Below are 55,170 nucleotides of genomic sequence, written 5' to 3' on the forward strand. Positions count from 1 at the left end.
TTCGGTCTTGCGTTTCCGACTCTATCAGATCCTCGCGGCTCCGATTTTCGCCGGTGCGATCCGGCCTTTCGGCTTTCTCACGGTTCCGACTTTATCAGATCCTTTTTCGTTCCGGCCGCTTGTCGCAGCCGTTTCGAATTCGGTTCCGATTTCCCGTCGGAGGGGTTCGCCTTTCGGCGTGGTCACTACTTTAGCGGCTTTCCCTGGTGACTCATAATCGAGTCGGCGGGGTCGAATTTCGGCAACGCGCAAGAAGACTCGTCAGGGAGTCGTTCAGAGTAGTGGTTGTGCCGCCTGGCGGTCTGCGCAGAAAGCGCTGCCCGTCTCCAGCGGCTCGGGCTACGTTAGGGGTTTGGCGGGACAGAGTCAAGTTGCCGAGGTGGTGCGGCGCCTGGGGGTGTGGGGGCGATAGCGGCTCACCGTGGGGTCGCCGTCGATCCAGTAGCGCCAGGGGTGGTCGGCGCCGTCGCCGCCGACGCCGGTGCGGGGGCCGTTGCGTACCCGGTCACGGGGGGCCGGGGTGCCATGGAGGATCGAGAGCGGGGTGGCGGCGGTGGTGCAGACGTCGGTGCCGTCGAGGGAGCGGTCGATGTCGAGGGCGGTGGCCAGTCGGGCCGGGCCCTTGGCGAGTTCGTTGGTGTTGCGCGCCTTGGGGCGGCGGCCGGCGGCGAGGGTGGTGCCGGTGAGGATCTCGCCCGCGCGGAGGAGAACGGCACTGGCCTTGCCCTCGGGACCGCAGACCAGGTTGATGCTGAACCACATGCCGTAGATGAAGTAGACGTACGCGTGGCCGGGCGGGCCGAACATCGTGGCGTTGCGGGCGGTGCGGCCCCGGTAGGCGTGCGAGCCCGGGTCGGATTCGCCGTCGTATGCCTCGACCTCGGTGAGGCGCAGCTCGATGGGGCCGTCGGGGGTGTGGCGGACGAGCGTACGGCCGAGGAGATCCGGGGCGACGTCCACGACGGGACGGTCGAAGAAGTCGCGTGGGAGCTGGCTGCGGGCCGGATCGTCGGTCATGGGTTCCGAGCGTAGTGCAGGCGTAGCGGGCGGCGGTCGGCCTTCAGGGCACGGGGGTTGGGGGTGATCGGCTTCGCGTTCGGGCGGATCCGGCCATGATCGGCCGGCGGTGGGGCGCATGGTCCGTGCGGCCTGGGGATGCCCTGGGAAATGCCGATCACGGTGTGTGCGGCGCGGCGGCTGCGCGGACGGGGCATGGGGAGAGGCGTACAGGAGAGGGCGGGGTCCACGGGACGCGGCGGCGGCTGCCGTTGTTGAGGGGGGGAGACCGACCGGGCGGTTGTCCCGTGGGGCGGCCGGCCGACGGCGGCGGGCGGCGGAGGTGGCTCTAACCTGACCGGACAGAGTGTCAGCAAGCGACCAGGAGGTCCGAGGTGTCCGAGCTGAAGCGACGGCCGCTCCCGCACGAATTCCACCCGCTGGTGGCGGAGTTCACGGTGGTGAGCGAGGAGGTGGAGCCGGGCGGGAAGCTGGGTTCGGGGCAGGTCTACTCCGGCGGCAACCGCTCGCCGCAGCTGCGGTGGGAGGGTGCCCCCGCGGGCACCAAGAGCTACGCCGTCACCTGCTACGACCCGGACGCGCCGACCGGCAGCGGGTTCTGGCACTGGGTGCTGTTCGACCTCCCGGCGTCGGTGACGGAGCTGCCAGCGGGAGCCGGCAGCGGTGACATGAAGGGGCTTCCCGCGGGGGCCGTGCACGTCCGCAACGACTACGGGACGCGGGACTTCGGGGGCGCGGCGCCGCCGCCCGGCGACGGGTCGCACCGCTATGTGTTCACCGTCTACGCGGTGGACCAGGAGAAGTTGGGTCCGGACGAGGACGCCTCGCCCGCGGTGGTGGGTTTCAATCTGCGGTTCCACGCGATCGGGCGGGCTCAGTTGATCGGCGAGTACGAGGTGCCCGCGTAGGGCCCGTCGGGCCGTCGGACGGCGGCCCGTAATTGCGTTGCGCCCCGGCACTTCCGGCACGCACAGTGGTACGCGTACCGCCGCCTTTTCGAGGCGTCGGGCAGCTGGTACCGCAGTGGCGGGAGCGGCGGGGCGCAGGTGTGTCGCCCACCGTTCGCCGGAGTCCGGACTCGTGTCGGGCGTCCGCGCCGGCTGTCGTACGCTCCGGGTTCCGTGCACATCACGGGGGCGGGACCCGGAGCGCACTTTTTGCGCCGGATGCCCGGTGTGGTGGCCGGGGTGCCCGGCGTCGTCCCGGCCGGGCTGTGCAACACCTCTTCTTCATCGTGCGATCACCTCCCATTTCCCTTGTGGCATGCGGAAATTGCGTTGTCCGGGAAATACCTGCCACTGCACAGTGGAGCCACTTCGCCGTGGGGGCGAACCGGGTCCGGGAGGTGGACGGGATGCGCGAGACGCTGGTGCTGAATGCGAGCTTCGAGCCGCTGGCGACGGTGTCGCTGCGGCGTGCGGTGGTGCTGGTCATGCAGGACAAGGCGGTTGTCGAGCACGCCCACCCGGGGCTGCGGATCCGGGCCGCTTCGCTCGATGTGCCGGTGCCGCGGGTGATCAGACTCAGCAGGTACGTACGGGTGCCGTTCCGAAGACGGGCGGCGTGGTCGCGGCGGGGGGTGCTGGTGCGGGACCAGCACCGGTGCGCGTACTGCGGGAAGCGGGCGACCACCGTGGACCATGTCGTACCGCGGGCGCACGGCGGTGGGGACACCTGGCTGAATACCGTCGCCTCGTGCGCGGAGGACAATCACCGCAAGGCGGACCGTACGCCCGAGCAGGCGGGGATGCAGCTGCTGCGGCGGCCCTTCGAGCCGACGCCGGCGGATGCGCTGGTGTCGGCTCTCGGGGTGTCCGTACGGGAGGAGCTGCCGGAGTGGTTGCGGGCCCTGCCGGCATAGCCCCGGGCCGGGGCCGGTCCGGCCGTCGCCCGACTTCCCTTACTTGAGAACTCCCCTTACCTGAGGAGGAGTTGGGCGATGGCCAGCAGGCCCACGACGACGATGGCGGCGCGCAGGGCGACCGGCGGCAGCCGTCGGCCGACCTTGGCGCCTATCTGGCCGCCGACCGCGGAGCCGACCGCGATGAGGACGACGGCGGTCCAGTCGAAGTCGGCGACGAAGAGGAAGAAGACCGCCGCGACGCCGTTGACGACGGCGGCGAGGACGTTCTTGATGGCGTTGATCCGCTGGAGGTCGTCGCTGAGCAGCACGCCCATCAGGGAGAGGTATATGACGCCCTGGGCGGCGCCGAAGTAGCCGCCGTAGACGCTGGCCAGCAGCAGTCCGGCGAACAGTGCGAACCCGCCGTCGCGCCGGGCGACGGTGCCGTTGCGGGCGCGGCGGGCGCGCAGTGCGGCGGCGAGCCGGGGCTGGACGACGACCAGGACGAGGGCGACGGCGATCAGCGCGGGGACGATCATCTTGAACGCGCTGGAGGGCAGCGCGATCAGCAGGATCGCGCCGGCCAGGCCGCCGATGAGGGCGCCGGCCGCGAAGCGCAGCAGCCGCCGGGACTGGCCGGCCAGTTCGCGGCGGTAGCCGATGGCGCCGCTGATCGAACCGGGCACCAGGCCAAGGGTGTTGGAGACGTTGGCCGTCACGGGCGGCAGGCCGACGGCGAGGAGCACGGGGAAGGTGATCAGGGTGCCGGAGCCGACGATGGTGTTGATCGTGCCGGCCCCGAGGCCCGCGACCAACACTGCGACTGCTTCCCAGATGGACACGGCCGTCTCCTCACATGGTCAGGGTGCCTCCCCGCCATGAAGGTCGAGGGGCACCCTGATCATGCACGAGTGGGTGGGCGTGTCAGTCGATGGGGGGTGCCTGACGGTTCGGGTTGCTGGGCTTGGGGATGCTGCCGCCTCCGCCCCCGGGGGCGAAGTTGCCGATGGCGCCGCCGAGGCCCTTGAGGGCGTCGCCGATCTCGCTGGGCACGATCCAGAGCTTGTTGGCGTCGCCCTCGGCGATCTTCGGGAGCATCTGGAGGTACTGGTACGACAGCAGCTTCTGGTCCGGGTCCCCGGCGTGGATGGACTCGAAGACCACCCGGATCGCCTGGGCCTCGCCCTCGGCGCGCAGCGCGGCGGCCTTGGCCTCGCCTTCGGCGCGGAGGATCGCGGACTGCTTCTGGCCCTCGGCGGTGAGGATCTCGGACTGCCGGACACCTTCGGCCTGGAGGATGGCGGCGCGCTTGTCGCGGTCGGCGCGCATCTGCTTCTCCATCGAGTCCTGGATGGAGGTCGGCGGCTCGATGGCCTTGAGCTCGACGCGGTTGACGCGGATGCCCCACTTGCCGGTGGCCTCGTCGAGGACGCCGCGCAGCGCCGCGTTGATCTCCTCGCGGGAGGTCAGCGTCCGCTCCAGGTCCATGCCGCCGATGATGTTGCGGAGGGTGGTGACGGTGAGCTGCTCGATGGCCTGGATGTAGCTGGCGACTTCGTAGGTGGCGGCGCGGGCGTCGGTGACCTGGTAATAGATCACGGTGTCGATGTTGACGACGAGGTTGTCCTGGGTGATCACCGGCTGCGGCGGGAACGGCACGACCTGCTCGCGGAGGTCGATGCGGTTGCGGATGGAGTCGATGAACGGGACGACGATGTTCAGGCCGGCGTTGAGCGTGCGGGTGTAGCGGCCGAAGCGCTCGACGATGGCGGCGCTGGCCTGCGGGATGACCTGGATCGTCTTGATGAGTGCGATGAACACGAGCACCACCAGGATGATCAGGACGATGATGATCGGTTCCACAGCGGCTCCCGTGCCCTTCGTTGCTGGTCCGTACCGGCCGGCGGCCGGCTTGACGTTGATCAGTCTTCCAGAGTCCCGGCGTGTCGCGCACCGGGTTCGGGTCAGATGACGACGGCGGTGGCGCCTTCGATCTCCACCACGTCGACCTGCTGGCCCGGTTCGTAGACCCGGTCGCTGTCGAGGGCGCGTGCGGACCAGATTTCCCCGGCGAGCTTGATGCGGCCCCCGTCGCCGGAGTCGACGCGCTCCAGGACCGTGGCGCTCTTGCCCTTGAGCGCGTCGATTCCGGAGGCGAGCAGGGGGCTCTGGCCGCGGTGGCGGTTGGCGATGGGGCGCACGACGGCGATCAGCGCGACCGATACGGCGACGAACACGAGGAATTGCGGCACGGTGCCGCCACCGAGCGCTGCGGTGACGGCACCGGCGACGGCACCGACCGCGAACATCCCGAATTCGGGCAGCGCGGTCACGACGAGGGGAATGCCCAGTCCTACGGCGGCGAGAAGCCACCACACCCATGGATCCACGGCTTCATGGTAGGTCCGGGGCACGGCCGGGGACAGGGCGCGATCGGTCAGGGCGCGATCGGACGGAGCCCGATCGGCCGGACGCCGGCGGCTACTTGAGGGGCAGGCCCTGCGCCGTCCAGCGGTCGTTGCCGTTGCGGTCGACGATCAGCGGGAGGCCGAAGCAGTGCGAGAGGTTGCTGGAGGTCAGTTCGAGGTCGAGCGGGCCGGCGGCCAGCACCTTGCCCTGACGGATCATCAGGACGTGGGTGAAGCCCGGCGGGATCTCCTCGACGTGGTGGGTGACCATGATCATCGACGGGGCGTACGGGTCGCGGGCGAGGCGGCCGAGGCGGCGCACCAGGTCCTCGCGACCTCCGAGGTCGAGGCCCGCGGCGGGCTCGTCCAGGAGCAGCAGCTCGGGGTCGGTCATCATCGCGCGGGCGATGAGGGTGCGCTTGCGCTCGCCCTCGGAGAGGGTGCCGAACTTCCGGTCGAGGAACTCGTTCATCCCGAGCCGGTCGAGGAAGGCGCGGGCGCGCTGCTCGTCGACGTCGTCGTAGTCCTCGCGCCAGCTCGCGGTCATGCCGTACGCGGCGGTGAGCACGGTCTGCAGGACCGTCTGGCTGCGCGGCAGCTTGTCGGCGAGCGCGACGCCGGCGATACCGATGCGCGGGCGCAGGTCGAAGACGTCGACCCGGCCGAGCCGCTCGCCGAGGATGCTGGCGGTGCCCGTGCTCGGGAAGAGGTAGCTGGAGGCGACGTTCAGCAGGGTGGTCTTGCCGGCGCCGTTGGGGCCGAGGATCACCCAGCGCTCCCCCTCCTTGACCGACCAGGAGACCTGGTCCACCAGAGCCCGTCCTTCGCGGACCACGGATACGTCCACCAGCTCCAGCACATCGCTCATGAGCGCACTGTCTCCCATTGCTTCTCGGTCGTCGTGTGCGCCTGTAGGCGCAGCCCCCCTGCAAACCTACGCCACTCACTGTCAGTGCTGTTCCCTAGGCTGGGGGCCATGCTCGATGAACCTCGTTCGGGACGGCTGGCGGCGTGGGGAAATGCCCTGTTGGCCGGACTTGTCTCGCCTGATGACGCCGCGCACCGGATCGCGGACGACGACGCGGTGCACCGCGTGACGGACCTGCCCGGGGAGGACGCCCCGGTCGGGCTGACCCTCGCGCTCGGGCGGCTGCGGACGCTGGGCGCCGCCGGTCTGCGGGTGGCACTGCCGGTGCCGGGGCATCCGCTGGGGCTGAGCGGTCCGCCGGAATTCAACGCACGGGCGCTGGAGGCCGGGGAGGCGGTGCTCGCCCCCGGGACGGGACTGGGCCTGGTCCCGGAGGTGTACGAGGCCGGCCCCGAAGGCGGTTCCGGGCCCGATGTGCATGTGGAGGTGGTCTGGCACTGCCTTCCGGCGCGGGAGGCCCCGCCGGCCGACGTGCCGTCGCTGGGCGAGGCCGAGCGGGAGCTGGCGGAGGCGCTGCGGGACGCGACGGAGGTGCTCTCGACGCTGGACGTGGCCGGGGCCGGTCCGGTCGCCGAGGCGGCGCTGGAGGCGTACCGGGCGCGGGCGGAGGCCGGCCGGCAGGTGCTGGCGCCGGGCTATCCACCGCGGGCCGTACGGGTGCTGGAGCTGGCGCAGCGGGTCGGTGCGCTGATCGACATCGCCCAGCAGGCGGGCGGGGACGGCCGGGAGCACGGCGCGGCGGTCAGCTCGTCGGAGATCGCGGCGCGCGCCGCGGCGCTGCGTCCGGTGGAGCGCACGGCCCGGCGGGCACAGGTGGCGGCGTACAACTCCGCGGTCGAGGAGCGGGAGCGGCGCCGGCGGTGAACAGGGAAGGCCCCGCCGGTCGTGGAGTGACCGGCGGGGCCTCGGGAGGGCCGGGCGGAACTACCCAGTACAGCCCGGGGGATGCAGGCCCCGGGCCGACGGAGTCAGCGGTTGACGGAGCTGTTGCCGGCGACGGGGCTGAGCACGTCCGCAACCTTGACGCTGTTGTTGGAGACGTTCACGGGGGCGCTCACCGGGGCCTGGACGACGTTGCCGGAGAGGACACCGGGGGAGCAGTCGGCCTTGCCGCTGGCCTGCCCGCCGTCGTGGGCGAACGCCGAACCGGCGGCAGCGCCGAGCGCGAGACCGGTGGTGGCGAGGACAAGGGCGGCCTTTTTGGCGGTGTTCATGGTGGCGTGTTCCTCACGTGGTGGCACAGGGCCGGAATGACGATGACTGTGGAGTGCGGACCGGCCGCTCGGCCAGGGCTTGGCGGGGCCGGTCCGGCGTGCCTCTCGCGCGCCAGGGCGCGGCGCGGTCAGGCGATCGGAGCGGATGCTCCGGCGATCAGTTGTTGACGCAGGTGTTGCCGACGGTCGGGCTGAGCAGGCCGGCGACCGAGCTGGTGTTGTTGCAGGCGTTCACGGGGGTGTCCACCGGGGCCTGGAAGACGTTGCCGGAACCGACGCCCGGGGAGTGCACCGCGGCACCGTCGGCACCGTCCGCCGACGCGACACCGGCGCCCGCCAGGGCGAGACCGGCGCTCGCCATCGTGATGGCCGCTACCCGCTTGATGTTCTTCACTTCTCTTGCTCCTCGTTGCCGATGTCGTGGCCGATCCGCCGCGACTGCACTGGGAAACGGCCCGCCCCGGAGCAGGGATACGCCAAACGGGCTACGTATACACGACAGTATGAATCTCGGATCTGCGAGGCGACGTTCGGTTAATAGGTTTGATGCCCCGTCCGATGCCGGACTCCCCTGTGTTTCAGGCCCCGATGCCGTGCCGGACGGCCCACAGCGCGGCCTGCGTGCGGTCGGCGAGATCGAGTTTCATGAGGATGTTGGAGACGTGCGTCTTGACGGTCTTCTCCGACAGCACCAGCGCGCGGGCGATCTCGCGGTTGGAACGGCCGTCGGCGATCAGGCCGAGCACCTCGCGCTCCCGGTCGGTGAGTGAAGTGCCGCGCCCCTGGCCGCCGTTGTTGTCCTCCTGGGAGAGCAGCGCGCCGGCCACCTCGGGCTGGAGCAGTACGTGCCCGGCGTGGACGGAGCGGATGGCGCCGGCCAACGCGTCCGGGTCGATGTCCTTGTAGACGTAGCCGGCCGCGCCGGCGCGCAACGCCGGGACGACGGTGCGCTGTTCGGTGAAACTGGTGACGACCAGGACCCTGGCCCGGTTGTCGAGTTCGCGCAGCCGGCGGAGCGCCTCGATGCCGTCCGTGCCGGGCATCTTGATGTCCATCAGGACGACGTCCGGGCGCAGTTGCTCGGTGGCGGCGACGCCCTCGGCGCCGTCGGACGCCTCCCCCACCACCTCGATGTCGTCCTGGACCTCCAGGAACGTGCGCAGACCGCGGCGTACGACCTGGTGGTCGTCGACGAGCAGGACGCGGATCGGGCGGCGTTCGCCCTTGTCGCTCTCAGCCACCGGGCACCTCCATCTCGACAGCGGTGCCCTCGCCGGGCTCCGAATCCACGGTGAGCCTGCCCCCGACGCCGCCGGCTCGATCGCGCATCGAGACCAGGCCGAGGTGCCGGCCGGCCCGGCGGACCACGCGGGTGTCGAAGCCGCGGCCGTCGTCGGCGACGCGCAGCAGGGCGCCCTGGCCGGAACGGGTCAGGGTCACCTCGACGCGTCCGGCCCCCGAGTGCCGCAGGGCGTTGTGCAGCGCCTCCTGGGCGACCCTCAGCATGGCCTCCTCCTGGGCGGAGGGCAGCGCCCGTACGCCGTGGGCGGCGAAGGTGACGCGCGCGGAGTGGGCGCGGTCGAGGACCTGGACCTGGGAGCGCAGGGTGGCGACCAGGCCGTCCTCGTCCAGGGCCGCGGGGCGCAACTCGACCACGGCGGCGCGGAGTTCGTCGGCGGCCTCCGCGGCCAGCTCGGCGACCTGGTGGAGCTCGTCCTTGGCGCGGGCCGGGTCGCGGTCGACCAGGGCGGTCGCGGCCTGGGCGGTGAGCCGGAGCGAGAACAGCTTCTGGGAGACCGCGTCGTGCAGCTCGTGGGCGAGCCGGGCGCGCTCGCCGGCGATGGTCAGCTCGCGGCTGCGCTCGTAGAGGCGGGCGTTGGTCAGGGCGATGGCGGCGTGCTGGGCGAGTATGCCGAGCAGCCGCTCGTCCTCCTCGGTGAAGCCGCAGCCGTCCCTGCGGGAAGGAGAGGACTTGGGGCAGCGCTTGTTGGCCAGGAAGAGGGCGCCAAGGATCTCGTCGCCGTCGGCGACCGGGAGGCCGAGGAAGTCGGACATGTCCGGGTGGGCCGCGGGCCAGCCCCCGAAGCGGGGGTCCTCTCGGACGTCGGCGAGCCGCTCCGGGGTGGCGTTGTGCAGCATCGCGGCGAGGATGCCGTGCTGGCGGGGCAGCGGGCCGATGGCCTTCCACTGCTCGGCGCTGACACCGTCCACCACGAACTGGGCGAAGCCTCCGTGATCGTCGGGCACCCCGAGGGCGGCGTACTCGGCGTCCAGCAGCTCACGGGCCGAGGCGACGATCGTCTTGAGGACGTCGCGCACCTCCAGATGCCTGCTCATCGCCAGGATCGCGGTACTCACCGCGGGGATCCCGGCTCCCGGTCCGTTGGTCATGGCCTCAACCGTACCGGCGGGCTGACCGGCCCGTATCGGTCCACCGGCGCCCCGCGCCTCCGACCGCGGGCCTAGGCCGAAGGCCCCCGGACGGCCCGTCCAGGGGCCTTCGCCCCGGGGCGGCCCGATCCCCACGGTGCGGACGCGGGGGCGGGGCAGCGGGCCTGGCTCGGCTCGGCCCGGCCCGGACGAGGGGACGCGGTCATGCCGGTGGCGATCATGGCGGCACCGCTGGGGCTCGCGCAGGAGGCGCTGCCGTTGCCGTGGGTCGCCGGTCCTTCCCGGTCCTTCCCCGTCCTTCCCGGCCTTCCGGCCCTTCCCGATCTCCCGATTCATCCCGATTCACCGATTCTTTCCTTTGACCCTTTTCTGGAGTTCATGAGTCGTTGTCCCCCTATATAGGGGAATGACAGATTGAGGTGCCAGATGGGCGGGGCGGCAGCGGGGGCCCGGCCGATGAGCGCGGGGCGCAGTTCGCGCCGATCTCGCGCCGGGCGGGCGGATCGCAGCGGTGGGCACCAAGGCCGTACGGGGGCTGGAGTCGGTGGCCGGGGCGGACGGGGGGTCCGGGCGGCGGCCGGCCGGACGGAGCTGGCGGGTGCGCCCCCGGGGCACGCGGTGCGGGCGGTGGACGGCCTGCTCACCGGGCCGCACGGACCCACCCGCCCCGAATCCGCTGATGCCGGCGGTGGCGGCGGTGGCGGCGGACCGGGAGGTACCGCGGCGCGCGTACGCGGCGGCGGTGGCGCGGCGCCGTCGGTGGCAGGAATTCGGCGATCCGCCCCTGGTGCCGGCGGGCCGGGTTCCAGACTCGGCGCATGTCGCCTTCAACGGATTCCCCCCAGAGCTGGACGCCGACCCATGGAGAGCCCTACCGGCCGGTGCCGTACCGGCCCGCGCGGATGCCCGCGGCCGAGTCACTGGCCCGGGCCGCCGAACTGCGGGAGCGGATGGACCGGCGGCGGACGGTGCGGCAGTTCGCCCCCGACCCGGTGCCGGAGCAGGTGGTGCGCGACGCGATCGCCTGTGCGGCCACCGCGCCGTCCGGGGCGCATCAGCAGCCGTGGACGTTCGTACTGGTCAAGGACCCCGAGGTGCGCCGCCGGATCCGGGCGGCGGCGGAGGCCGAGGAGCGCCGCTCGTACGAGGGGCGGCTGGGCGAGGAGTGGCTGGCGGCGCTGCGGCCGCTGGGCACCGACGAGGTGAAGCCGCATCTGACGGACGCGCCGCAGCTGATCGTGGTCTTCCAGCAGCGGCACTGGCTGGGCCCGGACGGCAGCAGGCGCAAGCACTACTACGTGGACGAGTCGGTGGGCATCGCGGTCGGCATGCTGCTGTCCGCCCTGCACCTGTCGGGGCTGGCGGCGCTGGTGCACACGCCGAGCCCGATGCGGTTCCTCCAGGAGGCCCTGGGGCGGCCCGGGAACGAGAAGGCGTTCGCGGTGATCCCCGTGGGGTACCCGGCAGCGGACTGCCAGGTGCCCGATTTGGTACGAAAGTCCCTTGACCAGGTGATGGTCGAGGTTTGACGCCCACAGAATGCGCACAGGGTGTGCGTTTGCAATTACTGCTGGCGAGATAATCCTCTGCCCGGTGTGACCCCGCGCATAGGACGCACATCACTTACGACCCCGGTTAGTGGACATATAAAGACCGTGTGAGCTGCGGAAATGACGTACTGGACGCATTTCGGGCACCCCCGGTTCCACTAACCCGGGTCGTACGTCACACCGTTGCCCGGCGAATTTCCGGCCGCTAAGAATGGCTCCCGTCGCTCGGCGCCGTGATCAGAACTCGGCGTTCTGCGCCGCCCAAGGCCCGTGCGATGTCCCCCATTAGAAGAGGTCGTCCCGCCATGCCCAAGCACTCCCTTTCCGGTCTGAACCTGACCCGCACCCACAAGCTCTCCGCCGCCGGTGTCGCCGCCGCCGGTGCCGCCGCGCTGGTCTTCGCCGTTGTCCCGGGTGCAGATGCCGGCCAGGGCAAGAGCGAGGCCGCCGCCCAGAACGTGAACGTGAAGCCGGTCGCCTTCAGCGCGGTCGACATCGCTGCCCAGGCGCAGCGGGCCACGATCGCCAAGCAGGCCGACGAGTCCGCCGCGCAGGGCAAGGCCGAGGCTGCGGCGGCCAAGGCGAAGGCCGAGGCTGCGGCCCAGGCGAAGGCCGAGCAGGACCACCAGGCCACGGAGACCGCGAGCCGTTCCGAGACCCGCACCGCCCTTCCCGCCGCCGTCCCCGCCGCCGCGCCGAAGACGATCAAGACCTACGGCCACACCGTGGACAGCTGGATCCGGCAGTCGCTGAACGTCATGGCCGCGCACGGCATACCGGGCAGCTACAACGGCATCTACCGCAACCTGATGCGGGAGTCGTCCGGCAACCCGATGGCGATCAACCTCTGGGACTCCAACGCGCAGAAGGGCATCCCCTCCAAGGGCCTGCTCCAGGTCATCGACCCGACCTTCCGCCGGTACCACGTGCCCGGCACCTCCTGGAACATCTACGACCCGGTCGCCAACATCACCGCCGCCTGCAAGTACGCGGCCGCGATGTACGGCTCCATGGACCACGTCAACTCGGCCTACTGAGCCGGACGTTCCACGAGCCGCGGCCATCACGCACACCGCCGAGGGGGGGCACCCACGATCGGGTGCCGCCCCTCGGCGCTGCCATGCGGTGACCGCGCGCGCTACTTGCGCATGACCTCCGGCTCGTGGCGGCGCAGCAGCCGCGCGACGAGGAAGGCGAGCCCGACGCCCAGTGCGAGCAGGATGATCACGTCCATCACGTAGACGCCGGTCTGGTGCTTCCACAGCGGGTCGGGGTGGCCCAGCTCCCATGGCAGCAGGGTGTTCATGTCGGCGGTCGCGCCCAGCGCGGCGACGGCCCAGCGGGACGGCATCAGCCAGGAGAACTGGGAGACGCCGGCGGTGTCGAACAGCTGGAAGAGCACGCCGGTGAAGACGACCTGCACGATGGCGAACATGACCAGCAGCGGCATGGTCTTCTCGGCGGTCTTGACCAGCGAGGAGATGATCAGGCCGACCATCATCGAGGTGAAGCCGAGGGCGATGATCGCCAGCGCCATCTCGATCGCCGGGGTCTTGGCGAAGATCAGGCCCTCGGCCGGCATCTTGCGGGTGGAGAAGCCGATGGCCGAGATGATCACGCCCTGGATGGCGGTGACCACCCCGAGCACGATGACCTTGGACATCAGATACGCCGACCGCGACAGGCCGGTGGCCCGTTCGCGCTCGTAGATGACCCGCTCCTTGATCAGCTCACGGACCGAGTTGGCGGCGCCGGAGAAGCACATGCCGACCGCGAGGATCAGCGCGATGGTGCTCGCGTCGCGGTTGGTCTGGTGCTTGTTCGCCGGGCCGTAGCCGAGGCCGTAATCGCTGGGGATCAGCAGCGAGACCACGCCGAGCACCGCCGGCAGGATCACCATCAGGGCGAGGAAGCCGCGGTCGGAGGCGAGCACCGAGACATAGCGCCGCATCAGCGTCCACAGCTGCGAGCCCCAGCTCTGCGACTTCTGGATACGGGCCGGCGGCGCCTGGACGCCGACCGACTGCGGGGCGACCGAGTCGACGTCCGCGGCGTACAGCTGGAAGTGCGGGGATCCGCGCCAGCGGCCCGCCCAGTCGTAGTCGCGGTAGTTCTCGAACGCCGAGAAGACGTCCGCCCAGGTCTCGTACTGGAAGAAGTTCAGCGCCTCCTCGGGCGGGCCGAAGTAGGCCACCGAACCGCCCGGGGCCATCACCAGCAGCCGGTCGCACAGGGCGAGTTCGGCCACCGAGTGCGTGACGACCAGAACCGTGCGGCCGTCGTCGGCCAGGCCGCGCAGCAGCTGCATCACGTCGCGGTCCATGCCCGGGTCCAGGCCCGAGGTCGGCTCGTCCAGGAAGATCAGCGAGGGCTTGGTCAGCAGCTCCAGGGCGACCGAGACGCGCTTGCGCTGGCCGCCGGAGAGCGAGGTGACCTTCTTGTCCTTGTGGACGTCGAGCTTGAGCTCGCGCAGCACCTCGCCGATGCGGGCCTCGCGCTCGGACTCCGCGGTGTCGCCGGGGAAGCGGAGCTTGGCGGCGTAGCGCAGCGCCTTCTGGACGGTCAGCTCCTTGTGGAGGATGTCGTCCTGCGGGACCAGGCCGATGCGCTGGCGCAGCTCGGCGAAGTGCTTGTAGAGGTTCCGGTGGTCGTAGAGGACGTCGCCCTGGTTGGCGGGGCGGTAGCCGGTCAGCGCCTTGAGGAGCGTCGACTTGCCGGAGCCGGAGGGGCCGATGACGGCGATCAGCGACTTCTCGGGGACGCCGAAGGAGACGTCCTTGAGGATCTGCTTGCCGCCGTCGACGGTGACGGTCAGATGGCGGGCCGAGAAGGAGACCTCGCCGGTGTCGACGAACTCCTCCAGGCGGTCGCCGACCAGCCGGAAGGTGGAGTGGCCGACGCCGACGGTGTCGTTCGGGCCGATCAGCGCGGTGCCGGACTTGGGGACCGGCTGGCCGTTGACGTAGGTGCCGTTGTGGCTGCCCAGGTCGCGGATCTCGAACCGGCCGTCGGGGGTGGCCCGGAACTCGGCGTGGTGGCGGGAGACCTGGAGGTCGGAGACGACCAGCTCGTTCTCCAGCGCACGGCCGATCCGCATCACGCGGCCCGTGTCCAGGCGGTGGAAGGTGGTCGGGCTGCGGTCGCCCTGGGCCTGCGGGGCCGGGCGCTCCTGGGCGCCGTCGGGCCGCTGCGGGGGAACGGCCTGCCGGGGCTCGCCCTGCGGCGGCTGCTGCGCCTGCTGCTGCGGGACGTACGGCGGCTGCTGGCCCTGCGGCGGGGCCTGCCAGCCCTGCTGGGCGGGCGGCTGCGGGGCCTGCTGCTGCGCGGGCGGCGCCTGCCAGCCCTGCTGCTGCGGCGCCATCGCGGGCTGCGCACTGTAGGCGTCGGCGGGCGCTGCGGCGGCGGACAGGCTCATCCTGGGGCCGTCGGTGGCGTTGCCCAGGTGCACTGCGGTGCCGGGGCCGATCTCCAGCTGCTGGATCCGGCGGCCCTGGACGTAGGTGCCGTTGGTGCTGCCGTGGTCTTCGACGACCCAGCTCTGTCCGGACCAGCGGACGGTGGCGTGCCGCCAGGAGACCCTGGCGTCGTCGAGCACCATGTCGCCCTGCGGATCGCGGCCCACGCTGTAGGACCTGGACGGATCGAGCGTCCAGGTCCTTCCGTTCAATTCGAGTACGAGTTCAGGCACTCCACGCCCCATTACATAGTCCCCCGAGTGACGCCCTGTATGGGAAGTCTAGGGATGGCGAACATCGTGAGGAACTATTTCAGGCTCGGCCCGCGGACCGGAAACTGGGACGCGACCAGGGTGCGCGGGGCTCCAGTTGGGGCCCGGCGAACTCTCCCGGAGGGCCGGAAGGGCCCGAAATGCCCGGCAATCACGGGAATACCGGTGGTGCGTCCCGCTCCATATGCTCCCGCGCGGCCGAAAACGCCCTACCAAAAGGCGAGTTGGGGCACCAGCCCACTCCCCGGGCCGGTACAACAGAACGGCCCGGACACGAGTCCATAACGATCGACGACGGCCACCCGCGGCCGGCCGCCCCGGGGGCGATCCGGCGGCGGGCGCGGCAGTCGGGCGGACCCGCGGTCCGAACCCCGGACACCCGTACGGGCGCGGCCACCCGCCGGTTACCGTAAGACCACCATGAGCGCATCGCAGACCCCGCCTGCCACCGCCGCACCAGGCGAAGACGTACCGACCCTCCTCGTGAAGATCTTCGGCAAGGACCGGCCCGGCATCACCGCGGGCCTCTTCGACACCCTCGCCGCCTACTCCGTCGATGTCGTGGACATCGAGCAGGTGGTGACCCGGGGGCGCATCACGCTGTGCGCACTGGTCACCGCCCCCTCCCCCGCCGAGGGCTCCTACGGTTCGACGGAGGGCGACCTCCGGGCGACCGTGCACAGCTGGGCCGAGTCGCTGAACCTCCAGGCCGAGATCATCTCCGGCCGCGGCGACAACCGTCCGCGCGGCACCGGACGGTCCCACGTCACCGTGCTGGGGCATCCGCTCACCGCCGAGTCGACGGCCGCGATCGCCGCCGCCATAACGGCCACCGGCGGCAACATCGACCGGATCTTCCGGCTTGCCAAGTATCCGGTCACGGCGGTCGAGTTCGCGGTCTCCGGTGCGGAGACCGCGGCGCTGCGCAGTGTGCTGGCCCCCGAGGCCGCGGTGCTCGGGGTGGATGTCGCGGTGGTCGCGGCCGGGCTCCAGCGCCGGGCGCAGCGGCTGGTCGTCATGGACGTCGACTCCACCCTCATCCAGGACGAGGTCATCGAGCTGTTCGCGGCGCACGCCGGGTGCGAGGCGGAGGTCGCCGCGGTGACCGCCGCCGCGATGCGCGGCGAGCTGGACTTCGAGCAGTCGCTGCACGCCCGGGTCGAGCTGCTCCGCGGGCTGGACGCGTCCGTGGTCGACGCCGTGCGCAAGGAGGTGCGCCTCACCCCCGGTGCCCGCACCCTCGTGCGGACGCTCAAGCGGCTCGGCTACCAAGTCGGCGTCGTCTCGGGCGGTTTCACCCAGGTCACCGACGCGCTCAAGGAGGAGCTGGGGCTGGACTTCGCCTCCGCCAACACCCTGGAGATCGTCGACGGCAGGTTCACCGGACGGGTCACCGGCGAGATCGTGGACCGGGCCGGCAAGGCCCGGCTGCTGCGGCGGTTCGCCCACGAGGCGGGGGTGCCGCTGGCGCAGACCGTCGCGATCGGCGACGGCGCCAATGACCTGGACATGCTCAACACGGCCGGCCTGGGGGTGGCCTTCAACGCCAAGCCCGTGGTGCGCGAGGCCGCGCACACCGCGGTCAACGTGCCGTTCCTGGACGCCGTGCTCTATCTGCTGGGCGTCACCCGCGAAGAGGTCGAGGCGGCCGACACGCACGCGGAGTGACCTGCGGGGACACTCCGTCGGCCGTTGGTACCCCGTCCCCGGCCGGCCAGCTGGACATCCACGACAGCACGAGGCCCCGGCGCATCCCGCGCCGGGGCCTCGTGCCCGGTCTTCCGCCGTCCCCGGCCGCCCACCGTCCCGCCGACAGCGGCCGACAGCCTCAGTCCTGCGGCGTCCAGTACGCGACGAGGCGCCCCACGCCGTGCTCGACCGCCTTCCACGAGCCGTTGAAGGTGAGCACGGCCATCGCGGCCGTCGGAAAGCCGCTGCGGTTCATCCGCGGCAGCAGATCGCCGTCGGCCTCACCGGCCAGGGCGTCGGCGAGGGCGTGCATCCCCGGGTTGTGCCCGACCACCAGCAGATCGCTGACGTCGTCCGAGGTCTCGTTCAGCAGCGCGAGCAGCTCGCCGAGGGAGGCTTCGTAGAGCCGCTCCTCGTAGACGGTCTTGGGGCGCTGCGGGAGCTCCTGGACGGCGAGCTTCCAGGTCTCACGGGTGCGGGCGGCGGTCGAGCACAGGGTCAGGTCGGGGGTGACCCCCGCCCTGGCCAGCCAGCGGCCGGCGACCGGGGCATCCTTGCGGCCACGATCGGTAAGCGGACGGTCGTGGTCGCCCACCTCCGACCATTCGGCCTTGGCGTGTCGGAGCAGGACAATCCGGCGGGGTGTATCGACGCTCATGTGTCCCAGCTTCGCATGAATCCCCGCGCCCGGCTCGGGGTGTTGGAGCGCTCCCCCCTGCCGGGTGACCCCCCGGGCGGCGCCGCCGGGCGCACCCGGGCGCGCACCCCGCTCACCCGCCGATCCCGAGCACGCGGGCGAGGAAATCCAGCAGCGGCGCCAGGCCCTGCGGAACACTCCCCGCACCGGCCGCGCTCGCCACGCCGGGATTCGCCACCAGCACCAGCAGGGCTATGAAGGAGACCACCGGCAGCGCCAGCGCCCACCACGGCAGCGCCTTCCACAGGCCGGGGGCCTTCGCTGCGGACGGGCGGTGGAACGCGGCGGACATGGCGGTCTCCAGAGCGGTTCGAAGGGCGGCGCACCGCGGCTGCGGTGCGCCCACCGCGCTGTGCGGTGCACTTCGAAACTACGGATCTCCGGCGGCCGTTCCCATCCGGGAAGCCACCCACTTGTCCCTGACACCGGCCCCCTAGGGGACGGGGGGATATCCCCACCGCCGGCCCGGTTCCGGTGTCCACCGGCCAGGCCGCCGCGCGCTCAGGGCGCCGCGATACTCGCGACGATCGCGACGACGACGGTCACCCCGAGCATGAGGCCCAGGACGAGCAGCAGCTTCTTCTGGCTGCCCTGCGGATTCGGTTCGAGCACTGGCATGGGCCCAGTGTCGCACCCGCCGTCCACGCCCGTCCGGCCAGGGCTCATCCCCGGGCGCTCACCGCTCGTCCTCGATGCGGCGGTCCCGGCCGGCCAGCACGCCCACCGCGATCTGCGGCACCATCAGCCCGGCCATCAGCGCGATCGGCAGCCCCCAGCCGCCGCTGTGCTGGTAGAGCGTGCCGACCAGCAGCGGCCCGGGGATGGAGATCAGATAGCCGACGCTCTGCGCGAAGGCGGAGAGTTTGACGACCCCGGCGGGGCTCGACGCGCGCATCCCGATCATCGTCAGGGCAAGCGGGAACGCGCAGTTGGCGACGCCCATCAGCAGCGCCCAGGCCCAGGAGCCGGCGGCCGGGGCCAGCCACAGTCCGGTGTAGCCGGCCATCCCGCAGAGCCCGAGGACCGCCACCAGCGGACCCTGGTGCCGCATCCGGGACGCCAGCGACGGCAGCACGAAGGAGAGCGGGACACCGACCGCCATCGTGACGGCGAGGAGCACGCCCGCGGTGCCCGCCGAGACCCCGGCGTCGCGGAAGATCTGCGGCATCCACCCCATCGTGATGTACGCGGCGGTCGCCTGGAGGCCGAAGAAGACGGCCAGCGCCCAGGCGGTCGGCGACGAGGTGATCCGCAGGGGCGCCGCCCCGGGAGCCTGCGCACCGCTCCGGGGCGCCTCCGGAGCGGTCCGCCGCTGCCGTACGACGGCGAGCCAGGGCAGCACGGCGAGCGCGGCGAGCAGCGCCCAGACCGTCAGGCCGGTGCGCCAACTGCCGCCCAGCGCACCGGTCATGGGAACGGTGAGCGCCGCGGCGAGCGAGGTGCCCAGGGCCAGCGCCATCGAGTACAGCCCGGTCATCGGGCCGACCCGCCGGGGGAACCAGGTCTTGATGACCACCGGCAGCAGGACATTGCTGACCGCGATTCCGGCCAGCGCCAGGGCGCTGCCGGCGAGGAAGCCGGCGGTGCCGCCGGCGTACGGCCGCACCGCGACGCCCACCGCGATCGCCGCCATACCGGCGCACACGATCGCGCCGGGCCCCCAGCGCCTGGCCAGCCGGGGCGCGGCGATGCCGAACACCGCGAAGCACAGGGCCGGTACGGAGGTCAGCAGGCCGGCGACGGTGCCGCTCATGCCGAGCCCGTCGCGGACCTCCTTCATGAGCGCGCCGAGGCTGGTGATGGCGGGGCGGAGGTTGAGCGCGGCCAGGACGAGACCGGCGATCACGATCCGCGGCAGCCAGCGGGCGGCGGGTCCGGCTTCCCGGGAGTGCTTCGGTACGGCCTCTTCGGCGGCGGGGCGCGACGGGCCGGCACCGTCGGGGTACTGGGGCGGGGAGGTCGTCGAGGGCTCGGCGGCCGGGCCGAGTGTCGCGAGGTCGTCGTGTGCCATGCGAGCCATCATAGAATCATGGGATGAATGGTTGTCCAGCCTTTGTCGGTAGCCTCAGCAGGCCCCCACGGCGGCCCGGACCCCGGCAGCCCGCCCGTGCCGCCACCGCCCTTCGGGCCCACCGGCCCCCGCACCCCGGAGCCCCGCCATGCCCCTGACCTCGCCCCGCCGGTCCGCCCTGGCCGACCAGGTGATCGCGCAGCTGCGCGCCCAGATCACGTCCGGCGACTGGCCGGTGGGGTCCCGCATCCCGACCGAGCCGGAGCTCGTGGAGCAGCTCGGGGTGGCCCGCAACACCGTCCGCGAGGCCGTCCGGGCACTGGCGCACAACGGACTGCTCGACATCCGCCAGGGGTCCGGCACCTACGTGGTCGCGACCAGTGAGCTCGCCGGGGTCATGAACCGCCGGTTCGCGGAGGCCGACCCCGTGCACGTCGCCGAGCTGCGCAGCGCCCTGGAGGCGGCAGCCGCCCGGCTGGCCGCCGACCGCCGCACGGAAGGGGACCTGCGGCAGCTCGACGCGCTGCTGGAACGGCGTGAGCACGCCTGGCGGTCCGGTGCCGCCGAGGCGTTCGTCGAGGCGGACGCGACCCTGCACATGGCGGTGGTGGCGGCCTCGCACAACGACGTACTGGCCGAGATCTACGCCGACCTCGGGGGCGTGCTGCGCGAGTTCCTGCGGGCCGACGTCGGCGAGGTGCTGCGGCCCGAGGCGCACATGGACCATGCCCGCCTCGTGGCGGCGATCCGCGCGGGCGACGGCGACCTGGCCGCCTCCGAGGCGAGCACCCATTCCTTCGGGTGCCGGGGGACCCTCGTGGAGCGCGACTGATCCGCAGGCTCCGGGTCCCGAAACGCGTACTGCCCGCCCCGGCAGGACCGGGACGGGCAGTACGGAAGCGCGACGGGTGTCAGGCGCCCATCATGTGCACGCCGCCGTCGACGTGGATGATCTCGCCGGTGGTCTTCGGGAAGAAGTCCGACAGCAGGGCGACGATGCCGCGGCCCGCGGGCTCCGGGTCGGCCATGTCCCACTGCAGCGGGGAGCGGGTGTCCCACACCTTGGCCAGGTCCGAGAAGCCCGGGATGGACTTGGCGGCCATCGAGCCGATCGGGCCCGCCGAGATGAGGTTGCAGCGGATGTTCCGCTTGCCGAGGTCACGCGCCATGTAGCGGTTGGTGGCCTCAAGGGCGGCCTTGGCCGGGCCCATCCAGTCGTACTGCGGCCAGGCGAACTGGGCGTCGAAGGTCAGGCCGACCACCGAGCCGCCCTCGTCCGGCATCAGCGGCAGGCAGGCCATGGTCAGCGACTTCAGGGAGAACGCCGAGACGTGCATGGCCGTGGCGACCGACTCGTAGGGCGTGTTGAGGAAGTTGCCGCCCAGGGCGTCCTGCGGTGCGAAGCCGATGGAGTGGACGATGCCGTCCAGGCCGCCCAGCTCCTCGCGGACCACGCCCTCCAGTCGGTCCAGGTGCTCCTGGTTGGTCACGTCCAGCTCGACCACCTTGGCCGGCCTGGGCAGCTTCTTGGCGATGCGCTCGGTGAGCGTCGGCCGCGGGAACGCGGTCAGGATGACCTCGGCGCCCTGCTCCTGCGCGACCTTGGCCGCGTGGAAGGCGATCGAGGACTCCATCAGCACACCCGTGATCAGGATGCGCTTGCCGGCGAGAATTCCGCTCGTGTTCGTCATCGTGCTCAGTGCCCCATGCCCAATCCGCCGTCGACGGGAATGACGGCTCCAGTGATGTACGCGGCCTCGTCGGAGGCCAGGAAACGGACCGAGGCGGCGACTTCCTCGGGCTGCGCGTAACGCGCCAGCGGCACCTGCTTCACGATGCTCTCCCGCTGCTCGTCGCTGAGCACCCGGGTCATGTCCGTGTCGACGAAACCGGGCGCGACGACGTTGACGGTGATGTTGCGGCTGCCCAGTTCACGCGCGAGCGAACGGGCGAAGCCGACCAGACCGGCCTTCGAGGCGGCGTAGTTCGCCTGACCCGGGGCGCCCATCAGGCCGACCACCGACGAGATCAGGACGATCCGCCCCTTGCGGGCCCGCAGCATCGCGCGGTTGGCGCGCTTGACCACCCGGAACGTGCCGGTGAGGTTGGTCTCCAGGACCGAGGTGAAGTCCTCCTCGGACATCCGCATGAGCAGCTGGTCGCGGGTGACGCCGGCGTTGGCCACCAGCACCTCGACCGCGCCCTGCTTCTCCTCGATCTCCTTGTACGCCTGCTCGACCTGCTCGGGGTCCGTGATGTCGCACTTCACGGCCAAAAAACCGGCGGGCGGCTCGCCCGAGCGGTAGGTGATGGCGACCTTGTCGCCTGCCTCGGCGAAGGCACGGGCAATGGCCAGGCCGATGCCGCGGTTGCCTCCGGTGACCAGAACCGAGCGGCTCAAGAGATCACCCTTTCCGTGTCCTGTCGTCTTGCGTTCGGTACGAAACTAGCGGTCACGGCACCGATCCGGGGAATCGGGCCCGAACAGGGGCGCGCCCCGGTCACTGTCGGGTCTCCACAGATCCGGGGCATGATGCATCCGCCGACTACGGGAGGACGCCGTGCCCGCTGCACCCCATGACCTTGACGAGACCTTCCTCGCGCTGCCGCTGCGCGCGCTGGCCGACGCCGCGCTGGCCCGCGCCCGCGCGCTGGGCGCCGAGCACGCCGACTTCCGCCTGGAACGGGTGCGCAGCGCCTCCTGGCGGCTGCGGGACGCCCGGACGTCGGGCACCTCGGACACCACCGACCTCGGGTACGCGGTCCGCGTGGTGCACGGCGGCGCCTGGGGGTTCGCGTCCGGGGTCGACCTGACGATGGACGCCGCGGCGCGGGTGGCCGGCCAGGCGGTGGCGATGGCCAGGCTCTCGGCGAGGGTGATCGAGGCCGCGGGGTCCGGCGAGCGGGTCGAACTGGCGGCGGAGCCCGCGTACCCCGACCGCACCTGGGTCTCCGCGTACGAGATCAACCCCTTCGCGGTGCCGGACGCGGAGAAGTCCGGGCTGCTGGCGGAGTGGAGCGCGCGGCTGCTGGCGGCGCCGGGTGTGGCACATACCGACGCCTCCCTGCTGGCCGTACAGGAGAACAAGTTCTACGCGGACACCGCGGGCACCAGCACCACCCAGCAGCGGGTCCGGCTGCATCCGCAGCTGACCGCCGTCGCGGTGGACCCGGCCGGCGGCGACTTCGAGTCGATGCGCACCCTCGCACCACCCGTCGGGCGCGGCTGGGAGTACCTGACCGACGGCAGCTACGACTGGGACGGCGAACTGGCCCGCATCCCCGAGCACCTCGCCGAGAAGATGCGCGCACCCGGTGTCGAGCCCGGCACGTACGACCTGGTCGTGGACCCGTCCAACCTCTGGCTGACGATCCACGAGTCGATCGGCCACGCCACCGAACTCGACCGGGCGCTGGGCTACGAGGCGGCGTACGCGGGGACCTCGTTCGCCACCTTCGACCAGCTGGGGAAGCTGGCCTACGGCTCGCCGATCATGCACGTGACCGGCGACCGGACCGCCGAGCACGGGCTCGCCACGATCGGCTACGACGACGAGGGCGTGGCCGCCCAGTCCTGGGACCTGGTCCGGAACGGCACCCTGGTCGGCTACCAACTCGACCGCAGAATGGCCAGGTTGACGGGCTTTCCACGCTCCAACGGCTGCGCGTACGCGGACTCCCCCGGGCATGTGCCGGTCCAGCGGATGGCGAACGTCTCACTCCGGCCGGCGCCCGACGGGCCCTCCACGGAGCAGCTGATCGCGGGCGTGGAGCGCGGCATCTACGTGGTCGGCGACCGCTCGTGGTCCATCGACATGCAGCGTTACAACTTCCAGTTCACCGGCCAGCGGTTCTTCCGGATCGAGAACGGCCGGCTGGCCGGCCAGCTGCGCGACGTCGCCTACCAGGCCACCACCACCGACTTCTGGGGGTCGATGACCGCGCTCGGCGGCCCGCAGACGTACGTCCTGGGCGGCGCGTTCAACTGCGGCAAGGCGCAGCCGGGCCAGGTCGCGGCGGTCTCGCACGGCTGCCCTTCGGCGGTCTTCGAGGGCGTCAACATCCTCAACACGACGCGGGAGGCCGGTCGATGAACAGCCGCCACCACCGAATCGGCCGGGGGTCCGGGGGTCGTCCCCCGGGCAGGCACAGTCTCAACACGAGCCAGGAGGCGGGTCGATGAGTCCGCGCAGCATCCGCAGCAACCGGCCGTACGAGATCGTCGAGCAGGCGCTGGAGCTGTCCCGTGCCGACGGCTGCGTGGTCATCGCCGACGAGCGCTCCAGCGCCAACCTGCGCTGGGCGGGCAACGCCCTCACCACCAACGGCGTCACCCGCGGCCGGACGCTGACCGTCGTGGCGACCGTGGACGGCGCCCGGGGCACCGCGGCCGGGGTGGTCTCGCGGTCCGCGGTGACCGCGGACGACCTGGAACCGCTGGTACGGGCCGCGGAGGCGGCGGCCCGCGACGCCGGGCCCGCCGAGGACGCGCAGCCGCTGGTCGCCGGCGAGAAGGTGTCCCACGACTTCACCGCCGCACCCGCCGAGACCTCCTCGGACGTCTTCGCGGCCTTCGCGCCGGCCCTCGGGGAGTCCTTCCGGCAGGCCGGCGCCGGCGGCCGGGAACTGTACGGATTCGCCCAGCACGGGGTCGTGTCCTCGTATCTGGGCACCTCCGCCGGGCTGCGGCTGCGGCACGACCAGCCCACCGGGGTACTGGAGCTGAACGCCAAGTCGCCCGACCGCAGCCGCTCCGCGTGGACCGGCCGGGCCACCCGCGACTTCACCGACGTCGACCCGCGGGAGCTGGACGCCGAGCTCGCCCGCCGGCTGGGCTGGGCCGAGCGGCGGATCGAACTGCCCGCCGGCCGCTACGAGACGCTGCTGCCGCCGACCGCCGTCGCCGACCTGCTGATCTACCAGCTGTGGTCGTCCGGGGCCCGGGACGCCGCGGAGGGCCGTACGGTCTTCTCCAAAGCGGGCGACGGGGAGGGCGCCTCGCGCACCCGGGTCGGCGAGCGGCTCTCCGCGCTGCCGCTGACGCTGCGCAGCGACCCGCGGGCCCCCGGGCTGGAGTGCGCACCGTTCGTCCTGGCGCACGCCTCCGGCGACGACGCCTCGGTCTTCGACAACGGGCTGCCGCTGACCGCCACCGACTGGATGCGCGACGGGGTCCTGGACCGGCTGCCGACCACCCGGCACAGCGCCGCGCTCACCGGACTGCCGGTGGCGCCGGTCATCGACAACCTCCTTCTGGAGGGCGGCGGTTCGCGCTCGACGGACGAGATGGTGGCCGCCGCGGGCCAGGAAGGGCCGGCGCTGCTGCTGACCTGCCTCTGGTACATCCGCGAGGTCGACCCGGCCACGCTGCTGCTGACCGGGCTGACCCGGGACGGCGTCTACCTCGTCGAGAACGGCGAGGTCGTCGGCGAGGTCAACAACTTCCGGTTCAACGAGTCGCCGGTCGACCTGCTGTCCCGGGCGGTGGAGGCGGGACGTACCGAGCGGACGCTGTCGCGCGAATGGAGCGACTACTTCCCGCGGGCGGCGATGCCGGCGCTGCGGGTGCCGGACTTCAACATGAGTTCGGTCAGCCGGGGGGTGTGAGCGGCGGGGTGTGCGCCGGTGCCGCCGCCCCACCCACCGCGTCGGCACCGGCGTCCCGGCCGGCCCGCCCAGGGACGGGTGTACGGCCGGGTGGGCGGGACCGGCCTAATAGACTGTCGGCCTGTCCTCCCCTCGGGGAACCACGATCGATCAGGGACGCCATGACACGCCTCGGCGAATCCGTCGCCCGCGCCAGCGCACTGCTCTCCACCGACCTCTCCTCCGACGACACCGTCAAGGAGCTGCTCAAGGAGACCGGCGCGCGGCGCTATCTCGACCTGACGGACCTGCCCGCCAAGGAGCAGGCCGAGCTGATCGCGGCCCGTACGGTCGAGGTGCTGCCGGGCGTGGAGAGGCTGGCCGAGCGCATCGAGGAGCGCCGGACGGCCGGCAAGGGCCTGCACATCAAGCTGGGCATCGACCCGACGGCGACCGATGTGCACCTGGGGCACGCCGTACCGCTGATCATCCTGAGCCGCTTCCAGCGCCTCGGCCACGACGTCACGCTGATCATCGGCGACTTCACCGCGAAGATCGGCGACCCGTCGGGCCGTACGGCCGAACGGCCGCCGCTGACCGACGCGGACATCGCGCACAACCTCGCCACGTACCGCGAACAGGTGCGCCCCTTCTTCGACTTCGAAAAGGTCAGCTTCCGGCAGAACAGCGAGTGGCTGGCGCCGTACACCTTCCCGGAGCTGCTGGCGCTGCTCGCGCAGGTGCCGGCCTCGCAGCTGCTGCAGCGCGAGGACTTCCGCAACCGCCTCGCGGCCGGCTCCGGTCTGACCATGACCGAGCTCCTCTACCCCATCGCCCAGGGCCTGGACTCGGTGGCGCTGGAGTGCGACGTGGAGCTGGGCGGCTCCGACCAGCTGCTCAACCTCCAGATGGGCCGCAAGCTGATGGAGCTGCGCGGGCAGCGACCGCAGCTGGTGGTGACCATGCCGCTGATCGAGGGCACGGACGGCACCGGAGCCAAGATGTCCAAGTCCAAGGGGAATTACGTCGGTCTGAGCGCGCCGGCCGACGATGTCTTCGGCAAGATCATGTCGGTGCCGGACCGGCTGATGGAGCCGTACCTCAAGGCGTGGACGGAGTGGACCGACGCGGAGATCGCGCTCGTCCTGGGCCGCGTCTCGGAGCGGTCGCTGCACCCGATGGACCTCAAGAAGATCCTCGCCGGCGAGGTCGTGACGGCGCTGTACGGGCTGGACGCGGCGATGGCGGCGCGGGCCGGGTTCGTGGCGCAGTTCTCCAAGAAGTCGTTCGCGGATGTGGAGTCACTGCCGGTCGTGGACGCCGCCGAGCACGGTGCGTCGACGGTGGCCGCGGTGCTGACGACCGTCCTGGAGTTCACGGCCAGCGCCTCGGCGGCGCGCCGGCTGGCGAAGCAGAACGCGCTGCGACTGGTGGTCGAGGGCGCGGACGGCCAGTCGACGGTGGTCCTCGCCGAGGCGGACGCGGTGCGCCCGCTGTCCGAGGTCCTGACGGAGAAGCTGTCCGACACGGAGGGCACCGCGTACCTCAAGGCCGGCCGCAAGCTGGCCCAAATCGCCGGCCGCTAGGGCTTCGCGGCGGCGGGGGCCCGTCTCGCCCTCCATCGGTGGGGGCGGGCCCGTTTCGCCCACCGTCAGTGGGTGGGGAGGCGGAGGGGCTGCACCGGAATACTCCCCCAGCCTCCGGACGGGAGGTGCCCCCACCCACCGGACCGCAACCGAGGCCACGCCCGCCTCCACCGCACGGAAACCGGCGACGCGGGAGGGGGACGGAGAGCACTACGGCATCCGCGGGACGCCCCCGTACGCCAACGACGCGACCCGGTCTCGTAGGGCGGGAGGCGGCGGCGTACCGTGGGAACTGACCGGAAAGTGGGGAGAATCCGGCACGACAGAGCAGGTGGTGGAACGTGATGCGGAAGCACAGCAACGTCGAAGCCTTCCGGATCACGGGGGCTCGCCAGGGGCTGTCCGAGGACGTGCGGGGGCGGCAGCGGCGGTATGTGATCTCGATGGCCGTACGGACGGTGGCCGTCGTGCTCACCGCCGTGCTGTGGAACGTCGAGCGGCCCGTTGCCATTGCGACGCTGGTGCTCGGCATAGGGCTTCCGTACATCGCGGTCGTGATCGCCAACGCCGGGCGGGAGAACGTCCCTTCGCTGCCGTCGACGTTCGTGAAGCCGGCCCGGCGGATGCTGACCTCCGGGCCGGCGGAACCGGTTGCGGAACGGCCGGCGCGCGAGCCCTCGGAGCCCGATGGGGAGCGCGGCTGAGAACCCCCGCGTCTGCAAAGCTCAAGAAAAGCTCAGATCAATCATGCGGTTCCAGTGCACCGCATGCCATCCCCCGTGACATACTGCGTACGCGCTCCGCATCCCCCGTCGGAGCGACGGACCGACGCCGGGCGGCTCCCCCCGTGGCTGCCCGGCGTCGTCATGTCCGAAGGATCATGAGCGCGGGTGCGCGACGTAGGGTTGAGGGCGTGAACTCCCCGAACGTTTCCGAGAATGTCACCATCTGCTCCGCCAAGGGCTGCCGCGCGGACGCGGTGTGGGTGCTGGCGTGGAACAACCCGAAGCTGCACACGCCGGACCGGCGCAAGACCTGGTTGGCCTGCGACGAGCACCGGGAGCATCTCTCGCAGTTCCTGGCCATGCGCGGGTTCTTGAAGGACGTGGTGGCGCTGGAGGAGTGGGAGCGGTCAGCCGCCGATGGCTGACATGGGGCGCTCGGGCTGGAGGAAAGCGGGGTCGTCGAGGCCGGAGCCGGCCTTCTTGCCCCACATCGCCACCTTCCAGATGCGGGCGATCTCCGCGTCGGGGGCGCCGGAGCGCAGGGCCGCGCGCAGGTCCGTCTCCTCGGTGGCGAAGAGGCAGGTGCGGACCTGACCGTCGGCGGTCAGCCGGGTGCGGTCGCAGGCGCGGCAGAACGGGCGGGTCACCGAGGCGATGACGCCGACGCGGTGCGATCCGCCGTCGACGGTCCAGCGCTCGGCGGGGGCGGAGCCGCGCTCGTCCTGGTCCTCGGGGGTGAGGGTGAAGCGGGTGCGCAGCGAGGCGAGGATGTCACCGGCGGTGATCATGCCGTCGCGCTTCCAGCCGTGCTGGGCGTCCAGCGGCATCTGCTCGATGAAGCGGAGCTCGTAGTCATGGGCGATGGCCCAGGCCAGGAGGTCGGGGGCCTCGTCGTCGTTGAGGCCGGGCATCAGGACGGCGTTGACCTTCACCGGGGCGAGGCCGGCGGCGCGGGCCGCCTCTAGGCCGCCCAGCACGTCGGCGTGGCGCTTGCGGCGGGTCATGGTCTGGAAGACGTCGGGCCGGAGGGTGTCGAGGGAGACGTTGACGCGGTCCAGGCCGGCGTCGCGCAGGGCGGTGGCGGTGCGCTGGAGACCTATGCCGTTGGTGGTCAGCGACATCCGGGGCCGGGGGGCGAGCGCGGCGACCCGCTCGACGATGCCGACCAGGCCGGGGCGGAGCAGCGGCTCACCGCCGGTGAAGCGGACCTCCTCGACGCCGAGGTCGCGCACCGCGATGCCGATGAGGCGGACGATCTCGTCGTCGGTCAGCAGGTCGGGCTTGGCGAGCCACTGCAGGCCCTCTTCGGGCATGCAGTAGGTGCACCGCAGATTGCAGCGGTCGGTGAGCGAGACGCGCAGGTCGGTGGCCACGCGGCCGTACGTGTCGATGAGCACTGGGCCCCCTCCCCGAAGGTGTGGATCGGCATGTGGATCAGTACGTCTTCGAGACTACGCGATGGGCCCGACACTGAGGAGGCGTGAGAAGCACGAGGTGGGCGGGGTGACGTCGTAGATCTCTACGATGCCACCCCGCCCGGGTGCTGTAGGGATGGCTCAGTGGGCTCCGGTGCCGGTCAGCGAGCGGACCTCCAGTTCGGCGTACTTGGCGGCGTCCGGCTCCTCCCGGGAGAGGAGGGAGCCCAGCCAGCCGAGGGCGAAGCCCAGCGGGATGGAGATCAGGCCGGGGTTCTCCAGGGGGAAGAACGCGAAGTGGGCGGTGGGGAACATCGACGCCTCCTTGCCGGAGACGACGGGTGAGAAGAGGACGAGGAGGACGGACGAGAGCAGCCCCCCGTAGATGGACCAGAGGGCGCCCTGGGTGGTGAAGCGCTTCCAGAAGAGGCTGTAGAGGAGGGTCGGGAGGTTGGCGGAGGCGGCGACCGCGAAGGCGAGCGCCACCAGGCCGGCGACGTTCAGGCTGCGGGCGAAGACGCCGAGGACGATGGCGACGGCGCCGATGCCGACGGTCGCCCAGCGGGCCGCGGCGACCTCTTCCTTCTCGGTGGCCTGCCCTTTGCGCAGGACGTTGATGTAGAGGTCGTGGGCGAAGGAGGAGGACGAGGCGAGGGTGAGGCCGGCGACCACCGCGAGGATGGTGGCGAAGGCGACGGCGGAGATGACGGCGAGCAGGATCGCGCCGCCGGTGGAGCCCGCGCCGCCGCCGATCTCCTGGGCGAGCAGCGGGGCCGCGGTGTTGCCCGCCTTGTTGGAGGCGGTGATGGTGGCGGGCTTGATGAGGGCGGCGGCGCCGAAGCCGAGCGCGATGGTCATCAGGTAGAAGACGCCGATGATGCCGATCGCCCAGTTCACCGACGTACGGGCGGCCTTGGCGGTGGGGACCGTGTAGAAGCGGATGAGGATGTGCGGCAGGCCGGCGGTGCCCAGGACCAGGGCGAGGCCGAGCGAGATGAAGTCGATCTTGGACGTGGCGGTGGCGCCGTACTTGAGGCCGGGCTCCAGGAAGGCGGAGCCCTTGCCGCTGTTCTCGGCGGCGGCGCCGAGCAGGGTGGAGAGGTTGAAGTGGAACTTCAGCGCCACCAGGAAGGTGATCAGCAGGGTGCCGGCGATCAGCAGGACGGCCTTGACCATCTGGACCCAGGTGGTGCCCTTCATGCCGCCGATGCCGACGTAGAGGATCATCACGATGCCGACGAGGACGACGACCAGGATCTTGCCGGCCTCGCTGGTGATACCCAGGAGCAGGGTGACCAGGGCGCCGGCGCCGGCCATCTGGGCGAGCAGGTAGAAGATCGAGACGACGATGGTGGAGGTGCCGGCGGCGGTCCGGACCGGGCGTTGGCGCATCCGGTAGGCGAGGACGTCGCCCATGGTGAACCGGCCGGAGTTGCGCAGCGGTTCGGCGACCAGGAGGAGCGCGACGAGCCAGGCGACGAGGAAGCCGATGGAGTAGAGGAAGCCGTCGTAGCCGAAGAGGGCGATGGCGCCGGCGATGCCGAGGAAGGACGCGGCGGACATGTAGTCGCCGGAGATGGCCAGGCCGTTCTGGAATCCGCTGAACTGCCGCCCGCCGGCGTAGAAGTCCTCCGCCCCCTTGGTCTGCCGGCCGGCCCAGACGGTGATGCCCAGGGTGGCGGCGACGAAGACCGCGAAGAGGGTGACGATCAGGGTGCGGTGCTCGCCGGCGCCGCCGGCGGCGAGCGGGAGTTGCTGGGCGAGGATCATGCGCCGGCCTCCTGCACATCGGCGTCCCGGTGGGGCACGGTGTCTTCCAGGCCGGACCTGATGGCCTCGGCCCGCGGGTCGAGGTGGGCGGCGGCGTGCCGGGAGTACCACCAGGCGATCAGGAAGGTGGTGGCGAACTGGGCGATGCCGAGGACGAAGGCGACGTTGAGGTGGCCCAGGACCCTGGTGGCCATGAGGCCGCCCGCGTAGCTCGACAGCAGCACGTAGACCAGGTACCAGAGGACGAAGGCGAGGGTGAGCGGGAAGGCGAACGAGCGGTGCGCGCGCCGGAGTTCGGTGAACTCGGGGCTCGACTGCACCTGACGGTAGTCGGGCGGGTCATGCTGTCCGGGGTTGGCGGACGGGGTGGTGATCACGCAGTCTCCTGAGGCTCGGCGAGCTGGTGCCACGGGCGGCAATAAGGCCCGCATAAGTGACATAGATCACGCATCGTAGAGGTGGTGACTACGGAGCGACAGAGGATGGATGGTTGAATTCCCGAAGAAATCGGGGGAATGGGCGCACCGGCCGCCACCGCACGGGTGGCGCTTCGTTGAGCCGGGCATGACTCCGCCGCCTCCGCAGGACCCGCCGCGACCCGGTCCCCGCCGGCGCCCGTACGGCAGCGTCCGGCTGCCCGGGCCGATCACCCTCGCGCCGTCGCTGCCGCGTCCGGTGGCGGACGCCCGGCGCTGGTACGGCCGGCGGATCGCCCTGCCGCCGCTGAGCCTGAGCACCCTGCGCCGCCCCGAATGACCTTCTCCGGCAGTATGCCTGACGGTACGTCAATTCAGCTGGGTTGATGCGCCTCCCCGCGTTCCCTCGCCGGTGGCCGGTGCGGGACGAGGTCGTCGCGCGTCCCGCGTCCGCCGGTGCGCAGCGCCGCGTACGTGCGGTTTCGCGGAGGGGTGGAGCACCCGGCAAGGGCGTGGTCGATGTCCACTGCAAGGACGACGCCGGTCAGGTCGCCGTCGTTGACGCGGCCGGCCGCACCATCGGTCCGGGGACCCGCTGGGACGTGGGCGGGAGTGGCCTCCCGGCCCGTGTGGCGCGCCGGGAGGGCCGACCCCGCGTCGCGTGGCGGCGCGGTCAGTCCGGGAGCCGTCCCAGGTACGCGGCCAGACGGTCCGCGGCGGTGGCGCCGGGCGGGGCGGGGCGCTCCGGGGCGATCGAGCTGCCCTCGGTGCGCGGTGCCGCCCCGTAGATCAGGCGGGCCGCCTCCAGGACCTCGGCGGCGACCTCCGGCGCCAGATCGGTCGGGGCGCCGACCGACCGCGCCAAGTCCCAGCCATGGGCGAGGAGTTCGACGGTGACCTGCTGGACGAGCAGCCCGCCCGGCGCCTCGTACGGGCCGAAGGTGCGGTGCAGCATCCCGCTGCCGGTGAAGACGGCGAGGGCGGTGCGCGCGGACTCCTCGAAGGCGGCGATGTGACCGTCGGGGCCGTCGCCGAGATGGTCGGCGGTGTGGTCGCCGCGCGGTGCCCCGGCGGCGATCGAGGTGGCCATCAGATTTTCCCACACCATGTGGTTCAGCAGTTCCCGTACGGTCCAGCCCGCGCACGGGGTCGGTAGCCGGAGGTCGTCCGGCCGGACGGCGGCGACCAGGGCACCGACGTCGCGGGCCACCTGCGCGTACCCGGCGAGCACCCGTTCCGGGTCGGTGTCCGCGAGGCGCTCGATCGCGGAGCGGTCCAGCTCACTCGGGGTGCGGTGGGCGCGCAGCGCGGCGGCGGTCCAGGTGCCGGCGGTGCCCCAACGGGGCGGCGCGGGGCGGCCGGTGGCCGTGCAGAGCAGCTGCCAGTAGCGCTCGACGAGGGGTTCGGCGACGGTCTCCAGCTGCTCCAGCAGGCGGGTGCGGGCGGCCGGGCCGTCCGCGGCCGGCGGGTCGGGGGTGGCGGCCTGGGTGGGGATCCAGGCGGCGATCAGCTCGGCGAGGGCAGGCTCGGCGGCCGGGGAGTCCGGGGCGATGCCGGCGGCGACGGCGGCTTCGGCGCGGGTGCGCATCAGCTCGGCGACGCGGACGGCGGCCTCGGTCGCCGCGGCCGGATCCGCCGAGACCGGATCCGCCAGGGCCGGATCTCCCGCGTCCGCCGCACCGGCCGGCTGCGCGGGGGCGCTACGGGCGCTGAACTCGGCCAGCCGGCGCAGCGCGGCGCCCAGTTCCGGGTCGCGGACCAGGGCGGCCAACTCCACCCAGGCGTCGAGCTGTTCGGGCGTGGGGTCCTCGGGCGGGTCGGGGGTGGCGGCCAGCAGGCCGCTGCGGTAGGCGGGGGCGGCCACCCCGTCCAGGGCGTCCTCGACGACGTCGGCGACGATCCGGCGGCGCTCCTCGGCCGACAGGCGGGCGAGTCGGGTCATCTGCGGCAGCTCCTCTGCTGCGGTGCCCCGCGCGGCCACCGTGCGCAGGACGGAGCGCTGCAGCCGCAGGGTGCGGATCTGCGCGTCCAGTGCGTCCGCCCAGCGCTCCGCCGTGTCGCCGAGCGACCTCTCGCGGTGCAGGACGGCGCGGATCGCCGCCGTGCCGATGCCCAGTTCGCGCAGGCTGCGCACGATCTCCAGGCGGGCCGGGGCGTCCGGTCCGTACAGCCGGTAGCCCGCGGGGGTGCGGGCGGCGGGCGGCAGCAGGTCCTGGTCCGACCAGTTCCGGATGGTCTTGACCGAGACGCCGGTCAGGCGCGACAGCGCGCCGATGGAGAGCAGGCCGGTGCCGTCCTCGTACATGCCCTCCACTTTCGGGTCTCCCACGGGGGGAGACGCAAACGGCGCCGCCGGCCGGGGCGGTTCACGCCTCCCGGACGGCCTCACGGTACGCCGGGGACGGGTGTGCGTCCGCGGCCGGGTGGTCCGGTCCGCCGGCCGCCGCCAGCACGCCGGCGGCCAGGGCGACCTGGGACGCCGTATAGGTGACCATGATCCAGAACTGTGGGGCGGGCAGCTGCGGCCAGTGCGCGATACCGCTTGCGATCAGGGTGTCGGAGAGCAGGAAGAGCAGTCCGCCGGCCGCGGCCCGCGGGCCCGCCCGCAGCGCGCCGCAGGCCATCGCGGTGAGCAGCAGGCTGTATCCGGCGACCGGGACGCGGAGTGCGGCCGGCAGGTCCGGCCACAGCAGCGCGACGGTGGCGACCAGGGCGACCGCGTAGGCCGCCGCTGCCGCCACCGGCAGGGAACGGCGGCCTGCCGGGCGCCTGCCGTGCCGGGCGAACAGCAGCAGGTAGCAGACGTGTCCGGCGGCGAACGAGCCCATCCCGACGAGGAAGGCGGTGCCGCCGCCGATCTGGAGGAAGGTGTCGCCGCCGCAGCCGAGCAGCAGCGCGCCGGCCAGCAGCGGCGGCCCGCCGCGGAGCAGGACGTGGGCGGCGAGCAGCGGCATCAGGGCGGGCTTGGTGAGGTGGACGGCGGTGCCGGCGAGGGCGGCGGCGGTGCTGCCGGGCGCGGCGGCGGCCTGCGCCACGAGGGCGAGGAGGTGGGCGGCGGCCAGGACGGCGAAGACGGCCAGCACGATCCGCGCGGCCCGGGGCCGGGGCGCGGGTGCCCTCACGCGGCGGGCTCCCCGACGGTGGGCTCCGCCACGGCGGCCCCCTCCCCGGCGTCCGGCGCACCGGACTGCCGCTCGCCCTGTGAACTCCGGCTTTCCTTGAGGGCGTTGAGGACCGCGGCCGGCTGCCAGCCCGGCCCCCGGAACACCCGTCCGGCGCGCTCGCTCCAGCTGTCCGCGGCCCGGATGTCGCGGGCGATGGCGGCGTACTCGTGGGTGGCCACCCGCAGCGGGTTGAAGGTGTCGATGTTCTTGGTGAGGCCGTACACCGGCCGCTCGGTCTCGGCGACGAACGAGCCGAACATCCGGTCCCACACGATCAGGATCCCGCCGAAGTTGCGGTCCAGATAGCCGCCTTGCGAGGCGTGGTGGACGCGGTGGTGCGAGGGCGTGTTGAACAGGAACTCGACGGGCCGGGGCAGGGTGCCGATGCGCTCGGTGTGCACCCAGAACTGGTAGACGAGGTTGGCGCCGGAGGTGAAGGCGATCGCGGCCGGGTGCACGCCGAGCGCGACCAGCGGCACGTAGAACGGCCAGACGGTCCAGGTCGTCCAGGGCTGCCGCAGGGCGGTGGTGAGGTTGAACTTCCTGCTGGAGTGGTGCACCACGTGGCAGGCCCACAGGATGCGGATGACGTGATGGCCGCGGTGCGACCAGTAGTAGAAGAAGTCCTGGGCGAGCAGCATCAGGGGCAGCGTCCACCACAGGACGGGTATCCGCAGCGGCGTGAGCTCGTAGACCGCGGCGTAGATCGCCACGATCGGGATCTTCCACAGCGCGTCGAAGACCAGGCTGCCCAGCCCCATGCCGACGCTGGTGGCGGCGTCCTTCGCCGCGTACCCCTCCGCGTCCTCGTCGGGATGCAGGCGGTAGCTCACCATCTCGACGACGGTGAGCAGGACGAAGGCGGGCACGGACCACAACACGACATCGGGCAGGTGCGGCATGCCCCGCACCATAAGTGCGGTGACGGGGCCACCGCTAGGGGTTGTTACCGAGAAGTATGTAAGACGCGCTGTCAGCTTCTCGGCGGGGGCGTACCGCCGGTAGCCCCCGCTGGGCGGCGGGTGCGTTCACCACACCCGCAGTGCGGCCCCCTCCGCGAAGGCCGGGCTGGTCGCGTCGGCCGGCGGCTCCTTCAGGGGTTCGGCGATCTCCTCGACGGTGGGTCCGACACGGGCCGCCACGGGGGCCAGGGCGGCGAGGTCGAAACCGTAGACCCGGGCCGCGTTGGCGCCGGTCATGGCGGCGACCTCGGCGGGCGGCAGACCGGCGTAGGCGGCGCGCAGGGCCTGCCGGGAGTACGGGTGGGTGCCTTCGTCGTGGGGGAAGTCGCTGCCCCACATGATCTTGTCCAGGCCGATGCGGTCGCGCAGCGGGACTTCGTGGGGGCGCATGAAGCTGGCGCCCACGTAGCAGTTGGCCTGCCAGACCTCACCGGGGCTCGCGCCCATCGCGTCGGCCAGCCCCGCCCCGAACCGGGACTCCGCGGTGGTGGCGCGGGCCGCGGAGGCGACCAGCCGGCCATGGTAGTAGTCCAGCATGTCCAGGACACCCGGGATCCAGCCGGAGCCCTGCTCCGTGAGGACGAGGGTGAGGTCCGGGTGGCGCCGGAAGGCACCGCCGAAGACGAGGTGCCACAGGGCGCGGTGGGAGAACCAGGTGGTCTCCACCATGAAGACCGCGCGGGCGGCGGGCTCGTCGCCCAGGGGCGGGGAGGCCGAGCCGCCGTGGTGGTTGACCGGGACGCCGAGTTCCGCGCAGACGGCCCAGAGGGGGTCGTAGACCGGGGAGTGGAGTTCGGGAAGGCCGGAGCCGGGTGGCGTGCCGGGCAGCAGGATGCCGCCGGTGAGGCCGGCCTCCCTGGCTCGGCGGACCTCCCGCACCGCCTCGTCGACATCGTTGAGGAGGATCTGGGCGACGCCCGCCCGGCGCCCGGGGGCCTGTGCGCAGAAGTCCGCGAGCCAGCGGTTGTGGGCGCGCAGGCCGGCCCAGCGCAGCGCGAGTTCCTCGCCGGTGGGCGCCGGCGCCATCAGGGAGGCGCTGGGGAAGAACGGCGGGATGGTGTTGGGGAAGACGACCTCGCCGACGATGCCGTCGGCCTCCAGGTCGGCCAGCCGCCGGGCGGAGTTCCAGTTGCGGTCGGCGGTGTCGGCGAGCAGGTCCTCGTGCGGGTTGACGTACGTGGCGGCCCAGGCGTCGAACTCCTCGTGGTACCGGGACGGGAGGTACGGCCGGTAGTCGAGGAGGTCGGCGCCCGCGTGGCAGTCGGCGGAGATGACGGTGTAGCGGGCGCCGGGTGCCGTGAGGGGGTCGCTGTGGGCGGTGGGGGATGCCGAGGTGCGGTCACCGTCGGGGGGTGCTTCCGTCATGAGGTCACTCCTGTGTACGGGAAGTCGTGGCCGGTCAGCCAGTGGCGGCCGGTCTCGCGGGCGCGCTGCCAGGACGCCGCCACCGGTCCCTGGTCGGCGGGCTGGCCCAGGTCCGCCGGGGTGGGGCCGATCCGCCGCGCCAGGGTGGCGAGCGCGGCACGGTCGAAGCCGAAGACGTCGGCGGCGGACTCGCCGAGCATCCGTCGGGTCTCGGCTACCGGGATGTCGTGGAAGGTGTTGGCCAGCCACTCCCGGGTCCGCGGCCAGGTGCCTTCGGGGTGCGGGTAGTCACTGCCCCAGAGGATGTTGTCGACGCCGATCTCGTAACGCTGGGCCAGTTCGCGGCGCTTGGTGTTGGTGGCGCAGACGAAGACGTTGCGGTCCAGGTACTCGTGCGGCGGGCGCTTCAGTTCGGCGAAGGGGGAGAGCTTCTTGCCGCCGTGCGCGCCCAGGTAGAGCCGGTCCATGAACCACAGGAGGTTCGGCAGCCACCAGCAGCCCGACTCGGCGATGCCGAAGCGGAGCCCGGGATGGCGTTCGAAGACGCCCGACCAGAGCAGGAACCACAGCGGGCGGGCCGGCCACCAGGTGACCTCGCTGACGAAGATGCCCAGGTGGTCGCCGTATTCCTCGCGCGGCGCGGCGCCGGAGTGGGTGAGGACCGGCATCCCGGTCTCGGCCGCGGCGGCCCACACCGGGTCGTAACGCCGGTCGTGGTACGGGGCGTTGCCGCCCCACATGGCGGGGATCATCAGCGCGCCGAGGCCGGCGTTCCGGGCCCGGTGGATCTCGTCGACCGCCGCGTCGATGTCGCCGGTGACGGGCAGCAGGGCGACGCCGCAGTGCCGTTCCGGGTCGGTGGCGCAGAACTCCGCGAGCCAGCGGTTGTGGGCCCGGGCGCCGGCCATGCCGAGCTCCGGGTCCTGGTCGCCGGAGAGGCCGAGGCCGACGCCGAAGGGGGCGGCGGTCGAGCTGTCCACGGCGTCGGCGTCCGGGAAAACGACCTCGGCCGCGACCCCGTCGCCGTCCAGTTCCTTGGCCCGCCGCGCCGGGTCCCAACCGCCGCGCAGCCCTTCCTCGTTGTCCTCGAACCACTTGGCGGCGAAGGTCTCGTTGCGGACGCCGAGCCGGGTCATCGCGGCGCGCCGGGCGTCCCGGCCGGCCAGGAACTCGTCGAAGGGGCGGTGGAAGCGGGGGTCCAGATAGGGGCGGTACTCCTCGGTGGGCAGCCCGGCGTGGCAGTCGGAGGAGATGACCAGGTACGGGTCCTGGTGGTGTGGGTGCGGGTGCGGGTCGGTGTCGTGGGTCAGGTCGGTCATGCCGTTCCCTCACTCGTCGGTCGAGTCGGTCGCGCCACGCATGTCACTCGCGTCGATCACGTCACTCGCGTCGGTCGCGACACGCATGTCACTCGCGTCGGTTCTGTCGGTTCTGCCGTTCGTGTTGTTCGTGTTGTTCGTGTTGTTCATGTCAGTCGCGTCGTTCGCGTCAGTCGCGTCGGTCGAGGACGAAGCGTTCGAGATACGACGGGTCGGCGCGGTCGAGCATCGACCGCGCCCGCGCCCGGATCTGCGCGTCGGTGTGCTCGGCGGCCGGCAGCATCCAGAAGCGGCCGGCCCGGACGCCGTCCACGACCTGCTCGGCGACGTCCTCGACCGGCGTGAACGACACCTCCTGCCCGGCCTCCTCCATGGCCGCCTCCCACTCCGCGAGGCTGCGGTAAGGCGTCCTGCGCGGGCGGGACTTGGCGTAGCGCGCGGGCCGGTTGCGGTGCGACTCCCACAGCCCGGTGCGGAGCATGTGCGGCCCGGGGAAGAGCACCGAGGCGCCGATGGGGGCACCCTCGGCCTTCAGGTGCGCGTACAGCGACTCGGTGAGCGTCACCACGGCCGCCTTGGTGACGGCGTAGACGGAGGCGGTGGGCAGCGGGGCGACACCGCCGTCCGTGGAGGAGGTGTTGACGACGTGGCCGGGTTCGCCGGACGCCAGCATCCGCGGCAGGAAGCACTGGACGCCGTGGAAGACGCCCCAGACGTTCACCGCGAACGCCCACTGCCAGTCGGCGGGGTCGTGCTGCCACATCCGGCCCTCGGCGCCGGAGCCCACCCCCGCGTTGTTGCACAGCACATGGACGGCGCCGAAGGTCTCGTACGCGGCGGCGGCCAGCTCCTCGACGTCCTCCCGCACACCGACGTCCGCGGTGCGCGCCAGGAGTTCGGCGCCGTCCGCGCTCAGCTCGTCGGCGGTGGCGCGCAGCGGCGCCTCCTCGACGTCGGCGAGGACGACCTTGAGGCCCTCGGCGGCGAAGCGGCGCGCCATGGCCCGGCCGATCCCGCTCGCGGCGCCGGTGACCACCGCCACCTGTCCGGTCCGCAGCTCCATCAGGCACCGCCCTTCACCGGACGCTGCCTTCCGGCGGCCCGTCGAGGGTCTGCATCGGGTCGTCGTAGCGCTGGTGGATGTACGGCAACAGGGCCCGGCCGTCGACCCGTTCGGCGACGGTGCCGCTCTGGTCGGTGGTCTTCTCGCCGAGGGTGATCCCGACGAGGGTGTGCACCGGCAGGTCGGCGACCGGGTCGTACATCGACTCCCGCAGGACCACGTCGCCGGTGACGCGCTCCAGCCTGCGGACCTTCTCGTGGCGTCGGCAGTGCACCAGTACGGGGTCGGCGTCAAATCCCGAACCGTCCACGGCCGGCAGGAACTTGAAGTAGAAGTCGGTCCGGTACTCCGGCTCGGGGAGGGGCAGCGTGCCGCCGACCGCGCCGCGCACCTCGACGAAGGCGATGCCGTGCCGGGCCAGGGCGGCGCGGACGACCAGGCCGTCGCGCTCCACGGTGACCTCGCCGAGCTTCTTGGGTTCGCCGAAGACCTCACGGCCGCCGGTCAGGGCCCGTTCGTGGGTCATCGGCATGACCAGCGGATACCAACCCTCGGTGCCGTTGTGGACGGCCGCGACGGCGACCGAGCCGGCGCCCAGCGGATAGCCGGGCAGGTCGACGGTGCTGATGGTGGCCCGGACCAGTGGGCGGGCGGTGGGCTTGAGCGGGGGCGGCAGCACCGCCGCGACCGCGTCCGGGTCGGTCTCCCAGAGGGCCACCACTCCGGTGGACCAGATGTCGGGGAGCTTGGTGCCGGCGGCGCGGGTCGCGGCGATCTCCGCCTCGGTGCGCGCTCCGTAGCGTATGCGTGCCATGTCGTACCACCCTTCGTCATCCGGGACTCGCGGGGGTCGTTCGAGGCTCCTGTAACACAGTTACACCGTGCCCGATGAAGGGTAAAGAGCCGTGCAGCAGCCGGAGTTGGGAGATAGTGGGGGGCTATGACACGTACCGCGCTGACCGGTGAGGAAGTCCTTCGGACCGCCGCCCGGCTGATCCGGGCACACGGTCCCGAGGCCCTGACGATGCGCCGGCTCGCCGCGGAACTGGGCACCGCCGTCACCTCCATCTACTGGCACGTCGGCAACCGCGAGTCCCTGCTGGACGCCCTGGTGGAGCGCACCGTGCAGGAGATGGGCGAGATCCGGCCGACCGGGAGCACTCCCCAGGCGCGCGTCGTCTCGGTCGCCCGCGCGCTGCACACCGCGCTGCGCGAGCGCCCCCAGCTGATCGCGATGGTGCACGAACGCGGCCTGACGGAGCGGATGTTCCTGCCCGCGCAGCAGGCGCTGGTCCATGAGATGCACGCCGCCGGGCTGCGCGGCGAGCGGGCCGCCGAGGCGGTACGCGCCGTCCAGTTCCAGGTCGTGGGCTTCGTCCTGGTCGAGCGCAACCGCGAGCGGTCGCCCGCGCAGCACCCGAGCGAGGGCGAACTGTGGGACTCCCCCACCGCCGGGCACGATCCGGCGCTGGCCCGCGCGCTGGCCGCGCCGGCCGACGCCGGACATCTCTTCCGGGTGTCCCTGGAGGCGCTGGTGGCGTCGCTGCTCGGCCCGGCGTAGCGGCGTTCCCCGGCCGCGCGTGGCCGGTGGGCGCCGCACGGCGGTTCGGTGGCTGTCAGTGGCGGCCCGTATCCTCAGTGACCATGCTCGAAGACCGCATGGCAGCAGCTCCCCCGATCGCGCCGAAGATCGGGCAGCAGCCGGGCCCGCAGACGCCGCCGGCCGACTGGCCGTCCGGGTATCCCCAGGGGTACGCGGTGGTCGACGTGGAGACCACCGGCCTGGCCCGCGACGACCGCATCATCTCCGCCGCCGTGTACCAACTCGACGCACAGGGCGCGTTCCAGGACTCCTGGTACACCCTCGTCAACCCGCAGCGCGACCCCGGCCCGGTCTGGATCCACGGTCTGACGAGCGAGGTGCTGGACGGCGCGCCGCTGTTCCCGGACGTCGTCCCCGAGCTGTCCCGCCGCCTCGCCGACCGGGTGCTGGTCGCGCACAACGCCATGTTCGACTGGTCGATGATCGCCCGGGAGTACGCCCGCGCCGCGGCGACCGCCCCGGTGCGCCAGCGGCTGTGCACCATCGCCCTCTCCAAGGAGCTGGGCCTGCCGCTGCCCAACCACAAACTGGAGTCCCTCGCCGCCCATTACGGCGTCGTGCAGGAACGCGCCCACCACGCCCTGGACGACGCCCGGGTGCTGGCCGAGGCGTTCCGCCCCAGCCTGCGCCGGGCCGCCCGGCAGAATCTGCGGCTCCCGCTGCTGACCTGCCAGCCGCTCACGGAGTGGTCGGACTCCCCCGCGCCCCGGCAGCGGGCCGCCGGGTCCGCGTACCGTCCCACCTCCTGGCGCCCCTCCCGCAAGCGGCCGGCCTGCCCGTATCCCAACCCGGGGCACTACGAGCCGGGCGGCCGGCTCGTCCAGGGCATGCGGGTCGCGTTCTCCGGCGACACGTCCGTGGACCGCGAACTGCTGGAGGACCGCGCCATCGAGGCCGGGCTGCACGTGGCGACGAGCGTGTCCCGGCTGACCAGCCTGCTGGTGACCAACGACCCGGAAGCCCGGACCTCCAAGACCGCCAAGGCCGCCGCGTACGGCACGGCCGTCGTCGACGAGGCGGCCTTCATGCAGCTGCTCCAGGACGTCGAGCCGGCGGGAGGGGCGCCTGCGTCCGGGTGAAGCCCGGCCAACACACCCGCCGGCACCTCGCCCCGTGCGGGCCCCCACCGCACGCTGTGGCGCATGGCACGTTGTGAGGTCTGCGGAAACGACTACGGCATGACGTTCGAGGTGCACGCGCAGGGCGCGGTGCACGTCTTCGACTGCTTCTCCTGCGCGATCCACCGCATGGCGCCGATCTGCGAGCACTGCCGGGTGCAGATCATCGGGCAGGGCGTGGAGGCCGAGGGGCAGTGGTACTGCGGTGCGCACTGCGCCCGCTCGGCGGGACGGGTGGGCATCGTCGACCGGGTCTGACCGGGGCCCGGCGGCCCCTCGCCCCCGCCGCGGTGGGGGACCCCCGGCCCCGGTGTCCCGAGGTCCGCGAGGTACCGTCGCAGCCGTGTACCGCTTCCTGTTGACCCGGCAGTGGGTGATCCTCACCCTCGTGGGCCTCGTCCTGATCCCGGTCATGATCAAACTGGGCTTCTGGCAGTTCCATCGCCATCAGCACAAGGTGGCGCAGAACACCCAGATCGCCGACAACCTGGCCGCCACGCCAGTGCCGGTCACCGGCCTGGCCGCCGTCGGCCGGGACCTGCCGCACGGCGACATGTGGCGCCGGGTCACCGCCACCGGCAGCTACGACACCGCGCACGAGGTCGTCGTGCGCCAGCGCACCGCCGCCGACGAGCAGACCATCGGCTACTACGTCCTGACCCCGCTGGTCCTCGGCAACGGCGACGCCGTCCTGGTCAACCGCGGCTGGATCTCGGCGGGCAACGACCTCACCAAGTTCCCCGACGTCCCGGCCGCGCCGAAGGGCACGGTCACCGTCACCGGCCGGTTGATGGCCGACGAGACCACTGCCTTCAGCGGCATCAAGGACACCAAGGGCCTGCCGCCCCGCCAGGTCATGCTGATCAACAGCAGGCAGCAGGCACAGCGGGTGGGCCGCCCCCTGCTCGGCGGCTACATCGAGCAGACCGCGCCCAGGTCGCCGGGGAACAGCCCCGAGCTGGTGCCCGAACCGGACCATGACTCCATCGGCCCGCACATGGCGTACGCGATCCAGTGGTGGCTGTTCGCGGCGGCGGTACCGGTCGGCTGGATCGTCCTGGTGCGCCGGGAGCGCCGCGACCGGCGGGAAGCCGCGGCCAAGGCGGCGCAGGGCGCCGCGGAGGGTGCGGCGGCGGCCGGCGACGGGGCGGCGCCGGCGGACCCCGGGCGGTCTGCGCGATCCGCCGGATCCGGAGAGACTGAGGCGGCCGGCGACGCTGCGCCGCCGGCCCCGGCAGAACCCGTAGCCCGGACGGCCGCCACCCCCGAGTAGCGCTCCCGCCGGGCGGGAAGGGGGCGCGGAGTGCACCCACGCATCGAGGACTACGCGCTCATCGGCGATCTCCAGACCGCCGCGCTCGTCGGCCGCGACGGCTCCATCGACTGGCTGTGCCTGCCCCGCTTCGACTCCCCCGCCTGCTTCGCCGCGCTCCTCGGCGGCACGGACAACGGCCACTGGCGGCTCGCCCCGCATTCCCCCGAGGCCCGCGCGCGGCGCTCGTACCGCGGTGACTCGCTCCTCCTCGACACCGTCTGGGAGACCCCCACCGGCAGCGTCCGGGTCACCGACTTCATGCCGCAGCGCGACCGGATGCCCGACGTCGTGCGGATCGTCGAGGGGCTGCACGGCAGCGTCGCGATGCGCGGGGTGCTGCGGCTGCGGTTCGACTACGGGCGGGTGGTGCCCTGGATGCGCGCCGCCGAGGGCTCCCGGGTCGCGATCGCCGGGCCGGACTCCGTGTGGCTGCGCACCCCGGCGGGCGGCCGGACCTACGGCAAGGATTTCAGCACCTGCTCGGATTTCACCGTCGCGGCGGGCGAGCGCGCCGCGTTCGTCCTCACCTGGCACCCCTCGCACGAGCCCCGCCCGAACCTGATCGACCCCTTCCAGGCGCTGGAGGACACCCTGGAGGACTGGGGCGACTGGTCCGCGCGCTGCCGCTACACCGGTCCGTACCGCGCCGCCGTGATCCGCTCCCTGATCACCCTCAAGGCGCTCACCTACGCGCCCACCGGCGGCATCGTCGCGGCCCCCACCACCTCGCTCCCCGAAGAGCCGGGCGGGGTACGCAACTGGGACTACCGCTTCTGCTGGCTGCGCGACGCCAGCCTGACCCTGAACTCCCTGATTTCCGCCGGGTATCTGGACGAGGCGGGCGCCTGGCGGGACTGGCTGCTGCGCGCGGTGGCCGGCGCCCCCGCCGACCTCCAGATCATGTACGGGCTGGGCGGGGAACGGCGGCTGCCGGAGGCCGAGGTGCCGTGGCTGTCCGGGTACGCCGACTCGCGTCCGGTGCGGATCGGCAACGCCGCCGTCGAGCAGCGGCAGCTCGACGTCTACGGCGAGGTGATCGACTCGTTCCACGTGGCCCGGATGGCGGGGCTGCCGGCCGAGGCGCACGCCTGGAGCATCCAGCGGGCGCTGGTCGACTACCTGGCGTCCACCTGGCGCGACCCCGACGAGGGGATCTGGGAGATCCGCGGCCCGCGCCGGCACTTCGTGTACTCCAAGGTCATGGCCTGGGTCGCGGCCGACCGCGCCGTGCGGGCGATCGAGGCCGACCCGAAACTCGGCGGGGACGTCGACCGCTGGCGGGCGATGCGCGACGAGGTGCACCGGGAGGTCTGCGAACGGGGCTACGACGCCGAGCGCGGCGCCTTCACCCAGCACTACGGCTCGGCGGAACTGGACGCCGCGACGCTGCTGATCCCCCGCGTCGGCTTCCTCCCGGGCGACGACCCCCGGGTGCGCTCCACCGTCGACACGGTGCGCCGCGAGCTGACGACCGGCGGTCTGGTACGCCGTTACAGCACCACGGACGGCTCCGTCGACGGGCTGCCGGGCGGCGAGGGGACGTTCGTGGTCTGCTCGTTCTGGCTCGCCGACGCGCTCCAGCTGACCGGCCGCCACAAGGAGGCCCGGCAGCTGTTCGAACGGCTGCTGGCGCTGCGCAACGACGTGGGGCTGCTCTCCGAGGAGTACGACCCGGTCGCCGGGCGCCAACTGGGCAACTTTCCCCAGGCGTTCAGCCATATCGGCCTGGTGGGCACCGCGTTCGGGCTGCTCGGCGCGCCGGGTGCAGACTAGGGCCATGGATCTTGGACTCACCGACCGGACATATCTCGTCACCGGAGCGACCCGCGGCCTCGGCTTCGCCACCGCCCGCGCGCTGGTCGCCGACGGCGCCCACGTCGTCGTCACCGGACGCACCGAGGAGAGCGCCGCCAAGGCCGCCGCCGCCCTGGGCGACCGGGCGCTCGGCGTCGCCGCCGACAACGCCGACCCGGAATCCGCCGCCCGCCTGGTGTCGGCCGCCCGCGAGCGCTTCGGCCGGCTGGACGGCGTGCTCATCAGTGTGGGCGGCCCGGCCCCCGGAACGACCGCCGACAACACCGACGAACAGTGGCGGACGGCCTTCGAATCGGTCTTCCTCGGCGCGGTACGGCTCGCCCGCGAGGCCGCCGCGGTGCTCGACGAGGGCGGCGTCATCGGCTTCGTCCTCTCCGGCTCCGTCCACGAGCCGATCCCCGGGCTCACCATCTCCAACGGCCTGCGCCCCGGCCTCGCCGGCTTCGCCAAGTCCCTCGCCGACGAGCTGGGCCCGCGCGGCATCCGGGTGCTCGGCGTCCTCCCCGGGCGGATCGCCACCGACCGCATGACCCAGCTCGACTCCCTCTCCGGCGACCCCGAGGGCACCCGCGCCCGCAACTCCGCCACCATCCCCCTGGGCCGTTACGGCCGCCCCGAGGAGTTCGGCCGCGCCGCCGCGTTCCTGCTGTCGCCGGCCGCCTCGTACATCACCGGGGTGATGGTCCCGGTGGACGGGGGCGCGCGCCACGGCTTCTGAGCAGGGCGCCGCGGACGGGCCCGGGGCCTGCCGACGGGTCGGGGCCGGACGGGCCGCGGCGCCGGACGCGGTGCGGCTCGGCCTCCGGTGACCGTCCGGAGAGGCGAGGCGGAGCGCACGGCACGGGAGCGGCGCGGCCGCGGAGCCGCGCGGGCGGTGGGGCAACGCGCCATGGGGGCACCGCCCGACAGTGGCCAAGGGAGCGCCGCGGGCCCGACGATGACCCGCCTCACGAGCTCTAGCTCACCCGCTCCGGCCGGTGCCGCACCGCCCGCAGCCGGACCTCGGTGGGCAGCCGGGCCAGGCCCGCCGAGGTCCGCGCGTGGGCCAGCGCCTCGTCGGACAGCCGCAGCACCACGGTGCCGGGATCGGCGTGCGGGGCGAGGGCCAGGAGAGCGCGCAGCTGCGGCTCCGTGCGGCGGCCGGTCAGCAGGACGGCGGCCCGCTCGACACCGTCCAGGGACTCCGCCTCGGCCGTCAGGACCGTCTCCAGGGCCCGGCCGCGGACCAGCGCGCCCTCGCCGTCGCCGCTGTCGACCAGGACCTCGCCGAGCCGGTACCGCCGGAGCTGGGCCAGCAGCCACCACAGGAACAGCAGGACCAGGATCACCAGGGCGGCGATGACGGCCGGCCACCACCAGCCGCGGTCCGTCCAGCGGGTGCGGTCGCGGGCGGAGAGGAGGACCGCGCCGGGGCGGGCCCAGGGCCATCCGCCGGGCAGGCCGAGGTGCAGCCGCGCGGGCAGGTCGAGGCCGTCCAGCAGCACCAGACCGCCGGCCGCCAGCAGCGCGGCGCCGGTCAGGCCGAGCAGCAGCCGGTTGACCGTCGCGCGGGCCCGGGGCACGACGCGGTCACCCCTTCCTCGGGCGCCGGACGTAGACGGTGAGCGCCGGCCGGTGCGTCAGGCCCAGGTGCCGCAGCCCGTCGCCGAGCGCGCTGTCCAGATCGCGGCGGACCGCGCCCAGTTCCCGGAAGTGCGCGACGGCCCGGGCGTACACCCGGCGGCGGCCGACCGTCATCCGCACGGACTGCACCCCGGCGACCTCCATGGCCCGGTCGCGCAGCACCAGCGCGGCGGCCGGCCGGTCGAGCCCGGCCCGGACCCCGGGCGCGGTGCGCCGCATCGGCAGCACCGCCCGCAGGCCGGGGGTGACGGCCAGCACGATCAGCCAGATCCCGAGCAGCGCCGCGGCTGCCGCACCGGCCTGCACCCAGGGGTCGTCCAGACGGCGGGTGGCCAGTTCGTCCGCCAGCCCGCGGCGCCAGGCCGCCGCGGGGCGGTGGGCGCGCACCGCGGCCACGTCGTACAGCAGCAGGCCCGCGGCGGCCAGCAGCACCAGGGCGACCAGCGCCGACGGCACCCGGCGGGCCGACCAGAAGCGGCCGGCGCGCCCGCCGACGGCCGGGCCGGTGTCCGGGTGCGCGCCGCCCGGGGCGGGCCGCGCCGTCCCTGCCGACCCGGTCAACCCGCCCGCGGCACCGGGCCGTTCACCGGGTGCGGGCATCCGCCGGGCGCCCGGCCGCGCGTCGCCGGCCCCGCTCATCGCACCCGCTCCCGCTCCCGGTCCGCGAGCAGCGGGGAGTGCAGCCGCTCGACCCGCACCGCCACCTCGGACACCGCCATGCCCGCCAACTCCCGTACGCGCTCGGTGACATGAAGGCGCACCAGCCGGGCGTGCGCACCGATGTCGACGGGATAGCCGAGCTCCACGGCGAGGTGCAGCCGGGCCTCGCCGAAGGGCGGCCGGACATCGCGACGCCGCACGGTCACCGTCGCGTGCGCGTCGGTGGGGTCGCCGGGGCACGCGGCGCGCAGCGCCTCGCGGGCCGCCCGTGCGGCGATCTTCGCCACCACCCGGTCGGCGATCACCGTCGCGCCCCGCTCACCCGCCGGTACGCCGGCGGCACCGGCCGGCGCGGACACCGCCGCCACCCGGCCTCACCGCCGCCGGCCGTCGCGGTCCCCGGTGCGGGGGGTGCGGAAGAAATCCCCGGCCGCCAGGTCCCCTTCGAAGAGTCTGCCGGCCATGAACCCGACGGCGCCCAGCGCCGCCACCAGGACGAACGCGCCGAACCCCCCGAAGTATCCGGCGAAGCCCAGCGCCATCCCGGCCACCAGACCGACCACGGCCATGCTCATCGTGCGCTCCTTCGCTACCGCTGCGGCCGGGCGAGGTCACCGGAGCCGCGGCTCGGGTGCGCCGGCCCCGTCCGCCCCGTCCGCCTCGGCCGCCTCGGCCGCCTCGGCCGCCTCGTCCTCCTCTTCGGGCAGCTGCACATCGCTCACCGCGATGTTGACCTCGACGACCTCCAGACCGGTCATCCGCTCCACGGCGGCGATGACGTTCTCCCGTACCGCCCGCGCCACGTCCGCGATGGCGACGCCGTAGTCGACCACGATCTCCAGGTCCAGCGCGGTCTGCACCTCACCGACCTCGGCCTTCACCCCGCGCGTCGCGGGGGCCGACCGACTGCCGCCGGGTACCCGGTCGCGGACCGCACCGAACGTACGGGCCAGACCGCTGCCCATCGCGTGGACGCCCAGGACATCACGGGCCGCCAGACCGGCGATCTTCTCCACGACACCGTCGGCGATGGTGGTGCGGCCCCGCGACCCGGGGTCGCCGCCACCCCGCTTCACCGGCGGTTTCCCCGCGGCTGCGCGGTGCTGGCTCTCGGTCATCGCGGTGCGTCCCTTCCGAGCCGCCCGAGGGGGAGCGGGCCACCCGCTCCGCTCCCCACAGTAGGTGCGGTTCCCCGGGCCCGCTCCGGGGACGCGGCAGCGGAGTGCCGCACCCGGCCGCCACACGCGGTACGGGCCCACCCCGGGACGCCGCCGCGCACGGCGGCTGACAGACGCGGGACGCATGCGTCCGATCCAGGGTCTGTCCGATGGGTCGGGGTCGGAAGGGCCCTGGTCCCCTCTACTCCCCGACGCCCGCCAGGTCCCGCAGCCGGCGGGCCTGGGCGGCCCGTTCGGCGCGGCGCTGCTCCTCGTACGTGCGGCCCGCGGCGCCGGCCAGGAGGGCCTTGGTCTCGATGACGGCGTCCCGGGGCGCGGCGGTGAGCGCGGCAGCCAGGTCGGCCACCGCGGCGTCGAGTGCGTCACCGGCGACGACGAGGTTGGCGAGGCCGATCCGCTCGGCCTCTTCGGCGTACACGAAGCGCCCGGTGGCGCAGATCTCCAGCGCGCGGGCGTAGCCGACCAGCCCGACCAGCGGGTGGGTGCCGGTCAGATCCGGTACGAGCCCCAAGCTGGTCTCGCGCATGGCGAACTGGACGTCCTGCGCCACGACCCGCAGATCGCAGGCGAGCGCGAGCTGGAAGCCCGCACCGATGGCGTGCCCCTGGACGGCGGCGATGGACACCAGGTCGTTGCGCCGCCACCAGGTGAACGCCTCCTGGTATTCGGCGATGGTGGCGTCCAGTTCGCCGTCCGTACCGCGCGCCAGGTCGAGGAACGACGGCTCGCCGTCGAAGCCCTCGGGCGTGAACGCCTGTCGGTCCAGGCCCGCGGAGAAGGACTTGCCCTCGCCACGCAGCACCACGATCCGCACGTTTCCCGGCAGCAGCGAGCCCGCCTCGGCCAGCGCCCGCCACATGGCGGGCGACTGTGCGTTGCGCTTGGCCGCGTTGACAAGGGTCACCGTGGCGATCGCATCGTCCACCGCCAGTCGGACACCGTGCTTGTCGAGCAGAGTCATGAGGGCGCCTCCGAGTCAGCCAACCGCACCTGCGTGCGTAAGTGACTGAACGGTAACCTCCCGGCCGACTGCTCGGACGGCCGGGGGGCACCGCCTGCACCCGGAGTCGCGGCCGTCAGACCGAGGCGGCCTTCTTGCCCCTCGTGGCTCCGCCGCGACCGCGGAGGATCACACCGGATTCGCTGAGCATCCGGTGCACGAATCCGTAGGAGCGGCCGGTTTCCTCGGCCAGCGCCCGGATGCTCGCTCCGGAGTCGTACTTTTTCTTCAGGTCTGCCGCGAGCTTCTCGCGCGCGGCGCCGGTTACCCGGCTGCCCTTCTTCAGAGTCTCGGCCACCCGTGCCTCCTCGTGGGAAGTGCGCTCTGGACTCTCATGATCACCCCTCCCCGGCTTCCTGGCCACCCATTCCGCAAGGTCTGTGAGACATCCTTTGCCGTCCGACGCGCGCCCGGGGCGCCCGGAATTCCCCGTTCCGCGCGCCCCTCGGGACGTCCCGGCCCGGCCGTCCGCGAGAACGGGCAGGTCAGACGGCATGCGGCGGAAAAGGTGACGGCCGGGCTCCGGGAGCACGGGAGGGTGCCGCAGGCTCGCCGGGGTACGAGCCGTTCTCACTCAGATGATGGATCAGGGCTGAGCCGAATGATCCAGCCGGCATGATCCATCCGCCGGGACCGGCACGGTCCGGGTCAGGCCAGCGCGACCAGGTCCGCGTAGTCCTGGCCCCACAGGTCCTCGACGCCGTCGGGCAGCAGGATGATCCGCTCCGGTGTGAGCGCGTCGACCGCGCCCTCGTCGTGCGTCACCAGGACCACCGCGCCCGTGAAGGTGTGCAGCGCGCCGAGGATCTCCTCGCGGCTGGCCGGGTCGAGGTTGTTGGTGGGCTCGTCGAGCAGCAGCACGTTGGCGGAGGAGACCACCAGCGTGGCCAGGGCGAGGCGGGTCTTCTCGCCACCGGAGAGGACCCCGGCGGGCTTGTCGACGTCGTCCCCGGAGAAGAGGAACGAGCCCAGCGTCTTGCGGATGTCGACCAGGTCCATGTCCGGGGCGGCGGAGCGCATGTTCTCCAGGACCGTGCGGTCCGGGTCCAGGGTCTCGTGCTCCTGGGCGTAGTAGCCGAGCTTGAGACCGTGGCCGGGGCGCACCTCGCCGGTGTCCGGCGTCTCGACGCCCGCCAGCAGCCGCAGCAGGGTCGTCTTGCCGGCGCCGTTGAGGCCCAGGATGACGACCCGGGAGCCCTTGTCGATGGCCAGGTCGACGTCGGTGAAGATCTCCAGGGAGCCGTACGACTTGGACAGGCCCTCGGCGGTCAGCGGGGTCTTTCCGCACGGCGCCGGGTCCGGGAAGCGCAGCTTGGCGACCTTGTCGGAGGCGCGCACCGCCTCCAGGCCGGCGAGCAGCTTGTCGGCGCGCTTGGCCATGTTCTGCGCGGCGACGGTCTTGGTGGCCTTGGCCCGCATCTTGTCGGCCTGGGAGTTGAGCGCCGCGGCCTTCTTCTCGGCGTTGGCGCGCTCGCGCTTGCGGCGCTTCTCGTCGGCCTCGCGCTGCTGCTGGTAGAGCTTCCAGCCCATGTTGTAGACGTCGATCTGCGAGCGGTTGGCGTCGAGGTAGAACACCTTGTTCACGACGGTCTCGACCAGGTCGACGTCGTGCGAGATGACGATGAAGCCGCCGCGGTAGGTCTTCAGGTAGTCGCGCAGCCAGGCGATGGAGTCCGCGTCGAGGTGGTTGGTCGGCTCGTCGAGGAGCAGGACGTCGGAGTCCGAGAAGAGGATCCGGGCCAGTTCGACGCGGCGCCGCTGACCGCCGGAGAGGGTGTGCAGCGGCTGGCCCAGGATGCGGTCGGGCAGCCCGAGGCTGGCGGCGATGGTGGCGGCCTCGGCCTCGGCGGCGTAACCGCCCTTGGTGAGGAACTCGGTCTCCAGGCGCTCGTACTTCTTCATCGCCTTCTCGCGGGTGGCGCCCTTGCCGTTCGCCATCCGGTCCTCGTTCTCCCGCATCTTGCGGAGGACGGCGTCCAGTCCGCGGGCGGAGAGGATCCGGTCGCGGGCGAGCACGTCCAGGTCGCCGGTGCGCGGGTCCTGGGGCAGATAGCCGACCTCGCCGGAGCGGGTGACCGAGCCGCCGGCCGGGATGCCCTCGCCGGCGAGGACCTTGGTGAGGGTGGTCTTGCCGGCGCCGTTGCGGCCGACCAGACCGATGCGGTCGCCCTTGGCGACGCGGAAGGAGGCGGACTCGATGAGGATTCGGGCGCCGGCACGCAGCTCAAGGCCGGAAGCGGTGATCACGGAAAAACTCCAGGGCAGGAAGACGGCGGGTTGGACGGACGGTCCGAGAGCGGTCTACGCCGTCTAATGAACCCAGAGGAGAACTGCCATGCAGGCAGTCTAACGGGCCGGTGCAAGTTGTTTTCCCGGCGTTGTCAGACCCCGGTGCAAGACTGTGAGGCAGGACACAGAAGCCCGGTCGCCGGGCTTCGTCGCGACCACGCGAGAGGTGCGGTGATCAGCATGGCAGGTACGCCGACGATGTACCCGACGGTGCTCTACGGGGACGCACCGGCCGCCATCAAACAGCTGACGGAGGCGTTCGGCTTCACCGTCGGCGCGAAGTACGAGACCGACGACGGCACGGTGCTGCACGCCGAACTGTCCTACGGGAACGGCACGGTGATGCTCGGCTCGAAGGGCCGCGGCGGCCTCTTCGACGAGGCGATGGGCGAGGCCGGGCCGGCCGGCGTCTATGTCGTCGTCGAGGACGCCGACGCCCACTTCCGGCGGGCCGAGGAGGCCGGGGTGGAGATCCTGATGCCCCCCACGGACCAGGACTACGGCTCCCGCGACTACATGGCCCGGGACCTGGAGGGCAACATCTGGAGCTTCGGGACGTACACACCGGGCGGTTCGGGGGACTGACCCGCCACCGCCCGGCCGCGGCGGGGCGGTGGCCCGGGCCTGTCCGAGCCAGGCGCCTCGGACAGGCCCTACGCCCCGCCCGTATGGACCTGGAAGGCCGCGCGGCGGACGGCCTTGGCGAGCGCCGGGTCGGGGTGCGCCGCGGCCAGCGCCACCAGCACCTGCACGGTGCGCGGGTGGCCTACGGCGCGTACCTCCTCCAGCAGGCGCGGCACCGAGCCCTGGACCGCCGAATCCAGGTGCCGGACCAGGAGTTGGGTCTCCCCGTGGTCGGCGACGGCCGCCGCGGTGTCCACCCACAGCCAGGTCGACTCCTCGCGGGTGAGGACGTCGGGAGCGGTCTCCGGGTCGCCGCCCTCGTGCTCGACGAGCCACAGCAGGGCGTAGGGCCGCAGGCCCGGTTCGTCGGCGACGGCCCGGACGGCGGGCTCGGCGGGGGCGCCGACCGCGCGCAGCGCCTCGAAGGCCAGCCCCCGCAGCAGCGCGTCCTCGCCGCGGGCCACGGTCAGCAGCTCCTCGACGGCGGCGCCCACGGAACGGGCGGCGAGCCAGGCGCGGTATTCGGCGCGGGCCGGTCCCGGGGTCAGCCGGGCGCAGCCGCGCAGCATCGCTTCCGCGGACTGCTCGATATGGCCCGCGGGGCTCTGCGCGGCGACGCAGATCTGCTCCAGCTTGACCCACACCGACCAGTTGCCGAGCGGCGTCATCCGGGCCTCGGGCCCGCGGTGGCCGCCCTCAGGGGAGCCTTCGGGCGCACCGTCCGGCGGCACCAGCGCACCGACGGCGAGCAGCGCGTCCAGCGCCCAGCCCAGGAGTTCGGCCAGCGACGCCCCCGCGGCGTCGCTCGCCGGCCCCGTGGCACCGGCACCGTCCGGGGCGGGGTCGTGGCCGTAGGGGACCTCGCAGCGTTCGGTGCGCAGTTCGGCGACGCGCTGGTCGAGCATGTCGAGCAGCACCGGCAGCCGTACGGGCCCGGCCGACAGGTGCAGCAGGGACAGCAGTTGCGGTACCGCCTCGACGACCTCGGCGACGATCGTCGGGCCGGCCCCGGCCGGGGTGGGCAGGGCCAGCGACCAGGCGTCGAAGAGCGCGACCCAGCCGCGCAGCACCGCGGTGTCGTCGCGGTCCCAGGCGCGCAGCCGCCAGCCGGGGCGGGCGATGCCGTCGTGGAGTTCGACGAGTCCGGCGAGCCGGGCCCGGTCCCAGTCGGCGCGGACCTGCCCCGGGGTCAGCCCCAGGGCCGCGGCCGCGCGGGAGACGGCTTCCTGCGGCAGCGCGCCGTCCGGGCCGGCCCGGAGGGTGCCGGCGGCGCCGTCGGCCCAGCGGGCGAGCCGGGCCGCGCCGGCCAGTACGGCACGGGCCTGGCGGGCCAGTTCCGCGGGCGGCGGCGTGCCCTCGGGCGGGCGGGGCGCCGGACGGGCGGCCCGGGCGCTCACCGCCCGGCGGGCGGCGGCGACCGGTTGGCGTGGGACGAGTCGGAGCCGGGAGTCGCGCGGAGTACGGGACGTCACAGGAGCAGTCTTGCCGCTGACGGCCCGAAAGCCCAATCGGAACCCGGCCTGCGGTCTGCCGGACCCGCGCCATCCGGCCGACCCACCCCCGATATGGGGAGTTGTCCCCGCGTACGCCCCGGTGTCACCGTCCGGTGGCCGGCGCGGGCGCTGCGGGTCCGGGAGGGGCCCCGCCGGCTGCCGCCCGCCTCCCCCGGCCGGCTACATCAGCGGTGTCAGGAAGCGGCGCAGGATCTCCTCGTAGTGGTCCGGGTCGGCGTTCCACATCGCGGCGTGCGGGGCGTGCGGGACGGGCTGAAGGGTGATCAGGTCGGGGCGTCGGGCGGCGAAGTCGCGGGAGGCCGTCCAGGGGGCGACGGTGTCGCCGGGGCCGTGGAAGAGCAGGGTGGGGACCTGGAGCGCCTCGGGGTCGGGGGCGTCGGCCGGGCGGTCCACAGGGAGTCCGGTGGTGCCCTCGGCGGCGCGGACGACCAGCGGCAGCAGGGCGCGCGGGACGTGCCGGGCGGCGGCCAGCGCGCGGACGGTGGCGTGCCGGTCGAGGACCGGGGAGTCCAGGACGAGCCCGGAGATCCGGTCGCGCAGCGCGGAGTTGGCGGCGGCGCGCAGCGCCATGGTGGCGCCGGTGGACCAGCCGTGCACGATCACCGTGCGGGCGCCGTAGCGGACGGCGTAGCGGATCGCGGCGTCCAGGTCGCGCCATTCGGTGTCGCCGAAGTGGTGGATGCCGTCGGCGGAGCGCGGGGCGCCGAGGTCGTTGCGGTAGGCGAGGTCGAGGACCGGCAGGCGGTGGCGGGCCAGGAACGGCATGACGACCATGGGGTGTTCGCGGGTGGTGCTGATGCCGTGGACGGTGATGACCCAGGTGTCGCGGACGCCGGGCACGAACCACGCGGGCAGCGGCCCGAGTTCGCCGGGGACGTCGACGTCGGCGCAGGCGATGCCGAGGGCGTCGTGGGGGTTGCCGATGTGCACCTGTGGGGTCATCCGCATCCGGGTGCCGGGCCGCAGGGTGCCGTGGGTGACCCGCTCCAGGCGGCGGACGACGGCGTCCGGGGGGTGCGGGGTGCCGTGCACGACGGGGCCGGCGACGGCGTGGCAGCCGGCGCCGGCGAGGCCGTAGATGCCGGGCCGCAGGGACGCGAGGCTGCGGGTGAGGATGACGTGGCCGCCGTCGGCGGAGTGCACGGTGAGGCGGGAGTCGCCGGGCAGCGGATGGCCGGGCGACGGTTTCAGGGCGACGTCGCTGGCGTACCGCCCGACCGCCACGGCGGCGGCACCGGCACCGATCACGATGGTGGCGGTCGCCGCCGCCACGGTTCCCAGTCGCACCATCCCAGTGTGCGCAGCGCCGCCGGACCCGGCCACCTGGCGCCCCGCCGGACCGCCGGACCAGCGGCGACGCGCTCCGCGCGGGCTCGCGCCGGGGGCTATGCGGGGTGCCCGGCGCGCTGGCCGTAGCCGCGCAGCCGGTCCCCCGCGGCGTCGAGCTGGGCGGCCGACAGCAGGCTGGGGGTGCGGCCGGGCACGGAGCTGGCGGTGAGCCATACCCGGCACATCCACTCCAGTTGGGCGGTGCGCTCCAGCGCCTGGTCGAGGCTTGCGCCGTAGGCGACGGTGCCGTGGTTCT

The 55,170-nt window shown here is 72.8% G+C and carries 59 protein-coding genes (1 of these 59 only partly in view); 21 read left to right on the forward strand and 38 right to left on the reverse strand.

Annotation, left to right across the window (positions count from 1 at the left end; genetic code table 11):
- A partial coding sequence (locus tag ACO1BR_RS00005; RefSeq protein ID WP_426792923.1) for a hypothetical protein occupies positions 1-210 on the forward strand: 210 nt, incomplete at its 5' end.
- A gap of 156 nt (positions 211-366) precedes the next feature.
- Here ACO1BR_RS00005 and ACO1BR_RS00010 read toward each other — a convergent pair.
- A complete protein-coding gene (locus ACO1BR_RS00010) occupies positions 367-1,017 on the reverse strand; it encodes a DNA-3-methyladenine glycosylase (RefSeq protein ID WP_426792924.1) in 651 nt (216 codons plus the stop codon).
- A 374-nt stretch (positions 1,018-1,391) separates the two neighbouring features.
- Between ACO1BR_RS00010 and ACO1BR_RS00015 the strand changes: the two genes are divergently transcribed.
- Both ACO1BR_RS00015 and ACO1BR_RS00020 read left to right on the forward strand, forming a co-directional pair.
- Entirely contained in the window at positions 1,392-1,925 is a 534-nt protein-coding gene (locus ACO1BR_RS00015) for a YbhB/YbcL family Raf kinase inhibitor-like protein (RefSeq protein WP_426792925.1), read from the forward strand.
- 446 nt (positions 1,926-2,371) lie between these two features.
- Positions 2,372-2,878, forward strand: a complete 507-nt coding sequence (locus ACO1BR_RS00020) for an HNH endonuclease (RefSeq protein WP_426792926.1) — start codon at positions 2,372-2,374, stop codon at positions 2,876-2,878.
- 56 nt (positions 2,879-2,934) lie between these two features.
- Here the strand turns inward: ACO1BR_RS00020 and ACO1BR_RS00025 are convergent, their stop codons facing one another.
- From ACO1BR_RS00025 to ACO1BR_RS00040, 4 genes are all read right to left on the reverse strand, one after another.
- The gene (locus ACO1BR_RS00025) at positions 2,935-3,702 is read right to left on the reverse strand and encodes a sulfite exporter TauE/SafE family protein (RefSeq protein ID WP_426792927.1); all 768 of its coding nucleotides are present in this window, start codon (positions 3,700-3,702) and stop codon (positions 2,935-2,937) included.
- A gap of 82 nt (positions 3,703-3,784) precedes the next feature.
- Positions 3,785-4,723 carry an SPFH domain-containing protein gene (locus ACO1BR_RS00030; RefSeq protein ID WP_426792928.1) on the reverse strand — a complete coding sequence of 313 codons (939 nt, stop codon included), beginning with the start codon at positions 4,721-4,723 and terminating at the stop codon, positions 3,785-3,787.
- 101 nt (positions 4,724-4,824) lie between these two features.
- On the reverse strand, positions 4,825-5,238 hold the full coding sequence (locus ACO1BR_RS00035; protein WP_159509887.1) for an NfeD family protein: 414 nt from the start codon (positions 5,236-5,238) through the stop codon (positions 4,825-4,827).
- A 103-nt stretch (positions 5,239-5,341) separates the two neighbouring features.
- Positions 5,342-6,154 carry an ABC transporter ATP-binding protein gene (locus tag ACO1BR_RS00040; protein ID WP_426792929.1) on the reverse strand — a complete coding sequence of 271 codons (813 nt, stop codon included), beginning with the start codon at positions 6,152-6,154 and terminating at the stop codon, positions 5,342-5,344.
- Positions 6,155-6,244: 90 nt separating this feature from the next.
- On the opposite strand from ACO1BR_RS00040, the gene ACO1BR_RS00045 reads away from it, so the two are divergent.
- Positions 6,245-7,060, forward strand: a complete 816-nt coding sequence (locus tag ACO1BR_RS00045) for a hypothetical protein (RefSeq protein ID WP_426792930.1) — start codon at positions 6,245-6,247, stop codon at positions 7,058-7,060.
- 104 nt (positions 7,061-7,164) lie between these two features.
- Here the strand turns inward: ACO1BR_RS00045 and ACO1BR_RS00050 are convergent, their stop codons facing one another.
- The 4 genes from ACO1BR_RS00050 to ACO1BR_RS00065 form a co-directional block, all read right to left on the reverse strand.
- Positions 7,165-7,410, reverse strand: coding sequence for a chaplin (locus ACO1BR_RS00050; RefSeq protein WP_426792931.1), 246 nt, complete (start codon positions 7,408-7,410; stop codon positions 7,165-7,167).
- A 157-nt stretch (positions 7,411-7,567) separates the two neighbouring features.
- Positions 7,568-7,771, reverse strand: a complete 204-nt coding sequence (locus ACO1BR_RS00055) for a chaplin (RefSeq protein ID WP_426793313.1) — start codon at positions 7,769-7,771, stop codon at positions 7,568-7,570.
- 217 nt (positions 7,772-7,988) lie between these two features.
- Complete coding sequence (locus ACO1BR_RS00060; RefSeq protein WP_426792932.1) at positions 7,989-8,651, reverse strand: response regulator; 663 nt, start codon at positions 8,649-8,651, stop codon at positions 7,989-7,991.
- On the reverse strand, positions 8,644-9,801 hold the full coding sequence (locus ACO1BR_RS00065; protein WP_426792933.1) for a GAF domain-containing sensor histidine kinase: 1,158 nt from the start codon (positions 9,799-9,801) through the stop codon (positions 8,644-8,646). Before ACO1BR_RS00065 ends, ACO1BR_RS00060 begins: the two co-directional genes overlap by 8 nt.
- An 818-nt stretch (positions 9,802-10,619) precedes the next feature.
- Here ACO1BR_RS00065 and ACO1BR_RS00070 point away from each other — a divergent pair.
- Entirely contained in the window at positions 10,620-11,330 is a 711-nt protein-coding gene (locus ACO1BR_RS00070; RefSeq protein ID WP_426792934.1) for a nitroreductase family protein, read from the forward strand.
- Positions 11,331-11,656: 326 nt separating this feature from the next.
- Complete coding sequence (locus ACO1BR_RS00075) at positions 11,657-12,388, forward strand: transglycosylase SLT domain-containing protein (protein ID WP_426792935.1); 732 nt, start codon at positions 11,657-11,659, stop codon at positions 12,386-12,388.
- A gap of 101 nt (positions 12,389-12,489) precedes the next feature.
- Here the strand turns inward: ACO1BR_RS00075 and ACO1BR_RS00080 are convergent, their stop codons facing one another.
- Complete coding sequence (locus ACO1BR_RS00080) at positions 12,490-15,051, reverse strand: FHA domain-containing protein (protein WP_426792936.1); 2,562 nt, start codon at positions 15,049-15,051, stop codon at positions 12,490-12,492.
- Between the two features lie 447 nt (positions 15,052-15,498).
- Here ACO1BR_RS00080 and serB point away from each other — a divergent pair, with 447 nt between their 5' ends.
- Entirely contained in the window at positions 15,499-16,746 is a 1,248-nt protein-coding gene (gene serB, locus ACO1BR_RS00085) for a phosphoserine phosphatase SerB (protein ID WP_426792937.1), read from the forward strand.
- Positions 16,747-16,906: 160 nt separating this feature from the next.
- On the opposite strand, the gene ACO1BR_RS00090 is transcribed toward serB, so the two are convergent.
- From ACO1BR_RS00090 to ACO1BR_RS00105, 4 genes are all read right to left on the reverse strand, one after another.
- On the reverse strand, positions 16,907-17,425 hold the full coding sequence (locus tag ACO1BR_RS00090) for a SixA phosphatase family protein (protein ID WP_426792938.1): 519 nt from the start codon (positions 17,423-17,425) through the stop codon (positions 16,907-16,909).
- 112 nt (positions 17,426-17,537) lie between these two features.
- Positions 17,538-17,756 (reverse strand): hypothetical protein, encoded by a 219-nt coding sequence (locus tag ACO1BR_RS00095; RefSeq protein WP_426792939.1) that lies wholly within the window; start codon positions 17,754-17,756, stop codon positions 17,538-17,540.
- Between the two features lie 209 nt (positions 17,757-17,965).
- Positions 17,966-18,082 carry an SGM_5486 family transporter-associated protein gene (locus ACO1BR_RS00100; RefSeq protein ID WP_258017738.1) on the reverse strand — a complete coding sequence of 39 codons (117 nt, stop codon included), beginning with the start codon at positions 18,080-18,082 and terminating at the stop codon, positions 17,966-17,968.
- 58 nt (positions 18,083-18,140) lie between these two features.
- Positions 18,141-19,484, reverse strand: a complete 1,344-nt coding sequence (locus ACO1BR_RS00105) for a CynX/NimT family MFS transporter (protein ID WP_426792940.1) — start codon at positions 19,482-19,484, stop codon at positions 18,141-18,143.
- A 139-nt stretch (positions 19,485-19,623) separates the two neighbouring features.
- Between ACO1BR_RS00105 and ACO1BR_RS00110 the strand changes: the two genes are divergently transcribed.
- Positions 19,624-20,307 carry a FadR/GntR family transcriptional regulator gene (locus ACO1BR_RS00110; RefSeq protein WP_426792941.1) on the forward strand — a complete coding sequence of 228 codons (684 nt, stop codon included), beginning with the start codon at positions 19,624-19,626 and terminating at the stop codon, positions 20,305-20,307.
- A gap of 79 nt (positions 20,308-20,386) precedes the next feature.
- Here the strand turns inward: ACO1BR_RS00110 and fabI are convergent, their stop codons facing one another.
- Positions 20,387-21,166: an enoyl-ACP reductase FabI gene (fabI, locus tag ACO1BR_RS00115; protein ID WP_159504521.1), complete on the reverse strand. Its 780-nt coding sequence runs from the start codon at positions 21,164-21,166 to the stop codon at positions 20,387-20,389.
- A gap of 5 nt (positions 21,167-21,171) precedes the next feature.
- Positions 21,172-21,876 (reverse strand): 3-oxoacyl-[acyl-carrier-protein] reductase, encoded by a 705-nt coding sequence (fabG, locus tag ACO1BR_RS00120; RefSeq protein WP_426792942.1) that lies wholly within the window; start codon positions 21,874-21,876, stop codon positions 21,172-21,174.
- A 160-nt stretch (positions 21,877-22,036) separates the two neighbouring features.
- Between fabG and ACO1BR_RS00125 the strand changes: the two genes are divergently transcribed.
- From ACO1BR_RS00125 to ACO1BR_RS00145, 5 genes are all read left to right on the forward strand, one after another.
- Positions 22,037-23,569, forward strand: coding sequence for a TldD/PmbA family protein (locus ACO1BR_RS00125; RefSeq protein WP_426792943.1), 1,533 nt, complete (start codon positions 22,037-22,039; stop codon positions 23,567-23,569).
- A gap of 85 nt (positions 23,570-23,654) precedes the next feature.
- Positions 23,655-25,082 (forward strand): metallopeptidase TldD-related protein, encoded by a 1,428-nt coding sequence (locus ACO1BR_RS00130; protein ID WP_426792944.1) that lies wholly within the window; start codon positions 23,655-23,657, stop codon positions 25,080-25,082.
- Between the two features lie 161 nt (positions 25,083-25,243).
- Positions 25,244-26,647 carry a tyrosine--tRNA ligase gene (tyrS, locus tag ACO1BR_RS00135; protein ID WP_426792945.1) on the forward strand — a complete coding sequence of 468 codons (1,404 nt, stop codon included), beginning with the start codon at positions 25,244-25,246 and terminating at the stop codon, positions 26,645-26,647.
- 344 nt (positions 26,648-26,991) lie between these two features.
- Positions 26,992-27,351 (forward strand): DUF3099 domain-containing protein, encoded by a 360-nt coding sequence (locus ACO1BR_RS00140; protein WP_426792946.1) that lies wholly within the window; start codon positions 26,992-26,994, stop codon positions 27,349-27,351.
- Positions 27,352-27,560: 209 nt separating this feature from the next.
- Positions 27,561-27,797: a hypothetical protein gene (locus ACO1BR_RS00145; protein ID WP_426792947.1), complete on the forward strand. Its 237-nt coding sequence runs from the start codon at positions 27,561-27,563 to the stop codon at positions 27,795-27,797.
- Here ACO1BR_RS00145 and moaA read toward each other — a convergent pair.
- From moaA to ACO1BR_RS00160, 3 genes are all read right to left on the reverse strand, one after another.
- Positions 27,780-28,769: a GTP 3',8-cyclase MoaA gene (gene moaA, locus ACO1BR_RS00150; protein ID WP_426792948.1), complete on the reverse strand. Its 990-nt coding sequence runs from the start codon at positions 28,767-28,769 to the stop codon at positions 27,780-27,782. The genes ACO1BR_RS00145 and moaA overlap by 18 nt on opposite strands.
- Before the next feature lie 159 nt (positions 28,770-28,928).
- The gene (locus tag ACO1BR_RS00155) at positions 28,929-30,557 is read right to left on the reverse strand and encodes a solute symporter family protein (protein WP_426792949.1); all 1,629 of its coding nucleotides are present in this window, start codon (positions 30,555-30,557) and stop codon (positions 28,929-28,931) included.
- Positions 30,554-30,934, reverse strand: coding sequence for a DUF485 domain-containing protein (locus tag ACO1BR_RS00160; RefSeq protein WP_426792950.1), 381 nt, complete (start codon positions 30,932-30,934; stop codon positions 30,554-30,556). The genes ACO1BR_RS00155 and ACO1BR_RS00160 overlap by 4 nt, the downstream gene beginning before the upstream one ends.
- A 187-nt stretch (positions 30,935-31,121) precedes the next feature.
- On the opposite strand from ACO1BR_RS00160, the gene ACO1BR_RS00165 reads away from it, so the two are divergent.
- Positions 31,122-31,313, forward strand: a complete 192-nt coding sequence (locus tag ACO1BR_RS00165; protein WP_426792951.1) for a hypothetical protein — start codon at positions 31,122-31,124, stop codon at positions 31,311-31,313.
- A gap of 333 nt (positions 31,314-31,646) precedes the next feature.
- On the opposite strand, the gene ACO1BR_RS00170 is transcribed toward ACO1BR_RS00165, so the two are convergent.
- The 8 genes from ACO1BR_RS00170 to ACO1BR_RS00205 form a co-directional block, all read right to left on the reverse strand.
- Positions 31,647-33,302 carry a TIGR03086 family metal-binding protein gene (locus ACO1BR_RS00170; protein WP_426792952.1) on the reverse strand — a complete coding sequence of 552 codons (1,656 nt, stop codon included), beginning with the start codon at positions 33,300-33,302 and terminating at the stop codon, positions 31,647-31,649.
- 37 nt (positions 33,303-33,339) lie between these two features.
- Positions 33,340-34,095, reverse strand: a complete 756-nt coding sequence (locus ACO1BR_RS00175) for a lysoplasmalogenase family protein (RefSeq protein WP_426792953.1) — start codon at positions 34,093-34,095, stop codon at positions 33,340-33,342.
- Positions 34,092-35,039: a sterol desaturase family protein gene (locus tag ACO1BR_RS00180; protein ID WP_426792954.1), complete on the reverse strand. Its 948-nt coding sequence runs from the start codon at positions 35,037-35,039 to the stop codon at positions 34,092-34,094. Before ACO1BR_RS00180 ends, ACO1BR_RS00175 begins: the two co-directional genes overlap by 4 nt.
- A 126-nt stretch (positions 35,040-35,165) precedes the next feature.
- Complete coding sequence (locus ACO1BR_RS00185; protein ID WP_426792955.1) at positions 35,166-36,464, reverse strand: amidohydrolase family protein; 1,299 nt, start codon at positions 36,462-36,464, stop codon at positions 35,166-35,168.
- Positions 36,461-37,783 (reverse strand): amidohydrolase family protein, encoded by a 1,323-nt coding sequence (locus ACO1BR_RS00190; RefSeq protein ID WP_426792956.1) that lies wholly within the window; start codon positions 37,781-37,783, stop codon positions 36,461-36,463. Before ACO1BR_RS00190 ends, ACO1BR_RS00185 begins: the two co-directional genes overlap by 4 nt.
- A 9-nt stretch (positions 37,784-37,792) precedes the next feature.
- Positions 37,793-37,933, reverse strand: a complete 141-nt coding sequence (locus tag ACO1BR_RS00195; protein WP_426792957.1) for a hypothetical protein — start codon at positions 37,931-37,933, stop codon at positions 37,793-37,795.
- 19 nt (positions 37,934-37,952) lie between these two features.
- A complete protein-coding gene (locus tag ACO1BR_RS00200) occupies positions 37,953-38,846 on the reverse strand; it encodes an SDR family NAD(P)-dependent oxidoreductase (RefSeq protein ID WP_426792958.1) in 894 nt (297 codons plus the stop codon).
- Between the two features lie 13 nt (positions 38,847-38,859).
- The gene (locus ACO1BR_RS00205; RefSeq protein WP_426792959.1) at positions 38,860-39,660 is read right to left on the reverse strand and encodes an acetoacetate decarboxylase family protein; all 801 of its coding nucleotides are present in this window, start codon (positions 39,658-39,660) and stop codon (positions 38,860-38,862) included.
- A 126-nt stretch (positions 39,661-39,786) separates the two neighbouring features.
- Here ACO1BR_RS00205 and ACO1BR_RS00210 point away from each other — a divergent pair, with 126 nt between their 5' ends.
- From ACO1BR_RS00210 to ACO1BR_RS00235, 6 genes are all read left to right on the forward strand, one after another.
- Positions 39,787-40,407 (forward strand): TetR/AcrR family transcriptional regulator, encoded by a 621-nt coding sequence (locus ACO1BR_RS00210; protein WP_426792960.1) that lies wholly within the window; start codon positions 39,787-39,789, stop codon positions 40,405-40,407.
- A gap of 83 nt (positions 40,408-40,490) precedes the next feature.
- Positions 40,491-41,528 (forward strand): DEDDh family exonuclease, encoded by a 1,038-nt coding sequence (locus ACO1BR_RS00215; RefSeq protein WP_426792961.1) that lies wholly within the window; start codon positions 40,491-40,493, stop codon positions 41,526-41,528.
- A gap of 63 nt (positions 41,529-41,591) precedes the next feature.
- Complete coding sequence (locus tag ACO1BR_RS00220) at positions 41,592-41,825, forward strand: hypothetical protein (RefSeq protein WP_159504504.1); 234 nt, start codon at positions 41,592-41,594, stop codon at positions 41,823-41,825.
- 85 nt (positions 41,826-41,910) lie between these two features.
- Positions 41,911-42,840, forward strand: a complete 930-nt coding sequence (locus ACO1BR_RS00225; RefSeq protein ID WP_426792962.1) for an SURF1 family protein — start codon at positions 41,911-41,913, stop codon at positions 42,838-42,840.
- A gap of 30 nt (positions 42,841-42,870) precedes the next feature.
- A complete protein-coding gene (locus ACO1BR_RS00230; RefSeq protein WP_426792963.1) occupies positions 42,871-44,655 on the forward strand; it encodes a glycoside hydrolase family 15 protein in 1,785 nt (594 codons plus the stop codon).
- 4 nt (positions 44,656-44,659) lie between these two features.
- Positions 44,660-45,415 (forward strand): SDR family oxidoreductase, encoded by a 756-nt coding sequence (locus ACO1BR_RS00235; RefSeq protein ID WP_426792964.1) that lies wholly within the window; start codon positions 44,660-44,662, stop codon positions 45,413-45,415.
- Between the two features lie 238 nt (positions 45,416-45,653).
- Here the strand turns inward: ACO1BR_RS00235 and amaP are convergent, their stop codons facing one another.
- The 8 genes from amaP to abc-f all read right to left on the reverse strand — a co-directional run bounded on the left by amaP (position 45,654) and on the right by abc-f (position 51,405).
- A complete protein-coding gene (gene amaP, locus ACO1BR_RS00240; RefSeq protein ID WP_426792965.1) occupies positions 45,654-46,259 on the reverse strand; it encodes an alkaline shock response membrane anchor protein AmaP in 606 nt (201 codons plus the stop codon).
- 7 nt (positions 46,260-46,266) lie between these two features.
- Complete coding sequence (locus ACO1BR_RS00245) at positions 46,267-46,959, reverse strand: DUF6286 domain-containing protein (protein WP_426792966.1); 693 nt, start codon at positions 46,957-46,959, stop codon at positions 46,267-46,269.
- Positions 46,956-47,348 carry a hypothetical protein gene (locus ACO1BR_RS00250; RefSeq protein ID WP_426792967.1) on the reverse strand — a complete coding sequence of 131 codons (393 nt, stop codon included), beginning with the start codon at positions 47,346-47,348 and terminating at the stop codon, positions 46,956-46,958. The genes ACO1BR_RS00245 and ACO1BR_RS00250 overlap by 4 nt, the downstream gene beginning before the upstream one ends.
- 6 nt (positions 47,349-47,354) lie before the next feature.
- The gene (locus ACO1BR_RS00255; protein ID WP_426792968.1) at positions 47,355-47,555 is read right to left on the reverse strand and encodes a hypothetical protein; all 201 of its coding nucleotides are present in this window, start codon (positions 47,553-47,555) and stop codon (positions 47,355-47,357) included.
- 36 nt (positions 47,556-47,591) lie between these two features.
- Positions 47,592-48,098, reverse strand: coding sequence for an Asp23/Gls24 family envelope stress response protein (locus ACO1BR_RS00260; protein ID WP_426792969.1), 507 nt, complete (start codon positions 48,096-48,098; stop codon positions 47,592-47,594).
- Between the two features lie 241 nt (positions 48,099-48,339).
- Positions 48,340-49,119, reverse strand: a complete 780-nt coding sequence (locus ACO1BR_RS00265; RefSeq protein ID WP_426792970.1) for an enoyl-CoA hydratase/isomerase family protein — start codon at positions 49,117-49,119, stop codon at positions 48,340-48,342.
- A gap of 115 nt (positions 49,120-49,234) precedes the next feature.
- Positions 49,235-49,456: a helix-turn-helix domain-containing protein gene (locus ACO1BR_RS00270; RefSeq protein ID WP_004955677.1), complete on the reverse strand. Its 222-nt coding sequence runs from the start codon at positions 49,454-49,456 to the stop codon at positions 49,235-49,237.
- Positions 49,457-49,806: 350 nt separating this feature from the next.
- Entirely contained in the window at positions 49,807-51,405 is a 1,599-nt protein-coding gene (gene abc-f / locus ACO1BR_RS00275) for a ribosomal protection-like ABC-F family protein (protein WP_426792971.1), read from the reverse strand.
- 222 nt (positions 51,406-51,627) lie between these two features.
- On the opposite strand from abc-f, the gene ACO1BR_RS00280 reads away from it, so the two are divergent.
- Positions 51,628-52,032: a VOC family protein gene (locus ACO1BR_RS00280; protein ID WP_426792972.1), complete on the forward strand. Its 405-nt coding sequence runs from the start codon at positions 51,628-51,630 to the stop codon at positions 52,030-52,032.
- Between the two features lie 68 nt (positions 52,033-52,100).
- Here the strand turns inward: ACO1BR_RS00280 and ACO1BR_RS00285 are convergent, their stop codons facing one another.
- From ACO1BR_RS00285 to ACO1BR_RS00295, 3 genes are all read right to left on the reverse strand, one after another.
- Positions 52,101-53,543 (reverse strand): hypothetical protein, encoded by a 1,443-nt coding sequence (locus tag ACO1BR_RS00285; protein ID WP_426792973.1) that lies wholly within the window; start codon positions 53,541-53,543, stop codon positions 52,101-52,103.
- Between the two features lie 201 nt (positions 53,544-53,744).
- Positions 53,745-54,872: an alpha/beta hydrolase family protein gene (locus ACO1BR_RS00290; RefSeq protein ID WP_426792974.1), complete on the reverse strand. Its 1,128-nt coding sequence runs from the start codon at positions 54,870-54,872 to the stop codon at positions 53,745-53,747.
- Between the two features lie 98 nt (positions 54,873-54,970).
- Positions 54,971-55,170: the final stretch of a class II aldolase/adducin family protein gene (locus ACO1BR_RS00295; protein WP_426792975.1), read on the reverse strand. The gene runs 469 nt beyond the window's last position; only the last 200 of its 669 coding nucleotides appear in the window; the start codon falls outside the window, past its right edge; its stop codon occupies positions 54,971-54,973.

This window comes from Streptomyces sp. YGL11-2 (assembly GCF_050054615.1).
Taxonomy (GTDB): Bacteria; Actinomycetota; Actinomycetes; order Streptomycetales; family Streptomycetaceae; genus Streptomyces.

Bases quoted from the DNA above. Each gene is read 5' to 3' on its own strand.
- ACO1BR_RS00010 (WP_426792924.1), bottom strand. From the start codon at position 1,017: ATGACCGACGATCCGGCCCGCAGCCAGCTCCCACGCGACTTCTTCGAC.
- ACO1BR_RS00020 (WP_426792926.1), top strand. From the start codon at position 2,372: ATGCGCGAGACGCTGGTGCTGAATGCGAGCTTCGAGCCGCTGGCGACG.
- ACO1BR_RS00040 (WP_426792929.1), bottom strand. From the start codon at position 6,154: ATGGGAGACAGTGCGCTCATGAGCGATGTGCTGGAGCTGGTGGACGTA.
- ACO1BR_RS00045 (WP_426792930.1), top strand. From the start codon at position 6,245: ATGCTCGATGAACCTCGTTCGGGACGGCTGGCGGCGTGGGGAAATGCC.
- ACO1BR_RS00050 (WP_426792931.1), bottom strand. From the start codon at position 7,410: ATGAACACCGCCAAAAAGGCCGCCCTTGTCCTCGCCACCACCGGTCTC.
- ACO1BR_RS00055 (WP_426793313.1), bottom strand. From the start codon at position 7,771: ATGGCGAGCGCCGGTCTCGCCCTGGCGGGCGCCGGTGTCGCGTCGGCG.
- ACO1BR_RS00065 (WP_426792933.1), bottom strand. From the start codon at position 9,801: ATGACCAACGGACCGGGAGCCGGGATCCCCGCGGTGAGTACCGCGATC.
- ACO1BR_RS00070 (WP_426792934.1), top strand. From the start codon at position 10,620: ATGTCGCCTTCAACGGATTCCCCCCAGAGCTGGACGCCGACCCATGGA.
- ACO1BR_RS00075 (WP_426792935.1), top strand. From the start codon at position 11,657: ATGCCCAAGCACTCCCTTTCCGGTCTGAACCTGACCCGCACCCACAAG.
- ACO1BR_RS00080 (WP_426792936.1), bottom strand. From the start codon at position 15,051: ATGGGGCGTGGAGTGCCTGAACTCGTACTCGAATTGAACGGAAGGACC.
- serB (WP_426792937.1), top strand. From the start codon at position 15,499: ATGAGCGCATCGCAGACCCCGCCTGCCACCGCCGCACCAGGCGAAGAC.
- ACO1BR_RS00090 (WP_426792938.1), bottom strand. From the start codon at position 17,425: ATGAGCGTCGATACACCCCGCCGGATTGTCCTGCTCCGACACGCCAAG.
- ACO1BR_RS00095 (WP_426792939.1), bottom strand. From the start codon at position 17,756: ATGTCCGCCGCGTTCCACCGCCCGTCCGCAGCGAAGGCCCCCGGCCTG.
- ACO1BR_RS00100 (WP_258017738.1), bottom strand. From the start codon at position 18,082: ATGCCAGTGCTCGAACCGAATCCGCAGGGCAGCCAGAAGAAGCTGCTG.
- ACO1BR_RS00105 (WP_426792940.1), bottom strand. From the start codon at position 19,484: ATGGCTCGCATGGCACACGACGACCTCGCGACACTCGGCCCGGCCGCC.
- ACO1BR_RS00110 (WP_426792941.1), top strand. From the start codon at position 19,624: ATGCCCCTGACCTCGCCCCGCCGGTCCGCCCTGGCCGACCAGGTGATC.
- fabI (WP_159504521.1), bottom strand. From the start codon at position 21,166: ATGACGAACACGAGCGGAATTCTCGCCGGCAAGCGCATCCTGATCACG.
- ACO1BR_RS00130 (WP_426792944.1), top strand. From the start codon at position 23,655: ATGAGTCCGCGCAGCATCCGCAGCAACCGGCCGTACGAGATCGTCGAG.
- tyrS (WP_426792945.1), top strand. From the start codon at position 25,244: ATGACACGCCTCGGCGAATCCGTCGCCCGCGCCAGCGCACTGCTCTCC.
- ACO1BR_RS00140 (WP_426792946.1), top strand. From the start codon at position 26,992: ATGCGGAAGCACAGCAACGTCGAAGCCTTCCGGATCACGGGGGCTCGC.
- ACO1BR_RS00155 (WP_426792949.1), bottom strand. From the start codon at position 30,557: ATGATCCTCGCCCAGCAACTCCCGCTCGCCGCCGGCGGCGCCGGCGAG.
- ACO1BR_RS00165 (WP_426792951.1), top strand. From the start codon at position 31,122: ATGACTCCGCCGCCTCCGCAGGACCCGCCGCGACCCGGTCCCCGCCGG.
- ACO1BR_RS00180 (WP_426792954.1), bottom strand. From the start codon at position 35,039: ATGCCGCACCTGCCCGATGTCGTGTTGTGGTCCGTGCCCGCCTTCGTC.
- ACO1BR_RS00185 (WP_426792955.1), bottom strand. From the start codon at position 36,464: ATGACGGAAGCACCCCCCGACGGTGACCGCACCTCGGCATCCCCCACC.
- ACO1BR_RS00190 (WP_426792956.1), bottom strand. From the start codon at position 37,783: ATGACCGACCTGACCCACGACACCGACCCGCACCCGCACCCACACCAC.
- ACO1BR_RS00195 (WP_426792957.1), bottom strand. From the start codon at position 37,933: ATGAACAACACGAACAACACGAACAACACGAACGGCAGAACCGACAGA.
- ACO1BR_RS00200 (WP_426792958.1), bottom strand. From the start codon at position 38,846: ATGGAGCTGCGGACCGGACAGGTGGCGGTGGTCACCGGCGCCGCGAGC.
- ACO1BR_RS00205 (WP_426792959.1), bottom strand. From the start codon at position 39,660: ATGGCACGCATACGCTACGGAGCGCGCACCGAGGCGGAGATCGCCGCG.
- ACO1BR_RS00210 (WP_426792960.1), top strand. From the start codon at position 39,787: ATGACACGTACCGCGCTGACCGGTGAGGAAGTCCTTCGGACCGCCGCC.
- ACO1BR_RS00215 (WP_426792961.1), top strand. From the start codon at position 40,491: ATGCTCGAAGACCGCATGGCAGCAGCTCCCCCGATCGCGCCGAAGATC.
- ACO1BR_RS00220 (WP_159504504.1), top strand. From the start codon at position 41,592: ATGGCACGTTGTGAGGTCTGCGGAAACGACTACGGCATGACGTTCGAG.
- ACO1BR_RS00235 (WP_426792964.1), top strand. From the start codon at position 44,660: ATGGATCTTGGACTCACCGACCGGACATATCTCGTCACCGGAGCGACC.
- ACO1BR_RS00245 (WP_426792966.1), bottom strand. From the start codon at position 46,959: ATGAGCGGGGCCGGCGACGCGCGGCCGGGCGCCCGGCGGATGCCCGCA.
- ACO1BR_RS00255 (WP_426792968.1), bottom strand. From the start codon at position 47,555: ATGAGCATGGCCGTGGTCGGTCTGGTGGCCGGGATGGCGCTGGGCTTC.
- ACO1BR_RS00260 (WP_426792969.1), bottom strand. From the start codon at position 48,098: ATGACCGAGAGCCAGCACCGCGCAGCCGCGGGGAAACCGCCGGTGAAG.
- ACO1BR_RS00265 (WP_426792970.1), bottom strand. From the start codon at position 49,119: ATGACTCTGCTCGACAAGCACGGTGTCCGACTGGCGGTGGACGATGCG.
- ACO1BR_RS00280 (WP_426792972.1), top strand. From the start codon at position 51,628: ATGGCAGGTACGCCGACGATGTACCCGACGGTGCTCTACGGGGACGCA.